65 protein-coding genes and 1 pseudogene (2 of these 66 cut by a window edge) are annotated in these 57413 nt (G+C 32.7%); 28 read left to right on the forward strand and 38 right to left on the reverse strand.

Annotated features, from left to right (window positions below; genetic code table 11):
* From ABW636_RS11760 to ABW636_RS11770, 3 genes are all read left to right on the forward strand, one after another.
* Positions 1 to 515 carry the 3' portion of a GNAT family N-acetyltransferase gene (locus ABW636_RS11760; protein ID WP_367590200.1) on the forward strand. It extends 13 nt beyond the left edge of the window, so only the last 515 of its 528 coding nucleotides appear in the window; its start codon lies off the left edge, out of view; it ends in the stop codon at positions 513 to 515.
* Positions 505 to 1548, forward strand: coding sequence for an endolytic transglycosylase MltG (gene mltG, locus ABW636_RS11765; protein ID WP_367590201.1), 1044 nt, complete (start codon positions 505 to 507; stop codon positions 1546 to 1548). Before ABW636_RS11760 ends, mltG begins: the two co-directional genes overlap by 11 nt.
* 349 nt (positions 1549 to 1897) lie before the next feature.
* Complete coding sequence (locus tag ABW636_RS11770; RefSeq protein ID WP_367590202.1) at positions 1898 to 2542, forward strand: peptidoglycan-binding protein LysM; 645 nt, start codon at positions 1898 to 1900, stop codon at positions 2540 to 2542.
* Positions 2543 to 2569: 27 nt separating this feature from the next.
* Here the strand turns inward: ABW636_RS11770 and ABW636_RS11775 are convergent, their stop codons facing one another.
* The 3 genes from ABW636_RS11775 to dnaA form a co-directional block, all read right to left on the reverse strand.
* Positions 2570 to 3298: an SAM-dependent methyltransferase gene (locus ABW636_RS11775; RefSeq protein ID WP_367590203.1), complete on the reverse strand. Its 729-nt coding sequence runs from the start codon at positions 3296 to 3298 to the stop codon at positions 2570 to 2572.
* A 191-nt stretch (positions 3299 to 3489) separates the two neighbouring features.
* Positions 3490 to 3957 carry a low molecular weight protein-tyrosine-phosphatase gene (locus tag ABW636_RS11780; RefSeq protein WP_367590204.1) on the reverse strand — a complete coding sequence of 156 codons (468 nt, stop codon included), beginning with the start codon at positions 3955 to 3957 and terminating at the stop codon, positions 3490 to 3492.
* 42 nt (positions 3958 to 3999) lie between these two features.
* Positions 4000 to 5430, reverse strand: a complete 1431-nt coding sequence (dnaA, locus tag ABW636_RS11785) for a chromosomal replication initiator protein DnaA (protein WP_367590205.1) — start codon at positions 5428 to 5430, stop codon at positions 4000 to 4002.
* 187 nt (positions 5431 to 5617) lie between these two features.
* On the opposite strand from dnaA, the gene ABW636_RS11790 reads away from it, so the two are divergent.
* The gene (locus tag ABW636_RS11790) at positions 5618 to 6022 is read left to right on the forward strand and encodes an acyl-CoA thioesterase (RefSeq protein WP_367590206.1); all 405 of its coding nucleotides are present in this window, start codon (positions 5618 to 5620) and stop codon (positions 6020 to 6022) included.
* A gap of 12 nt (positions 6023 to 6034) precedes the next feature.
* On the opposite strand, the gene ABW636_RS11795 is transcribed toward ABW636_RS11790, so the two are convergent.
* Genes ABW636_RS11795 through ABW636_RS11815 form a run of 5 tightly spaced genes read right to left on the reverse strand, consistent with a single transcriptional unit; the run spans position 6035 to position 9643 of the window.
* Positions 6035 to 6643, reverse strand: a complete 609-nt coding sequence (locus ABW636_RS11795; RefSeq protein WP_367590284.1) for an IMPACT family protein — start codon at positions 6641 to 6643, stop codon at positions 6035 to 6037.
* A gap of 25 nt (positions 6644 to 6668) precedes the next feature.
* Complete coding sequence (locus ABW636_RS11800; RefSeq protein ID WP_367590207.1) at positions 6669 to 7538, reverse strand: EamA family transporter; 870 nt, start codon at positions 7536 to 7538, stop codon at positions 6669 to 6671.
* The gene (locus ABW636_RS11805; protein WP_367590208.1) at positions 7535 to 8143 is read right to left on the reverse strand and encodes an HAD family hydrolase; all 609 of its coding nucleotides are present in this window, start codon (positions 8141 to 8143) and stop codon (positions 7535 to 7537) included. Before ABW636_RS11805 ends, ABW636_RS11800 begins: the two co-directional genes overlap by 4 nt.
* Positions 8136 to 9179, reverse strand: a complete 1044-nt coding sequence (gene ribD, locus ABW636_RS11810; RefSeq protein WP_367590209.1) for a bifunctional diaminohydroxyphosphoribosylaminopyrimidine deaminase/5-amino-6-(5-phosphoribosylamino)uracil reductase RibD — start codon at positions 9177 to 9179, stop codon at positions 8136 to 8138. The genes ABW636_RS11805 and ribD overlap by 8 nt, the downstream gene beginning before the upstream one ends.
* 2 nt (positions 9180 to 9181) lie before the next feature.
* Positions 9182 to 9643, reverse strand: coding sequence for a hypothetical protein (locus tag ABW636_RS11815; protein ID WP_367590210.1), 462 nt, complete (start codon positions 9641 to 9643; stop codon positions 9182 to 9184).
* A gap of 129 nt (positions 9644 to 9772) precedes the next feature.
* On the opposite strand from ABW636_RS11815, the gene ABW636_RS11820 reads away from it, so the two are divergent.
* The 20 genes from ABW636_RS11820 to ABW636_RS11915 all read left to right on the forward strand — a co-directional run bounded on the left by ABW636_RS11820 (position 9773) and on the right by ABW636_RS11915 (position 28308).
* A complete protein-coding gene (locus ABW636_RS11820; protein ID WP_367590211.1) occupies positions 9773 to 10261 on the forward strand; it encodes a GNAT family N-acetyltransferase in 489 nt (162 codons plus the stop codon).
* A gap of 34 nt (positions 10262 to 10295) precedes the next feature.
* The gene (gene prmC / locus ABW636_RS11825) at positions 10296 to 11150 is read left to right on the forward strand and encodes a peptide chain release factor N(5)-glutamine methyltransferase (RefSeq protein WP_367590212.1); all 855 of its coding nucleotides are present in this window, start codon (positions 10296 to 10298) and stop codon (positions 11148 to 11150) included.
* A gap of 11 nt (positions 11151 to 11161) precedes the next feature.
* Positions 11162 to 11425: an LOG family protein gene (locus ABW636_RS11830; RefSeq protein ID WP_367590213.1), complete on the forward strand. Its 264-nt coding sequence runs from the start codon at positions 11162 to 11164 to the stop codon at positions 11423 to 11425.
* Between the two features lie 3 nt (positions 11426 to 11428).
* Complete coding sequence (locus ABW636_RS11835) at positions 11429 to 11752, forward strand: LOG family protein (RefSeq protein ID WP_367590214.1); 324 nt, start codon at positions 11429 to 11431, stop codon at positions 11750 to 11752.
* 97 nt (positions 11753 to 11849) lie between these two features.
* Complete coding sequence (ligA, locus tag ABW636_RS11840) at positions 11850 to 13844, forward strand: NAD-dependent DNA ligase LigA (protein ID WP_367590215.1); 1995 nt, start codon at positions 11850 to 11852, stop codon at positions 13842 to 13844.
* Positions 13845 to 13938: 94 nt separating this feature from the next.
* The gene (locus ABW636_RS11845; RefSeq protein ID WP_367590216.1) at positions 13939 to 14619 is read left to right on the forward strand and encodes a lysoplasmalogenase family protein; all 681 of its coding nucleotides are present in this window, start codon (positions 13939 to 13941) and stop codon (positions 14617 to 14619) included.
* A 134-nt stretch (positions 14620 to 14753) separates the two neighbouring features.
* Positions 14754 to 15278 carry a DUF6913 domain-containing protein gene (locus ABW636_RS11850; protein WP_367590217.1) on the forward strand — a complete coding sequence of 175 codons (525 nt, stop codon included), beginning with the start codon at positions 14754 to 14756 and terminating at the stop codon, positions 15276 to 15278.
* 1 nt (position 15279) lies between these two features.
* On the forward strand, positions 15280 to 16155 hold the full coding sequence (gene dapA / locus ABW636_RS11855; RefSeq protein ID WP_367590218.1) for a 4-hydroxy-tetrahydrodipicolinate synthase: 876 nt from the start codon (positions 15280 to 15282) through the stop codon (positions 16153 to 16155).
* Between the two features lie 15 nt (positions 16156 to 16170).
* Positions 16171 to 17097, forward strand: coding sequence for an ion channel (locus ABW636_RS11860; protein WP_367590219.1), 927 nt, complete (start codon positions 16171 to 16173; stop codon positions 17095 to 17097).
* A 243-nt stretch (positions 17098 to 17340) separates the two neighbouring features.
* On the forward strand, positions 17341 to 18135 hold the full coding sequence (locus ABW636_RS11865; RefSeq protein WP_367590220.1) for an outer membrane protein assembly factor BamD: 795 nt from the start codon (positions 17341 to 17343) through the stop codon (positions 18133 to 18135).
* Positions 18136 to 18148: 13 nt separating this feature from the next.
* The gene (locus tag ABW636_RS11870; protein WP_367590222.1) at positions 18149 to 18484 is read left to right on the forward strand and encodes a DNA-directed RNA polymerase subunit omega; all 336 of its coding nucleotides are present in this window, start codon (positions 18149 to 18151) and stop codon (positions 18482 to 18484) included.
* 3 nt (positions 18485 to 18487) lie between these two features.
* Entirely contained in the window at positions 18488 to 19699 is a 1212-nt protein-coding gene (gene coaBC, locus ABW636_RS11875; protein ID WP_367590223.1) for a bifunctional phosphopantothenoylcysteine decarboxylase/phosphopantothenate--cysteine ligase CoaBC, read from the forward strand.
* On the forward strand, positions 19692 to 20579 hold the full coding sequence (porD, locus tag ABW636_RS11880; RefSeq protein ID WP_367590224.1) for a type IX secretion system protein PorD: 888 nt from the start codon (positions 19692 to 19694) through the stop codon (positions 20577 to 20579). The genes coaBC and porD overlap by 8 nt, the downstream gene beginning before the upstream one ends.
* A gap of 146 nt (positions 20580 to 20725) precedes the next feature.
* Positions 20726 to 22384 carry a DNA repair protein RecN gene (gene recN, locus ABW636_RS11885; protein WP_367590225.1) on the forward strand — a complete coding sequence of 553 codons (1659 nt, stop codon included), beginning with the start codon at positions 20726 to 20728 and terminating at the stop codon, positions 22382 to 22384.
* A gap of 97 nt (positions 22385 to 22481) precedes the next feature.
* On the forward strand, positions 22482 to 23300 hold the full coding sequence (locus ABW636_RS11890) for an enoyl-ACP reductase FabI (RefSeq protein WP_367590227.1): 819 nt from the start codon (positions 22482 to 22484) through the stop codon (positions 23298 to 23300).
* Between the two features lie 85 nt (positions 23301 to 23385).
* Complete coding sequence (locus tag ABW636_RS11895; RefSeq protein ID WP_367590229.1) at positions 23386 to 24390, forward strand: glycosyltransferase family 2 protein; 1005 nt, start codon at positions 23386 to 23388, stop codon at positions 24388 to 24390.
* 5 nt (positions 24391 to 24395) lie between these two features.
* A complete protein-coding gene (locus tag ABW636_RS11900; RefSeq protein ID WP_367590230.1) occupies positions 24396 to 25358 on the forward strand; it encodes a CdaR family protein in 963 nt (320 codons plus the stop codon).
* Positions 25359 to 25958 (forward strand): dephospho-CoA kinase, encoded by a 600-nt coding sequence (coaE, locus tag ABW636_RS11905; protein WP_367590231.1) that lies wholly within the window; start codon positions 25359 to 25361, stop codon positions 25956 to 25958.
* A 69-nt stretch (positions 25959 to 26027) separates the two neighbouring features.
* Positions 26028 to 27590 carry a sensor histidine kinase gene (locus ABW636_RS11910; protein ID WP_367590232.1) on the forward strand — a complete coding sequence of 521 codons (1563 nt, stop codon included), beginning with the start codon at positions 26028 to 26030 and terminating at the stop codon, positions 27588 to 27590.
* 4 nt (positions 27591 to 27594) lie between these two features.
* Positions 27595 to 28308 carry a response regulator transcription factor gene (locus ABW636_RS11915; RefSeq protein ID WP_367590233.1) on the forward strand — a complete coding sequence of 238 codons (714 nt, stop codon included), beginning with the start codon at positions 27595 to 27597 and terminating at the stop codon, positions 28306 to 28308.
* A gap of 44 nt (positions 28309 to 28352) precedes the next feature.
* Here ABW636_RS11915 and miaA read toward each other — a convergent pair whose 3' ends face one another.
* From miaA to ABW636_RS11955, 8 genes are all read right to left on the reverse strand, one after another.
* A complete protein-coding gene (miaA, locus tag ABW636_RS11920; protein WP_367590234.1) occupies positions 28353 to 29273 on the reverse strand; it encodes a tRNA (adenosine(37)-N6)-dimethylallyltransferase MiaA in 921 nt (306 codons plus the stop codon).
* Complete coding sequence (locus ABW636_RS11925) at positions 29270 to 30103, reverse strand: ion transporter (protein WP_367590235.1); 834 nt, start codon at positions 30101 to 30103, stop codon at positions 29270 to 29272. Before ABW636_RS11925 ends, miaA begins: the two co-directional genes overlap by 4 nt.
* 30 nt (positions 30104 to 30133) lie before the next feature.
* The gene (locus ABW636_RS11930) at positions 30134 to 32104 is read right to left on the reverse strand and encodes a DUF3858 domain-containing protein (protein ID WP_367590236.1); all 1971 of its coding nucleotides are present in this window, start codon (positions 32102 to 32104) and stop codon (positions 30134 to 30136) included.
* Positions 32094 to 33467, reverse strand: a complete 1374-nt coding sequence (locus ABW636_RS11935) for an exonuclease domain-containing protein (protein WP_367590237.1) — start codon at positions 33465 to 33467, stop codon at positions 32094 to 32096. The genes ABW636_RS11930 and ABW636_RS11935 overlap by 11 nt, the downstream gene beginning before the upstream one ends.
* A gap of 166 nt (positions 33468 to 33633) precedes the next feature.
* Entirely contained in the window at positions 33634 to 34296 is a 663-nt protein-coding gene (locus ABW636_RS11940; protein ID WP_367590238.1) for a YggS family pyridoxal phosphate-dependent enzyme, read from the reverse strand.
* 87 nt (positions 34297 to 34383) lie between these two features.
* Positions 34384 to 35622, reverse strand: coding sequence for a DUF1015 domain-containing protein (locus ABW636_RS11945; protein WP_367590239.1), 1239 nt, complete (start codon positions 35620 to 35622; stop codon positions 34384 to 34386).
* 55 nt (positions 35623 to 35677) lie between these two features.
* Positions 35678 to 36583: a 3-hydroxybutyryl-CoA dehydrogenase gene (locus ABW636_RS11950; RefSeq protein WP_367590240.1), complete on the reverse strand. Its 906-nt coding sequence runs from the start codon at positions 36581 to 36583 to the stop codon at positions 35678 to 35680.
* Positions 36584 to 36709: 126 nt separating this feature from the next.
* Positions 36710 to 37669, reverse strand: a complete 960-nt coding sequence (locus ABW636_RS11955; RefSeq protein WP_367590241.1) for a Gfo/Idh/MocA family protein — start codon at positions 37667 to 37669, stop codon at positions 36710 to 36712.
* 250 nt (positions 37670 to 37919) lie between these two features.
* Here ABW636_RS11955 and ABW636_RS11960 point away from each other — a divergent pair, with 250 nt between their 5' ends.
* Both ABW636_RS11960 and ABW636_RS11965 read left to right on the forward strand, forming a co-directional pair.
* Complete coding sequence (locus tag ABW636_RS11960; protein WP_367590242.1) at positions 37920 to 38564, forward strand: protein-L-isoaspartate(D-aspartate) O-methyltransferase; 645 nt, start codon at positions 37920 to 37922, stop codon at positions 38562 to 38564.
* A 65-nt stretch (positions 38565 to 38629) separates the two neighbouring features.
* Positions 38630 to 38983, forward strand: coding sequence for an avidin-fold protein (locus ABW636_RS11965; protein WP_367590243.1), 354 nt, complete (start codon positions 38630 to 38632; stop codon positions 38981 to 38983).
* Positions 38984 to 39004: 21 nt separating this feature from the next.
* Here ABW636_RS11965 and smpB read toward each other — a convergent pair whose 3' ends face one another.
* The gene (gene smpB, locus ABW636_RS11970; RefSeq protein WP_367590244.1) at positions 39005 to 39466 is read right to left on the reverse strand and encodes an SsrA-binding protein SmpB; all 462 of its coding nucleotides are present in this window, start codon (positions 39464 to 39466) and stop codon (positions 39005 to 39007) included.
* Between the two features lie 199 nt (positions 39467 to 39665).
* Positions 39666 to 40040: a DUF3887 domain-containing protein gene (locus ABW636_RS11975; RefSeq protein WP_367590245.1), complete on the reverse strand. Its 375-nt coding sequence runs from the start codon at positions 40038 to 40040 to the stop codon at positions 39666 to 39668.
* 190 nt (positions 40041 to 40230) lie between these two features.
* Between ABW636_RS11975 and ABW636_RS11980 the strand changes: the two genes are divergently transcribed.
* Entirely contained in the window at positions 40231 to 40980 is a 750-nt protein-coding gene (locus tag ABW636_RS11980) for a DUF6503 family protein (protein ID WP_367590246.1), read from the forward strand.
* 16 nt (positions 40981 to 40996) lie between these two features.
* On the opposite strand, the gene ABW636_RS11985 is transcribed toward ABW636_RS11980, so the two are convergent.
* The 17 genes and pseudogenes from ABW636_RS11985 to ABW636_RS12065 form a co-directional block, all read right to left on the reverse strand.
* Positions 40997 to 41122: a hypothetical protein gene (locus ABW636_RS11985; RefSeq protein WP_367590248.1), complete on the reverse strand. Its 126-nt coding sequence runs from the start codon at positions 41120 to 41122 to the stop codon at positions 40997 to 40999.
* Positions 41123 to 41179: 57 nt separating this feature from the next.
* Positions 41180 to 41662, reverse strand: a complete 483-nt coding sequence (locus ABW636_RS11990; protein ID WP_367590249.1) for an acyl-CoA thioesterase — start codon at positions 41660 to 41662, stop codon at positions 41180 to 41182.
* Positions 41663 to 41712: 50 nt separating this feature from the next.
* The gene (locus ABW636_RS11995; RefSeq protein WP_367590250.1) at positions 41713 to 42309 is read right to left on the reverse strand and encodes a TetR/AcrR family transcriptional regulator; all 597 of its coding nucleotides are present in this window, start codon (positions 42307 to 42309) and stop codon (positions 41713 to 41715) included.
* 143 nt (positions 42310 to 42452) lie between these two features.
* Complete coding sequence (locus ABW636_RS12000; protein ID WP_367590251.1) at positions 42453 to 43097, reverse strand: hypothetical protein; 645 nt, start codon at positions 43095 to 43097, stop codon at positions 42453 to 42455.
* 209 nt (positions 43098 to 43306) lie between these two features.
* On the reverse strand, positions 43307 to 45907 hold the full coding sequence (clpB, locus tag ABW636_RS12005) for an ATP-dependent chaperone ClpB (RefSeq protein WP_367590252.1): 2601 nt from the start codon (positions 45905 to 45907) through the stop codon (positions 43307 to 43309).
* Positions 45908 to 46151: 244 nt separating this feature from the next.
* Positions 46152 to 46844 (reverse strand): annotated as a pseudogene (gene aqpZ, locus ABW636_RS12010) (aquaporin Z); the annotation flags it as partial.
* A 187-nt stretch (positions 46845 to 47031) separates the two neighbouring features.
* A complete protein-coding gene (locus ABW636_RS12015; protein ID WP_367590253.1) occupies positions 47032 to 47673 on the reverse strand; it encodes a peroxiredoxin in 642 nt (213 codons plus the stop codon).
* 192 nt (positions 47674 to 47865) lie between these two features.
* Entirely contained in the window at positions 47866 to 48393 is a 528-nt protein-coding gene (locus tag ABW636_RS12020) for a GNAT family N-acetyltransferase (RefSeq protein WP_367590254.1), read from the reverse strand.
* A 231-nt stretch (positions 48394 to 48624) separates the two neighbouring features.
* Complete coding sequence (locus ABW636_RS12025; RefSeq protein ID WP_367590255.1) at positions 48625 to 49014, reverse strand: DUF3592 domain-containing protein; 390 nt, start codon at positions 49012 to 49014, stop codon at positions 48625 to 48627.
* The gene (locus ABW636_RS12030; RefSeq protein WP_367590256.1) at positions 49014 to 49403 is read right to left on the reverse strand and encodes a hypothetical protein; all 390 of its coding nucleotides are present in this window, start codon (positions 49401 to 49403) and stop codon (positions 49014 to 49016) included. The genes ABW636_RS12025 and ABW636_RS12030 overlap by 1 nt, the downstream gene beginning before the upstream one ends.
* Before the next feature lie 293 nt (positions 49404 to 49696).
* On the reverse strand, positions 49697 to 50749 hold the full coding sequence (locus ABW636_RS12035) for a PLP-dependent cysteine synthase family protein (RefSeq protein ID WP_367590257.1): 1053 nt from the start codon (positions 50747 to 50749) through the stop codon (positions 49697 to 49699).
* Positions 50750 to 50899: 150 nt separating this feature from the next.
* Positions 50900 to 51343, reverse strand: coding sequence for a DUF2059 domain-containing protein (locus ABW636_RS12040; protein ID WP_367590258.1), 444 nt, complete (start codon positions 51341 to 51343; stop codon positions 50900 to 50902).
* Between the two features lie 32 nt (positions 51344 to 51375).
* Positions 51376 to 51774: a PH domain-containing protein gene (locus tag ABW636_RS12045; protein ID WP_367590259.1), complete on the reverse strand. Its 399-nt coding sequence runs from the start codon at positions 51772 to 51774 to the stop codon at positions 51376 to 51378.
* A 67-nt stretch (positions 51775 to 51841) separates the two neighbouring features.
* Entirely contained in the window at positions 51842 to 52816 is a 975-nt protein-coding gene (locus ABW636_RS12050; RefSeq protein ID WP_367590260.1) for an NAD(P)-dependent alcohol dehydrogenase, read from the reverse strand.
* 151 nt (positions 52817 to 52967) lie between these two features.
* On the reverse strand, positions 52968 to 53630 hold the full coding sequence (locus ABW636_RS12055; protein WP_367590261.1) for a class I SAM-dependent methyltransferase: 663 nt from the start codon (positions 53628 to 53630) through the stop codon (positions 52968 to 52970).
* 92 nt (positions 53631 to 53722) lie between these two features.
* Entirely contained in the window at positions 53723 to 54124 is a 402-nt protein-coding gene (locus tag ABW636_RS12060) for a lipocalin family protein (protein ID WP_367590262.1), read from the reverse strand.
* Positions 54125 to 54329: 205 nt separating this feature from the next.
* Positions 54330 to 54914 carry a GrpB family protein gene (locus ABW636_RS12065; RefSeq protein ID WP_367590263.1) on the reverse strand — a complete coding sequence of 195 codons (585 nt, stop codon included), beginning with the start codon at positions 54912 to 54914 and terminating at the stop codon, positions 54330 to 54332.
* Between the two features lie 128 nt (positions 54915 to 55042).
* On the opposite strand from ABW636_RS12065, the gene ABW636_RS12070 reads away from it, so the two are divergent.
* Complete coding sequence (locus ABW636_RS12070; protein ID WP_367590264.1) at positions 55043 to 55720, forward strand: class I SAM-dependent methyltransferase; 678 nt, start codon at positions 55043 to 55045, stop codon at positions 55718 to 55720.
* Positions 55721 to 55737: 17 nt separating this feature from the next.
* Here the strand turns inward: ABW636_RS12070 and ABW636_RS12075 are convergent, their stop codons facing one another.
* The 3 genes in view from ABW636_RS12075 to ABW636_RS12085 are tightly spaced (at most 46 nt apart) and all read right to left on the reverse strand, a layout consistent with a single transcriptional unit that may run on beyond the window.
* Complete coding sequence (locus tag ABW636_RS12075; protein ID WP_367590265.1) at positions 55738 to 55983, reverse strand: hypothetical protein; 246 nt, start codon at positions 55981 to 55983, stop codon at positions 55738 to 55740.
* Positions 55984 to 56023: 40 nt separating this feature from the next.
* The gene (locus ABW636_RS12080) at positions 56024 to 56911 is read right to left on the reverse strand and encodes an alpha/beta hydrolase fold domain-containing protein (protein WP_367590266.1); all 888 of its coding nucleotides are present in this window, start codon (positions 56909 to 56911) and stop codon (positions 56024 to 56026) included.
* A 46-nt stretch (positions 56912 to 56957) separates the two neighbouring features.
* A protein-coding gene (locus tag ABW636_RS12085; protein ID WP_367590267.1) for a hypothetical protein crosses the window boundary here: on the reverse strand, positions 56958 to 57413 show its 3' end. The gene runs 501 nt beyond the window's last position; the window shows 456 of its 957 coding nt (coding positions 502-957); the start codon falls outside the window, past its right edge; it ends in the stop codon at positions 56958 to 56960.

The raw sequence follows: 57413 nt of genomic DNA on the forward strand, positions 1-57413 counted from the left end.
AAGGGGAAAATATATATCTAAGAGCACTCGAGCCCGAAGACCTTGATTTTGTATATTGTATAGAAAATGATGAACAAATTTGGGAGATGAGCAGTACTCAAACACCATATTCCCGATTTTTGATCAAACAATATTTAGAACACGCCCATAAGGATATTTATGAAGCAAAACAGTTGCGATTGGTTATTTGTTCGTATGATGATGCGACTTTGGGATTGATTGATTTGTTTGATTTTAATCCAATGCATCGCAGAGCAGGAGTGGGTATTTTGATAGCAGAAGAAAAGGAAAGAGGCAAAGGGTATGGAGCTGAAGCTTTGGGACTTATTATAAAATATGGAGCAACACATCTTCGTTTACATCAATTGTATGCAAATATTTCTGAAGATAATATGACAAGTATTAATTTGTTCGAAAACCAGGGTTTTTCTAAAGTAGGAGTAAAAAAGGATTGGAATTTGGTGAAAAACACCTTTAAAGATGAATTTTTATATCAATTAATATATGTACATTAAAAAAATACTATTAGCCATCTCATTATTAGGAGTAGTAGCGGGAGGCATTTTTGCTTATTATGTTTATCAGGCTGTATTCACACCAAATACCGCTTTCGAAACTGATACAGTTACACTTTATATACCAACAGATGCAACTTATACAGAGCTTATAGAAGAGATTAGTCCTGTAGTTAAAGATATTTATACTTTTGATAAGATCGCTAGAAGAAAAGGGTACATTGATCATATCAAATCGGGTCGTTATATCTTAAAGAAAGGATTGAATAACAATGAAATTATTAATACATTACGAAGTAAAAATAGTCCAATCCAGGTTAGTTTTAATAATCAGGAACGTCTTGAGAATTTAGCAGGAAGAATCGCTACTCAGATAGAAGCAGATAGTCTTTCTCTTATTACTGCTTTTAATGATGAGGCTTTTTTAAAAGAAAAAGGGTTTTCATTAGAAGGAGCTCTAGGGATGTATATTCCGAATAAATATGAGTTTTTTTGGAACACTTCTGCAGAACAGTTTAGAAACAGAATGTTTAAAGAGTACAATCGATTTTGGAATGATGCTCGTTTGTCAAAAGCTAAGCAAGTTGGGTTAACACCTCAGGAAGTCATTACAATAGCTTCGATTGTACAAAAAGAAACAGCAAAAGTAGATGAGCGTCCAAGAGTAGCGGGTGTTTATCTAAACAGATTTACAAATGGATGGAAACTAGATGCCGACCCCACAGTGATTTATGCTTTGAAAAAACATCGTAATGATTGGAACGCTGTTATAAAAAGGGTTCTGTTTAAAGATTTAGAAATAGAAAGCCCTTATAATACTTATAAAAATGCTTCGTTGCCACCAGGCCCAATCGCAATGCCAGATATATCTTCTGTAGATGCAGTTCTTAATCATGAAAAACATGATTATTATTTCTTTGTAGCAGATGTTCAGAATATGGGGTATCATAAATTTGCAAAAACTTTAAGACAGCATAATCAAAACAGAAAACAATACGTAAACTGGATTAATAAACAAGGAATTAATCGCTAATTTTGATCTTGCTTTTCAGTTCGAAAAAAAGACCCTTTCTCTGTACGAAATAATGAAAAATCACAAAACTTATTAACAAATTGGCTTTTTTTGTTGTGAATTAATCTATTTTTTTGAGATTAATTTTGTTCGATAAAAATACTTTATTTGACGTTTAAGTGTTCGTTTTTTGTTTTTTTTTATGATTTTAGGGGTTTTTTTAACCTTATTTTTTACGTAAACAACTGTTTTTCAGTAAAATAAAAAAAATAACACAATATTCTTTTTTGTTTAAAAAAATGCTGTATCTTTGCACGGCAAAAATTTAAGTGGCGAGGGGCTATTTTAAGGCCACTTAGAAATTTTTTATATGACAAAAAAGATAGTGGGATTATCTACGTTACTTACGATTGGGGGAATACTTTCGGTAAGTTTTACAACAGAAAAAAGTGCTGATCTTAGTTCTTATAGTACAGCTGGTTTAGAGCTGTATTATGCAGCGCCTAATTTTAATGATATAGAAGATAGCGATCCTTTTGTATCTCCTGTATTAGGAACATCTTATGAAGGTTTTAAAGAGGCATTGGCTTTTAAGGAATCTAGAGGTGATTATGGTGTTGTAAATCAATTTGGATATTTAGGGAAATACCAATTTGGTAAAGGTACCTTGGCTTTGATCGGTGTGAAGAACGTTGGTAAAAATGAATTCCTTAGTAATCCGGCCCTTCAGGAAAAAGCTTTTTATGCAAATTTGTGTAGAAATAAGTGGGTTTTGAGAAAGGATATTAAGTGGTCAGTAGGAAAAAGGATTAATGGGGTAGATGTTACAGAATCAGGAATTCTTGCAGCTGCACATTTAGCAGGCCCAGGTGCTGTAAAAAAATATTTACGCAGTGGTGGTGTAGAGGGGTTTGCTGATGCTTTTGGTACTACAATCAGGTATTATATGAAGCGTTTTGGTGGATATGATACTTCTTTTGTTGTTCCTGTTAAAAGGCCAAAGGTAAATCTTTAAGATAAATCTTCTGTATTTAGCTTGTTGCTAGTCTTTTTGGATGATGTATATAGAAGGTCTTTTGTGTAGATCAATATCTTCTTTATTCCATTCTTCAACGGTTTTTGTGGCAATGTACTCTGTTGTAAGTGTGATATCACATGCAATGCATAAGCGAGTATTTGGTTGTAAAATGGCTTTAAGATCTGCAAACATTTTATCATTTCGGTAGGGGGTTTCAATAAAAATCTGAGCTTGATCTCTTTCAAAAGAAATTCGTTCTAAATGTTTGATGGTAGATTTCCTTTCGTTTTTATCGATAGGGAGATATCCGTTAAAAGTGAAGTTTTGACCATTCATACCGCTACTCATCATTGCTAGAACAATTGAAGAAGGGCCAACTAATGGGGTGACAGGGATATTTTTTTTGTGTGCTATTTTGACCACTTCGGCTCCGGGATCGGCAATACCGGGGCATCCTGCATCAGATAAAAGACCAATAGACTCTCCGTTTAGGCATGGCGAAAGATAATTCGGGATCTCAGAAACATCAGTGTATTTGTTTACGGTGTTAATGATAAGGGATCGTTGAGATTTGCTGGGGCTTATTTTTTTTATAAATCGTCTAGCTGGCTTTTCGTTTTCAACAATGTAGTGGTTAACCTGTTCTAGGACTTTTTTGATAGATATGGGTAGTACTTCTAGTGGTACATCGTCTCCTAGTCTTGTTGGGATAAGGTATAATTTTCCTTTAGGGTCCAGGGGTTTAAACTCCATATTCTTTATGATTGATTTAGGTCTATTTATTTAATTTATTTGTGTTTGGATCGTATTGATTAAAACAATAAATGTTTTATTTGAGTATCCAGAATTAAAAATAGTGTAATTTTTTTATTGTTACTTGTTGTGATGCGATAAATTGTAGAGATTGTGTGTTGCTTTGTAATTAAGCATATGAGGACTACAGTTTATTGATCCGATTTTTTTAGTTTAGATGCAATGTTTTCACATGCTTGGTCTAACATTTTAAATACTTCTTCAAATCCTTGATCTCCTCCGTAGTATGGGTCTGGTACATCTAGATTTTGGTTGGGATGAAGTTCGTTTAGAATTTGGTTTACTTTATTGTTTTGTAGTGAGTTGTCTGCTAGAGCTATGATATCTTGATAGTTAGAGGTGTCCATGGCATAGATGTAGTCATAGATGTCAAAATCACTTTTTTTAAACTGTGCGGCTCTTTGTCTGGTAATATCAATATTGTTTTTTTGGGCAATATCGATAGAGCGTATGTCAGGTTTGCTTCCTATGTGGTAGCTGCTGGTTCCGCATGAGTCAACTTGGTAGTAACGAGAGTCTAGTTTAGATTTTAGAATTCCTTCTGCTAATGGTGATCTGCATATATTGCCAAGGCATACCATCAAAACTTTGGTTTTCATATAAGATGTGATTTATGTGTTGTAGTAAGCGATGACTTTATGTTATAAAGTAAGCTTTTTTCCTAAATCTTCTACGTATTTTCTAAACTGCTTGTCTGTAGATGATAAATTGTCTACAGTTTTGCAGGCATGAAGTACCGTTGCGTGATCTCGTTTTCCTATTTGGGTTCCAATACTTGCTAATGAAGCTTTGGTTAGTTTTTTTGCAAAAAACATGGCTAATTGTCTTGCTTGAACAATATGTCGTTTTCTTGTTTTGGATTGCAGTGTTTCTACATCCATTTGGAAATAATCACTTACTACCTTTTGAATATAATCAATAGAAACTTCTCTCTTTGTGTTTTTTACGTAATTATCAACAATAGCTTTTGCAAGATCTATGGTGATATCTTTTTTGTTAAAAGAAGAGTGGGCGATTAGTGATATAATAGCGCCTTCTAATTCTCGTATGTTAGTTTTTATGTTATTTGCAAGAAACTCTACAATTTGTTCAGGCATTTCAACACCATCTCTGTATAGTTTGTTTTTGATAATAGAAACTCTTGTCTCAAAATCAGGTTGATGCAATTCTGCAGATAATCCCCATTTAAAACGAGATAATAATCTTTGTTCGATATCTTGCATGTCTACAGGTGCCTTGTCACTTGTTAGAATAACCTGTTTTCCGTTTTGATGTAAATGATTGAATATATGGAAAAAGACGTCCTGAGTACCTGCTTTTCCTGATAGTAACTGGATATCATCTACAATAAGAACATCGATGATTTGGTAGAAATGAATAAAATCATTTCTATTATTCTTTTTTACAGACTCTATGTATTGTTGCGTAAATTTTTCTGCAGATATATATAGAACTGTTTTTTCTGGGTAGTTGTCTTTTATGTTTACACCAATAGCATGTGCTAAATGTGTTTTTCCTAGGCCAACTCCACCAAATATTAGTAAAGGGTTAAAAGATGTGCCTCCTGGTTTGTTGGCAACAGCCATTCCTGCCGAACGTGCAAGTCTGTTTGAGTCTCCTTCTAAGAAGTTTTCAAAGTTGTAACTAGGGTTTAGTTGGGATTCTATTTTTACATTTCGAATTCCAGGAATAACAAAAGGATTTTTTAATTCAGGGTTTTTGCTTTTGATAGGTACATCAACCTCTTGAGAATTAACGGCAGATCGATTCGCGCTAGGAATTTTTTCTGTAAATGGTTTTTTATTGCCATAGGTGTTCTCCATTTTGATTACATACACCAACTTGGCATTCTCTCCTAATTCTCTTGTCAAAGATACCTTGAGTAGTTTTACATAGTGTTCTTCTAACCACTCATAAAAAAACTTACTTGGGACTTGAATACTTAAAGCACCACCTTCTGTAAGCTTTACAGCTTTAATGGGTTCAAACCAAGTTTTGTAAGCTTGAGGTGTAATGTTATCTTCTATAAAAGATAAACAATTGTCCCAAACTGATTGCGCGGTTACATTCATTCCTGTGGTTAAATTTGCTTTTTTGTTATGGTGTTAAAAGGAATTGTTGATAAAATCCTTACTATTTTTGTATGGCAAATATGTGAACAAAAAATGTAAAAAAAAAACGTTAACGGGGTTGAATATTAATTATTTTTTTCGCATAATTTGATTAACACTTCATTAATATATAATAATTTATGATACTATGTTAATCACTTCGGAAACTTTTTTGAAAGTACGTTATGCAGAGACCGACCAAATGGGGGTCGTTCACCACAGTAACTATGTACAATACATAGAGTTGGCTCGAATTGATTGGTTGTCCCAACTTGGGATTTCGTATAAAACTATGGAAGCAAATGGTATTATGCTTCCGGTATATACAATTGATTTTAAATTTAAGAAATCTGCTTACTTTGATGATGAATTGATTGTTAAAACTTCACTAAAGAAAATTCCTACAGCAAAAATAAGCTTTGACTTTGAAATTTTCAATACAAAAGGTGAATTATTAACAACAGCATCTTCTACTTTGGTTTTTATGGATAGCGTCACAAAAAAACCAATTCCCTGTCCCCAATATTTAATTGAAAAAATAAAAAAATATTAATTTTCTATTTTATTAATTCTCAATTTTTTTGATTTCTATCTCATACAACGACGAAAAAGTATTTTTTATTTTGTGTGCATTTCTTTTTCTTACTGAAATGTAAATTTTGCAATTTAGTTCTAAGTCTTGACGAGTAATAGTAAGGTTGTTTTCTTTGATAATCCGCATTACTTTATTCATGTCTTTGTACTCAAAAATAATTACAAAATGAATGTCGATGGTTTTGTCTAAAATTCTTGAGGACAATAAGGCTTGTTGGGCAGCGGTTTTATATGCATTTATTAATCCTCCAACGCCTAACTTAACCCCTCCAAAATATCGTACGACAACTATCAATATGTTAGTAACTTCAAAAGATAAAATTTGCCCATAAATAGGTTGCCCTGCAGAATTAGAGGGTTCTCCGTCATCATTAGCCCGATATCGTAGTTTTTCAGTTCCAATTTGCCAAGCATAGCACCAATGTCGAGCGGCATGGTGTTGTTTTTTGAGTTGGTCAATGGCTTGTTTGACCTCTTCTTCAGAATGTACAGGAAAAGTATATCCATAAAATTTACTGTTTTTGTCCTTGAATAAAACTTCGTTTCCCGAGGTTTCGATTGTCTTATATGTGTCCTTTATGTCTTCCAAAGTTATTGCAGTTCAATTATACAGATAATGCTACTAAGATAATACTTAAAATTGCTAAGATAATTCCAATCCAATTTTTTAAAAATAATCGTTCTTTAAAAAAAAGAATTCCAGCAAGCGTAGATACTAGTAGGACGGCAACATTGTTTATTGTGAAAATTGTAGAACTCTCGATGCCATCATGGCGAAGTGCTTTTATCAGGAAATAAATGGAGAAATAGTTGGGGACCCCTAACCCAATACCTGCAAGTATATTTTTAAGTTCAATTTTTATAGTGCTAAATGATATTTTATAAAGTAAATGAAAAATTCCTGTTAAAGCGGCAAAACCAAAAATTGTAGCAGAGAAAATAGGAACATCGTCTTTGGATACATATCGGGTTTCTAAAAATTTGATGCTAGTATCTACAATCCCACTTCCTATAAAAACCAAAATAGGAAAAATTAAATTTTTCTTTGTTAATCCAGAGTTTTCTGTTGTTTTTACAGAGGTAAGATATACTGCTATAAGTGCTAGTATAATACCAATCACCTTGATAATTCCGGTGCCTTCGTCATAAGCTACTATTCCAAAAATAATAGGAATAACTAGACTCATTTTTGTTGCAACAGCAGCTACCGATAATCCGTTTTTTTGAGTGGTTATGGCCATTAGATTAAAGACCAGAATAAATATAATACCTAATATAAATGCCTTAAAAAACCAAGCTTCGTGCGATATAGTTGAAATATTAATGGGCTTAGAGTATGCGATAATCCCTGAAAAAGAAGCTGTTATGTAATTGGCAATAATAGCTTGTTCTGTATTTATATTGTATTTAGAAAAAAGCTTAAAAATAACAAAGATGAGACTTGCTGCTAAAATGCTTGATATGAGGTAAATCAAAATATAGAAGATTTTGTGGTGAATAAGTTTGTAACATCTTCTGTGATTGGGTTGTTATTCCAGGTATGTATGCCTAGTGCTGCGGCTGCATCTGTGTTTTCTTTGGTGTCGTCTATAAACAATGTTTCTTCAGCAATAAGTTGGTGTTGATGTAAGATGAATTCGAAAACGGCAGTATTGGGTTTGCGAAGTTTTACCTCGTGGGATAAGTAAAAAGAATCAAAGCAAGATTTAAATTCATTAAAAAAATCTACATGTTTCTTGATCCAGTTTATATGTAATTCATTGGTGTTGCTAAACAGAAGCAGTTTGTATTTTTGAGTTGCCGCCAAATTGCAAATAAATTCTAAGCGATGTTTTGGAAAATCTAATAAAATAGCATTCCAGGCTTGGGTTAGTTGTTCATCTGATGCGGTAGGGAAATATATTTTTAAATCAGAAATAAATTCTTTAGTCGTTAGGGCTCCAACTTCATAGCGTTTATTGAGTTCTTGGATTTCTCTAACGGGTCTATTGTTTCCTAATTTGTATAGCTCTTTTAGGGTAGCAGGCTTGTCCAGATTGATAAAAACATCGCCAAAATCAAAAATTATTGTTTTAATCATTTTGGTATATTGTTAATGTGTCTTTTGTTATTTGGTTTTTAGAAACTAAGTTTCCGTTTAATAAGGGGCTTTTTGTTCCTTTTTCAAAGGTAATACACCCTTTGAAAACTCTTGCCTCATCCCAAAGATTTTTGTTAATAAATGATTGCAAGGTATATTGTCCGCCTTCTATGATTACTGATTGGATATTGTGTTTGTATAAAATATTACAAACCTCATGCGCTATGTTGTCTTTTAGAGAGATAGTTTCATAGATAAGATGATGATTGTTCTCTTTTTTAGAATCTTTAGAAGTGATGATAATGGTTGTAGCTTCTGGTGCTAATATGGCAGAATCTTCAGGAGTTTTTCCAGATAGATCAATAACAACTCTTGTAGGATTGTGGCCGTGCCAGTCTCGTATGGTAAGTTTTGGGTTGTCTTTTAATACAGTATTGTTTCCTACTAATATAGCTTGTTCTTCGGCCCTCCATTTGTGTGTTAATTGTCTGGAGTAGTTGTTAGAAATCCAAATAGGGCTTCTTTTGTTAGTGATTTGCGGAGCTATAAATTGATCTTCGGTTTCTGCCCATTTTAATATAATATAAGGGCGTTTTTTATTGTGAAAAGCAAAGAAACGTTTGTTTAGGTCAAGGCATTCTTTTTCAAGAACGCCTACAGTTACATCACACCCCGCATTCATTAGTTTTTGGATGCCGGCACCAGAAACTTTTGCAAAAGAATCTACAGTGCCGATTACTACCTTTTTTATGTCTTTAGTAATAATAAGATCACAACAGGGGGGAGTTTTTCCGTAGTGGCTACAAGGTTCAAGGTTTATGTAAATTGTAGCATCTTTTAATAAAGAAGCGTCTTTTACGGAGGCAATAGCATTTACTTCTGCATGTGGCAATCCTGCTTTATAGTGCCACCCTTCACCAATAATAATATCATTATGAACAATCACACTGCCTACCAATGGGTTAGGGTATGTTGTTCCAAGTCCGTTTTTGGCTAGTTCAATACATCGCAGTATGTATTTTTCGTGTGTAGTCACTTTTATTTGATGCTTATTTTTTGTTCTTTGTTAATGGTATATGGATAGGAGAAACTGCCTAGGTGATATCGTATAGTACCTTTGTATTGGATATTTATAGAATCCGTCTGGATTACTTTAAGAACACTGCTTAGAAGGTTGTTTTTGTTTTTTTTATAAATTTTAGAAAGAGAAAAAGTTCCTTGTAGTGGGATCGTAAATTCATCTTTAGAAGGAACATTAAATTCGGTTGAAGAAATAGTTCCTACATCAATGTTATCAACAAAAAGATTTATGTCTTCTATAGATAATTTTCCTTGTAGGTGGTTTGGATTGTCAAAAACAGCATTTGCACTAAGTGTTATTTGATCCAGATTCATATTTTTAACCTCGATTTTATCTACATATTTAAAATGAGGTTTTTTAGACAATGAACAGCTCATGATAAAGGAAGACAGTGTTAATAATAATAAAAAATTCTTCATTGATTTCTGTGTAGATTTGACGTATATTTCAATATTCTTAAGCGCTAATTTAGTAGATTTAATATCGAGTAGTAAGGACTCGGTGTCTCTATTGTAACAATTAGTCGCAAAAATACTATTTATAAGCATATGAGTACTATAAAAATTCGTTCGATACAATTAAAAGATAACGTAATGCTCGCCAGAGCAATTCGAGATGTTTTAATAGAAATGGGGGTGCCAAAGGTGGGAACTGCTTATGAAGATGAGGCTTTGGATGTAATGTTTGAGACGTATGATTTTACTGGTAAAGAATATTTTGTAATCGAAGAAAATGAAAAAATTCTGGGAGGTGCAGGTATCGCTCCTCTCGAAGAAGCAGATTCTTCTGGCGTATGTGAATTGCAAAAAATGTATTTTTTGCCTCAAGCCAGAGGTAGAGGGGTTGGTTTTGATGTAATGCAGAAATGTCTTGATTTTGCGAAAAAACAAGGGTATACACATTGTTATTTAGAAACGATGCCATATATGGAGGCAGCTAGAAAGTTGTATAGGAAAGTTGGCTTTGAATCGTTAGAAAAACCCATGGGAAATACAGGACATTATAGTTGCCAGGAATGGATGATAAAGGAATTGTAATTTTATTGTAGGGGTATAAATTAAGAGGGATTTGATGACAGTAAAAGAATTAAGAGTCAGCTTTGTAAATGAATTAAGCAAAATTTATGAACAAGAAGAGGTATTGTCACTTTTTTATATGCTCACTGAAGCGATCATAGGTTATACAAGAATTGAAGTAGCTGTTAATTTGAGTAAGAAATTGACTAATGATGAAGTAGAGCGTTTTGCAGAAACTTTAAAAAGACTTAAAACTCAAGAACCAATTCAATATATCATTGGAGAAGTCCATTTTTATGAGTCGTCTTTTTTTGTAGATAAGAATGTGTTGATTCCCAGGCCAGAGACAGAGGAATTAGTAGATTGGATTGTAAAGGATCAAAAAGGCAGGCAGAATTCTTTGAAGATATTAGATATTGGCACAGGTAGTGGTTGTGTTGCAATTTCGCTGGCTAAGAGCCTTCCTAATGCAAAAGTATATGCGCTAGATGTTTCAGAAAAAGCCTTAGAGGTGGCTAAAAAGAACGCTATGAAAAATCAGGTAGCTGTAAAGTTTGTTAAAGAAGATATTTTAGAAACTAAGAGCCTGTTTCAAAATTTTGATATAATTGTTTCAAACCCCCCATATGTTCGCGAATTAGAAAAACAAGAAATGAAGCCCAATGTTTTGGATAATGAGCCTTCTGGCGCATTGTTTGTTTCAGATAATGATCCTTTATTGTTTTATAATAAAATAACTGCACTGGCGCAAAAGAGTTTGTTGGATAATGGGAAACTGTATTTTGAAATTAATCAATACTTGGGAGAAGAAACAAAAAGTATGATAGAAGATAAAGGGTTTGTTGCAGTCGATTTGCGCAAAGATATGTATGGTAATGATCGTATGATACGAGCTTCTTTAACTAAATAAGTAGGAAATATATGAGTAAGATAGAGTCAATTTGTGTGTTTTGTGGTAGTAGTATGGGAAATGATACGAGTATTGTTTCTGAAGCATATGTATTGGGTAAAAAACTAGCAGAAGAACAAATTTCCCTAGTTTATGGGGGTGCTAAAATTGGGATTATGGGAGAGGTAGCTAAAGGAGTGATTCGTTATAATGGAAAAGTTATAGGAGTGATCCCAGAGTTTTTGAAAGTAAAAGAGGTAGTTCATCTCGGTTTGCAAGAATTAATAGTTACTTAAACCATGCATGAGCGTAAGATGAAAATGCAAACGCTTAGTGATGGGTTTATAGTTTTACCAGGAGGATTCGGGACATTAGAAGAATTGTTTGAGGTTGTTACGTGGTCACAATTGGGGCTACATCAAAAGCCTGTTGGTATTTTGAACACAAATGGTTTTTATGATGAATTATTGACTCTTTTAAAAAATATGGTTCATAAAGGGTTTTTAAAAATGGAAAATTATGAATTGCTTTTGGTTGATACTAGTATTGATGGATTGTTAGCTAAAATGAAAAAGTATAGCCCCGTAAAAACCTCTGCAAGATTAAAAATAAACCAAGTTTAAGGTAAAGACAGAGATTATTAAGATTTATAAAGAGTAGAGCATAAAGGTTGAAAACAAGTTTTTTAGAAGCTCATAAAATGAAATAGGTATAATTCAGATGGATATAGAACAAAAAATTAATCAGTTAAGAGAAGAGTTAAGGCGGTATAATTATAGTTATTATGTGTTAGATACTTCAGAGATAAGTGATTACGAATTTGATATGAAACTTAAGGCTTTACAGGAGTTAGAAGAGAAGCATCCAGAGTTTCATGATCCTAATTCTCCAACACTTAGGGTTGGGGGGGGGATTACAAAGAACTTCGAGACTTTGGTCCATGAATTTCGCATGTATTCTTTGGATAACTCATATTCTAAAGAAGATTTATTGGATTGGGAAAAACGAATCAAAAAATTGGTTGATGGAGAAGTGAGTTATATGTGCGAACTTAAATATGATGGAGCATCTATTAATCTTACCTATGAAGACGGAGTGCTTTCAAAAGCAGTAACCAGAGGAGATGGTATTCAGGGAGATAATGTAACTACAAATGTAAAGACAATTAAGTCAGTACCTCTTAAGTTGAAAGGTGATTATCCGCCTAAGTTTGATATTAGAGGAGAAATAATTTTACCTTTCAAAGGGTTTAATAAAATGAATGAAGAGCGTGTTGCTGCAGGAGAAGAACCATATGCCAATCCTCGTAATACGGCATCGGGAAGTTTGAAATTACAAGATAGTAGTGAAACGGCAAAGCGACCGTTGGATTGCTTACTTTATAGTATAAAAGGAAATAAAATAGGAATAAATACACAATTCGAGAGCTTGGTAAAAGCAAGAGAGTGGGGTTTTAAAGTTCCAGAAGAATCGAAGCTGGTAAATTCGATCGAAGAAGTATTGAAATTTGTAGAATATTGGGATGAGCATCGACACGATTTACCTTATGAAACTGATGGTATTGTAATAAAAGTAAATGATCTTCAGCAGCAAGAAGAACTTGGTTTTACTGCAAAAGCTCCAAGATGGGCTATGGCATATAAATTCAAGGCAGAGCAAGTATCTACTGTTTTAAATGAAATTACCTATCAGGTGGGAAGAACGGGAGCTATTACTCCTGTGGCAAATCTAGAACCTGTTTTATTGGCAGGAACAACAGTAAAAAGAGCATCACTACATAATGCAGATCAGATAGAAAAATTAGATATTCGAGTAGGGGATATCGTTTTTGTAGAAAAAGGAGGGGAGATTATACCAAAAATTGTTGCGGTAGATGTTCAAAAAAGAGATGAAGGTTTATTGCCGACATCGTATATTGATAAGTGCCCAGAGTGCAGTACTTTGCTCATTCGAAAAGAAGGCGAAGCGCAACATTATTGTCCTAATTATACAGGGTGCTCACCACAAATTATAGGAAGGATTCAGCATTATATTTCTCGAAAAGCAATGGATATAGAAGGATTAGGTGGAGAAACGGTAGCATTGTTGGTAAATGAAAAGCTAATCACTAATTATGCTGATTTGTACGAGTTGAAAAAAGAACAAGTTATCCCCTTAGAGCGAATGGCAGAAAAAAGTGCAGAAAACCTCGTGGTTGGAATAGAAAGGTCTAAAGAGATTCCTTTCGAGAGAGTTTTGTTTGCTTTGGGGATTCGTTATGTAGGAGAAACTGTTGCGAAAAAATTAGCAAAACACTACAAATTTATTGATGCAATTATAGAAGCTACAGAAGAAGAACTCGTTGCTGTAGATGAAATCGGAATTAAAATTGCACAAAGCGTAGTAGAATTTTTTGCCGATGAGGAAAATAAAAAGCTAATTTATCGGTTGAAACAGTATGGAGTTCAGTTAGAGATATCTGCAGAGAAACTTGCAAATCAAACAGAGGTTTTAAGTGGGAATACATTTGTGGTTTCAGGAGTTTTTGAAAAAGTATCTCGAAATGAACTCAAAAAAATGATTGAAGATAACGGAGGAAAGATTTCTAGTTCGATTTCTTCTAAAACATCATATGTAGTTGCCGGGGCTAATATGGGACCTAGTAAATTTGAAAAAGCAAAAACATTAAACATACCTATTATTAGCGAAGAGGAATTTTTGAGCAAGCTTACATAAGAATAAAATGAGTCATATTAAGTTTTTTTGTTGGATATAATAAAATGTTTAATAGACGAGTTTTGTGTGATATTTAAAACAAGAATGAAAACACATGAAAATTCTTATCTACATCTTATTAAGTATTACAGGAGGGCTATGTATTTTGAGTAAAGTAATACAGTTTCCAGATCTTGAGTTTTATGCTAAGCCAATGACAGTGCCACTGTTTTTTATGTTGTATTGGTTTAATACTAAGAAGGTTGATGGGGTGTTTGTGACGGTTTTATTGCTGTGTTTTTTGGGTGATATTTTTCTTCTAACAGATTTTAAAAATAGTTTTCTATATGTTTTGTTGAGCTACGGGGTTTGTTATTTGGTATTGTTTTATTTTTTGTGGAAAAATTATAAGCCAATAACCTATAGTGAAGTGGATATTATCTATTTAGTAGTGTTTTTTGTTATTTGGACATTTATTGTTTACGAGATCTATGATGCTACTCAAGAAGCGATGGGCGATATTAGATGGTATGGTACTATTTATTTATTGATACTTTATCTTCTTTTTATTGGAGCCGTTTTTCATTATGTCAATGTTAGATCTTCAAAATCCCTGTGTTTTTTGATTGCAATACTTAATTTTGTAATTAGTGACTCTTGTTTTGCGCTTGATAGGTTTTATGTTCAGACAATTCAATTCAAGGTGATCAATGCTATTTATCAATTGTTAGCTGTTTTTTTTCTTGTACAATTCAAAATATCAAGCCCAACATCTTTAAAGCTTAATAAATTTTAAAACTAAATGGATTGTTTTTGTAATTCCTAAAGTATGTTGTAATATTTCTTAGATATTCTTTTTTTTTCTTAAGGTAAGCGATGTGATTTTAAAATGTAAAATAGTTACATTTGTGGCTTATTAATTTTTGATAAATGATTTTTAAAGGTCTTAAAAGAAATGCGATAAAAAAAAGTGTAGAGGTGTATCTAGAAAAAAGAGATGCAGCCTCTAACGGTATTTCTAGCCTAAAAACTCTTGCAGTGCTAATTGATGCATCTCAATCGGTTAATATTGTTTCGTTATTGAAACTGGCGAATGAGTTAGGTGTTAAGTCGGATAAACTCAAGGTAATGGGGTTTAAAAAAGACATGAAAGAGATTGCAGATGATAAAGATGCTGCATACTATAGTGAGAAGAGCTTTGGGGTTAATGGGATGATTAAAAATAAAGGGTTATTGGACTTTGTTAATGAAGATTATGATGTGTTAATTAATTTTTATGAAGAAAGTTCAATAGAATTGGATTGTGTGGCAGCTGCTTCTAAAGCAAAGTTTAAGGTAGGTTTTACGACAGTAGATCACAGGATTAATGATTTGATTATTGGGGCAACAACTAATGATACCAATCTTTTCATATCAGAATTGAAAAAGTATTTAAAAATTTTACAGATAATATAACATGAGTGATTTTCTCACAGGAACAGGAGTAGCGTTAGCGACTCCTTTTAATAAGGATGGTTCAATAGACTATTCAGGGGTTACTAAATTGGTTAATTTTTGCATAGAAGGTAAGGTAGATTATCTTGTAGTATTGGGTACTACAGCAGAGTCAGTTACGCTTACAAAAGAAGAGAAAAAGAGCTTAGTGGCTCATATTGTAGAAGTAAACAATAAAAGACTTCCTTTGGTGATAGGAATAGGGGGTAATAATACAGCTGCCGTTATAGAAGAGATTAAAAAGGTAGATACTGTTAATCTTGACGCTATACTATCGGTTGTTCCAATGTATAATAGACCAAGTCAGCAAGGAATATATGAGCATTATAAGATGATAAATGATGTTTCTCCGTTACCGGTTTTGTTATATAATGTCCCTTCTCGTACCGCAACTAATATGACAGCAGAAACCACTTTGCGTCTTGCTGGGTTAGATAAAATAGTTGGGATTAAAGAAGCAGTAGGGGATTTTACACAGGTTTTGAAAATTATTAAAGATAGGCCAGAAGGGTTTAAAGTTATCTCGGGTGATGATGCATTGGCTTTGTCTACAGTAGCTGCTGGAGGAGATGGAGTTATTAGTGTTGTAGGGCAAGGTTTTCCAGAAGAGTTTTCTGAGATGATACGGTTAGGGTTGGAAGGAAAAACCAAAGCTGCTTTCGATATTTTGTACAAGCTTTTACCAGTTTTGGATTATACATTCGAAGAAGGAAATCCTGCCGGAATTAAAAATATCCTTAAGGCAAAAGGAGTGTGTGAGGATAATTTACGTTTACCATTAGTGCCTGTTTCCGAAGGCTTAGCTTTAAAAATAAAAGAATATATAGCTAATAACTAAGTTTTATTTTCTAAAATGGCAAAAGAAATAAAAGATCCTGGGGTTGGTAAGTCGTCTAACAAGCATGCTAAACGATTTGTAAACTCAGATGGTTCTTTTAATATAAAACATGTCAATAGGGTTACTTCGTTGTCAGAAAGTTATAAATATCTGGTAACTATTGGTTGGGGTAAGTTTTTTTTGTGGGTGCTACTGGGGTATACACTGGTTAATGTTGTTTTTGCCTTGGTATATACTTTTTTAGGGGTGTCCAATATAACCGAGCCTACAGGAAGTTTTTTTGAAGATTTTGCGAATGCCTTTTTTTTCTCTGCTCAAACAATTACTACTGTAGGGTATGGAGCCATGGCGCCTAAAGGGATTGCTTATGGTATAGTGTCTTCTATAGAAGCTTTGGTAGGGTTGTTAAGCTTTTCTTTTGTAACAGGCTTGTTGTATGGTCGATTTTCCAGACCTCGATCAAGTATTAGGTTTAGTGAAAATATGGTGCTTCGTAAACATAATGATGGCGATAGTATTATGTTCAGATTGATGAGTAGAAGTGCTAATGTGATGATTAGTCCTAAAATAGAGGCTACGCTTACACTATCACATAAGGATGAAGATGAGAAATTTGTAAATAATTTTTATAAACTCGAATTAGAGCGTAATTCAATTACATATTTACCAACTACATGGACAATTGTGCACCCAATTAATAAACAAAGCCCTTTGTATAAATGCGAAAGAGACAAGTTAACAGAATTAAAGGGAGAAGTTTTAATACTAGTTAGTTATTATGATGAGTCGTTTAAACAAGAGGTGCACCAGACACATTCTTATACTTTCCTAGAGCTAAAAAAAGACCATCGTTTTGTGCCTGCTTTTTATTACGACAAGAATGGATATGTGGTTTTAGATCATGATAATTTGGATAAAACGGTAAAAACTGAAATTTTGTGATTAAACTCCTTTCGTAAATCAAAGTGTTGAGGTTAATTTTTGCAACAATTGCTTTAATAATGGGTTTTTAGAGAAAGTTTATTTGATACAGTTATTCGAGTTTAATTTGTGGTGCTGTCTAATCGTTTGTTTTATAGGTTTGTACGTTAATTTGGTACTTTGGAGTGGTAACTGGTTATTAGATGGGTTAAAGTTTTTGTAATAAGGTAGAAATAGCTATTTTTGCCAGATGTTTTTTTAGATATGAAGAGATTATTATATGTATTTGTTTTAGCAATTTTTCTAGGTTCTTGTAGTCAATACCAGAAAGTTTTTAAAAGCAAAGATATAGGGGCTAAATATAAAGCTGCCGAAAGTTATTATAAAGAAGGAAAGTATAAGAAAGCTTTAAGGCTTTTTGAGCAGGTAGTACCTCAATATAGAGGAAAGCCTCAGGCAGAAAGAGTTATGTATTATTATGCAGATACATATTATCAATTAGAAGATTACTATTTGGCGGGTTATCAATTCGAAAGATATGGCAAATCATATCCAAAAAGTCAAAAAAGAGAAGAAGCACTTTATAAAGGAGCTAAAAGTTACTATCATTTATCTCCAAGATATAGTCTAGATCAGGAAGATACAGATAATGCAATAGAGAAACTTCAGTCGTTTATCAATGAGTTTCCAGAGAGTGAAAGAGTGAAAGGAGCAAATGATATGGTATCTGAGCTTAGAAATAAAAAAGAACAAAAAGCCTACGAAATAGCAAAACGTTATCATCATAGAGAAGATTTTAAGGTAGCTATTTCATCCTTTGATAATTATCTGGTGGATTATCCTGGATCTATTTTTAAAGAAAAAGTATTATATTACAAGTTAGAGTCTCAATATTTACTGGCAGTTGGTAGTTATGAGAATTTAGTAGAAGAACGTTTATTATCCGCTCAAACATTTTATAATAATTATAAGAAGTATTATAAAACAAAAGGAGAATATTTAGAACAAGCCGAAGAATTAGGGCAAGATATTAAGACAAGATTAGAACAGTATAAATAGAAAAAAGTAGAAGATGGATTTGAAAAAAAGTAATGCTCCGGTAAATACTACCACAATTGATAAAAATCGTATCGATGAGCGAACTGACAATATTTATGAAGCCATATCGATAATATCTAAAAGAGCTACGCAGATCAATACAGATATAAAGAAGGAACTTCTTGAAAAATTGGATGAATTTGCTACTTATAATGACAGTTTAGAAGAAGTTTTTGAAAATAAAGAACAAATTGAAGTTTCAAAGTTCTATGAAAGGTTACCAAAACCACATGCGCTTGCTGTGCAAGAATGGTTAGATGGTAAAATTTACCACAGAAACACAAAAGCAGAGGATACAGAATCATTATAATTTATGTCTGTTTTAAGCGGTAAGAAAATATTGCTGGGTGTCACTGCCGGTATCGCCGCGTATAAAACAGCAAATTTGGTGCGTTTATTTATAAAGGCTGAAGCTCAGGTTAGAGTCGTGATGACACCTGCTGCAAAGGACTTTGTAACACCTCTGACGCTGTCTACGTTATCCAAAAATCCAGTGTATTCTTCTTTTTTTGATGAAGAAGATGAAAATGCATCGTGGAACAATCACGTAGAAATGGGATTGTGGGCAGATTTAATGATTATTGCCCCGGCAACTGCAAATACATTGTCAAAAATGGCAACCGGTAGTAGTGATAACCTATTAGTTGCTACGTATTTATCTGCAAAATGTCCGATTTATTTTGCTCCGGCAATGGATTTGGACATGTATAAGCATCCTTCTACACATCAAACTTTCGAGAAACTACAGAGTTACGGTAATATTATGATTCCTTCAGAATCAGGAGAGTTAGCCAGTGGTTTGGTGGGGCCTGGCCGTATGGCAGAACCAACAAATATCCTTACATTTATAGAAGACGATATATTGGGTAAACTCCCTCTAAAAGGAAAGCAAGTTTTGATAACAGCAGGACCTACTTATGAAGCTATAGACCCCGTTAGGTTTATTGGGAATCATTCTAGTGGTAGAATGGGGGTTGAGTTGGCTAAAACAGCTGCGGGATTGGGAGCTAACGTGCATTTGGTTTTAGGGCCTTCTGCGATTGATGTAGCACATTCTCAAATTCAAATATCCCGAGTAGTAAGTGCAAAACAAATGTATGAAGCAGTAACAAGGTTATATGATACATGTGATATTGCGATAGCATCAGCAGCAGTAGCAGATTATAGACCAAAGAATGTTGCAGATCAGAAAATTAAAAAGAAAAGTGAAGATTTTTCGATAGAACTAGAGAGAACAGATGATATCCTTAAATGGATGGGAGAGAATAAGAAAGAACAATTTTTAGTTGGGTTTGCTTTAGAAACTCAGAATGAACAGGAAAATGCTACTGCCAAACTAAAAAAGAAAAACCTGGATTTGATTGTTCTTAACTCACTTAATGACAAAGGTGCTGGTTTCAAAGGACAAACAAATAAAGTAACTTTGATAAATCATAAACTCGAAGTAAAAGCGTTTGATTTAAAAACAAAGTCAGAAGTGGCCCAAGATATATTTAATGAAATAAATACATTAAAAAATGAATAAGTTATTTCTTGTTATCGTATTTAGCATCTTTACTTTTATTGCTTCTGCTCAGGAGTTTAATGCAACTGTAGCTGTTAATGCGGCACAAACGGGTAATCCTAATTTGCAGATCTTTAAAACACTGGAGCGTTCCTTAACAGAATTCATTAATAATACAAAATGGACGGATGTTGATTATAGAACAGAAGAGCGTATAAACTGTAGTTTTTTTATCACGCTAGAGAAGTATGATAATGATGTGTTTGATGCAACTTTGCAAGTACTTGCGTCTAGGCCGGTATATGGGTCAGGATATACAACTACAATTTTTAATGTGAATGATAAACAGTTTGGTTTTAATTATCTCGAGTACCAACCGTTAAACTATAATCCTAATAATTTTGATTCTAATTTGGTTTCTGTTATAGCGTATTATTTATACACTATTTTGGGTATAGATGCAGATAGTTTTGAGTTAAATGGAGGTACCAAATACTATCAGGAGGCTAATAATATAATTAGTAATGCTCAAGGAAGTAATAGGTTAGGGTGGAAACGAGAGAGAGATCCCAATAGATTTACGCTTAATGATGATCTTCTTTCGGGTACCTTTGCAGGCTATAGAGAGGCATTGTATAAATATCATAGAGAAGGGTTGGATATTATGCATAATAATGTAAAAAAAGGAAAAGAAGTAATTACAGAATCTATGAAATCTTTAAACAAAATGCATAATTCGAGACCTAACTCTTATATGATGCGTGTGTTTTTTGATGCAAAAGCAGATGAGGTTTCTAGTATTCTGTCAGGAGGTCCTTCTGTAAATATAGCAGAAACTGTTCAGGTTTTAAACCGTATAGCACCTACCTATTCTGATAACTGGAAATCTATAAAGTTTTAACACCACCGGATTTATAGAAAAACTTACCATTTTTGTTTGTAAGCAACGATGTTTGTTTTTATTTGATAAAAAATAAACCATCCTATCTAATCTTTTTAAAACTATAGTATCTTTACTTTTTTAAAACAATTAAATACTTTGATCCTTTGCTACGAGGTCTTTCAATAAAAAACTTCGCGTTAATAGAACAATTACAGGTATCTTTTGATACAGGTTTGATTACGATTACTGGAGAAACAGGAGCTGGTAAATCGTTATTACTTGGTGCTCTAGGGTTATTATTGGGTAAAAGAGCCGATCTAGGTAGTGTTAAAGATAGCTCTCAGAAATGTGTTATAGAAGGCACTTTTGAAGTGCAACAGTATAATTTAACTCAGTTTTTTGAAGAAGAAGAGCTGGATTATGAAGATCAAACCATTATTAGGAGAGAGATCCTACCATCGGGTAAATCAAGAGCTTTTATAAATGATACTCCGGTTACCTTGCAATCTTTGGCGGCACTAGGAAAAAAATTAATAGATATTCATAGTCAGCATCAAACATTAGAAGTCACCACTAATGATTTTCAATTTGAAGTATTGGATGCGTTGGCAGATACTGGTCGAGAGATAGAATCTTATCAAAGAGGGTTGATATTACTTAAAAATAAAGAAAAAACCCTTAATGAGTTACTAGAGAATCAAGAGAGTTTTACAAAAGAGTATGAGTATAATTCTTTTTTGTTAAAAGAGTTAGAAGAAGCAAAGCTAAAACCTAATGAATTACCAGAGCTCGAAGAACAATATGCACAATTAAATAATATTGAAGAAATACAAGAGCGGTTATCAGAAGCAATTTCTATTGTTTCTTCAGAGGAGGTAGGGGTTTCTGATCAATTGTCTAGTATTAAGAATAGTTTTTCTAAGATTGCATCCTACTCACATTCTCTTGCAGAGCTTTCAAAAAGAGTAGAGAGTTTATATATAGAGTTAGATGATATTAGTGCATCTTTATTAGATGAATTCGAAAAATTAGAAGCAGATCCACAACGTCTAGAGCAAATTAGTCAGCGAATAGAATTATTGCATAATCTTCAAGTAAAACATCAATGTGCAGATATAGAAGCATTAATTAGTGTCGAGACGGTGTTAAAAGAAAAAGTTTCTAAGACAGAATCTCTCAAAGATGATATTAGTGTAATCGAAAAAGAAATTGTCACGATAAAAAAAGGGTTGGATGAAGTCGCAGAAAAAATTCATAAGAAAAGAATTAAAGCACTTCCTAAACTAATAAAAGAATTAGAGATTATTCTTGCATCATTAGGAATGGTAAATGCTTCTTTTCAGGGAGCATTAAAGCTACAGGATAAATATTTGTCTAACGGAAAAGAAGAACTGTCATTTTTGTTTTCTGCTAATAAGGGAGGCAATTACGGAGAACTTAAAAAAGTAGCTTCTGGAGGTGAATTATCTAGAATTATGTTGGCGATCAAATCGGTTCTTTCAAGATATTCACAATTACCAACGATTATTTTTGATGAAATAGATACCGGAGTATCTGGTGAGGTAGCGCATAAAATGGCAGATGTAATGATGGGGATGAGCAAAAACCTGCAAGTATTTAGTATTACTCATTTGCCTCAGATTGCTGCCAAAGGGCAAAGTCATTATAAAGTATATAAGGAAGATGTACAAAATATGACTATCACACAGCTCAGACTTTTAAACAATGAAGATAGAGTTAAGGAAATAGCCGAAATGATAAGTGGGAAAAATAGCTCTGATTCTGCCTTGAGTCATGCAAAATCATTATTGAATTTAAAATAATATTTAAGTTTAAACTAAAACCTATTTAGAATACTTGTGGTTTGGGTCGTTTTATTATCTTTACCGCTCGTATAACCATACTTTAATTTACAATTAAATGTCACACAATTTATTAAAAGGTAAGAGAGGAATTATTTTTGGAGCACTTGATGAAAATTCAATTGCCTGGAAAACAGCAGAGCGAGTTTTTGAAGAAGGAGGAAGTTTTGTTCTTACCAATGCACCAGTTGCCATGCGTATGGGAGCAATAAATACACTGGCCGAAAAAACAAACTCTCAAGTTATACCTGCTGATGCTACTTCATTAGAAGATCTTGAAAACCTAGTAGAGAAAGCAATGGAAATTTTAGGAGGCAAGTTAGATTTTGTATTACATTCTATCGGGATGTCTGTAAATGTTCGTAAAGGACGTCATTATACGAATCTTAATTATGACTGGAGTCAAAAAGGATGGGATGTTTCTGCACTTTCATTTCATAAAACAATGCAAACATTGTATAAGAAAGAAGCTATGAATGAATGGGGAAGTATTGTTGCATTAACCTATATGGCTGCTCAGCGAGTATTTCCTGATTATAATGATATGGCAGATAACAAAGCATATTTAGAATCAATCTCTCGTAGTTTTGGATATTTCTTTGGGAGAGATCATAAGGTTAGAGTAAATACAATCTCTCAATCACCAACTCCAACAACTGCAGGAAAAGGAGTTAAAGGTTTTGATGGTTTTATAGAGTATGCAGATAAAATGTCGCCTTTAGGTAATGCTACAGCATTAGAGTGTGCAGATTATACTGTTACTTTGTTTTCAGATTTAACAAGAAAGGTAACGCTACAAAATTTATATAATGACGGTGGTTTTTCTAATATGGGAGTTAGCCAGTTAGTTATGAATAAATTTGTAGATGAAGAATAATAGCGATTATAAAGCTTTATAGATTTTATACAAAAATCCCATTCGTTATTAGGATGGGATTTTTTGTTGTACCATTTTTGCCATTATGAATATATATTTTTCTTTTATTATTCCGGTCTATAATAGGCCTATAGAAATACAGGAGTTGTTACAGAGTATGGTGGCTATGGATTATCCTAAAGAATATGAGATAGTCATTGTAGAGGATGGTTCTTCCGAAACATCTGAAAACGTAATTAATGAGTTTACAGATGATTTGACCATTAGTTATTACCAAAAACCTAATACCGGTCCTGGAGATTCGCGTAATTACGGAATGAAAAGGGCAAAAGGTAATTATAACATTATACTAGATAGTGATGTGATCCTTCCTATAGATTACTTATCGAGAGTAGAGAGGTATTTGTTATCAAATTATGTTCATTGTTTCGGAGGTCCCGATGATGCGCATCCAAGTTTTTCTGACCTTCAGAAAGCAATAAGCTATAGCATGACTTCTTATCTAACAACCGGTGGTATACGCGGAAGAAAAAATACGATGGGTAAATTTCAACCGCGTAGCTTTAATATGGGATTGTCTAAAGAGGCTTTTGATGCATCTGGAGGATTTGGAGATATACACCCGGGAGAAGACCCAGATTTAACTATTCGTTTATGGAAATTAGGGTATCAAACCGCTTTAATACCCGATGCAAAAGTATTTCATAAAAGAAGAATATCATGGGAAAAATTTTATGTTCAGGTTAATAAATTTGGCTTAGTAAGACCTATCTTAAATAAGTGGCATCCAGAAACGGCAAAACTCACGTATTGGTTTCCAACGCTATTTGTAACATATATGATCATCGCCTTATTTGTATTATTGTTTGGTTGGTGGCATTTGGCAGCAGGAGTACTGTTGTATTTTGCTGCAATTTTTATAGGAGCTACCTGGCATTATAAAAATGTTTTGATTGGGATTCAATCCGTTTTGGCTGTTTTGATACAATTTTATGGATATGGAAAAGGATTCTTAAAATCTTATTATTATATTCATGTGTTAGGAAAAGATCCTAAAGATCAATTCAAAAAGCTTTTTTTTAAAAAATAAGCAATATGTCATATCGAAAAAAGAATAGATTTTCTCTTAAAAAGAGTAATGTGCAAACGTTTTTGTTTTTTCTATTGTTTACCTCGATGCTCTGGTTATTTACACAATTCTCAAAAAACTATACTCAAGAAGTAGAAGTAACAATAAAATATACCAATATTCCAAAAGACAGAATTGTGAACGCGAAGAGTGATCAAAGCTTGAAAATGGTTCTTAACGGTAATGGTTTTAGGCTTATTGGTCATAATTGGAGCAAATCTATTCTAAATTTTTCTGTAGAAGATGCGTTTACAACTACCAGTAATAAATATTCTTTTTTTGTAAATAAAGAAACCTTATTGCTAAATAATAAATTAGACTTCAAAGGCAAAGTGTTGTCTATACAAAAAGATACTTTAGAATTATATTTAGATTATAATCTTAAGAAGAAAGTGCCGGTATATGCAAAGAGAGATATAGAGTATGCTGTTGGATATGGAAGTGATCAAGGTTTGGTGCTGAAACCAGATTCTATAACTGTTAGTGGGCCTTCTCAAATAGTTGGTTCTATTAATCAGGTGCATACAGAGAAGGTAGATCTTAAAGGGTTAAATGTAGATCATACTGCTAAATTGCGAATCAATACAGAAGAATTACCGTCTGATATTCTGGTAATTCCCTCTAGAGTAGATGCTACTGTTTTGGTAAGTAAATTTACTGAAGGACATCAAAAAGTACCAATAACAATACGTAATGCGCCAGATGGTATGGAAATAAAAATTTTTCCTACAGAAATTTCGGTAGTATATAGAGTGGGGTTAGATAAGTATAACGAAGTGAGTCCGCGAGATTTTGTTGTGATTGCTGATTATGCTAAAGTTTCGGAAGAAAGTTCGTTTCTAACGGTAGAATTAGTAGAAAAGCCTGGTGCTATACACGATGTAAGATTACAAGAAAAACAAGTGCAATTCGTAGTTTTAAAACAATAAATGATGAAAGTAGTCGGGTTGACAGGGGGGATTGGAAGTGGTAAATCTACTGTTGCTAAAATGTTTAAGAAACTGGGTGTAGCAGTATATATAGCAGATGACGAAGCAAAAAAACTTATGAATGAGGATGTTTTGTTAAAAGAGCAAATAATAGAATTGTTTGGAGAAAAAGCATATACAGCATCTCAATTAAATAGGCCATATATTGCTAATATTGTTTTTAACGAAGAGGAGAAATTAAATAAGTTAAATGCGATTGTTCACCCTGCAGTAGCAAAACATTTTGATGATTGGAAAAATCAACAATCAGGAAAATATGTAATTAAAGAAGCTGCAGTGCTCTTTGAAAATGAGGGGTATAAGCAATGTGATTATATAATTCTAGTTGTAGCTCCAGAAGAAGTAAGGATTCAACGCGTTTTAAAAAGAGACGAATCTATGAGTCGAAAAGAGATACAGGCAAGAATAAATAACCAATGGGAAGATGGTCGTAAAATTGACTTGTCGGATTTTGTGATATTTAATGATGATATAGAAGAAACAAAGTTAAAAACTTATGAAATTCATAAAATTATGTCTTCTGAATGTAGTTATGGTTAAAATAATTCATTTTGTTAACATTTGGTTAAACCCTAAAGTAGCTAAATGTTAAAGCCTTACTTTTGAAGTATGAATAAAAGATTATTCGTGTTGCTGATAATCCTAATGAGTTTGTCATTAATTGGGATTATTTTTGTTCAGGGATATTGGATTAACAACACGGTAGAGAATAATGAAGAACAATTTTCTTTTAATGCTAAGCAGATACTTATCTCGGTGTCGAATAAAATTCAGTACAGAGAATTTGAAGAGATGTTTTTTCCTTTGCAGGAAATATTGGATAGTATCGAAGAGCCTGATAACAAAATAATACGTCAGCTCTTAAACATTAGTATTGATAATACCACAAAATCATTCACAAATGGTATTTTGGAAGAAGATTATAAGTTGTTTTCATCTTTTGTGAATTTAAATATTGATACGGTACGATTAAAAAATATTTTAAATCGTAATACCGAATCTGCTGTTTTAGAGACACAAAAAAATGATTTTGTTAATCAAAAATCCAAATCAAAAATTGAAAGGATTCGTGGGTTAACAGATCTTCAACGAATGGATTATGAAATTGTAATTGGGGAGATAGCAAGTTTTATTCCGATTCATAGAAGAGTTCAAAAAGAGGAAATAGAGCATTTACTAAAAAGAGAATTAGAAGAGAGAGATATAAAAGTTGACTTTGAGTATGCTATATACAGTAATGCATTATCTACAAAAGTACGTTCTGATGATTTTAGTTGGGATTATCCAACTACTTACGGAATACCACTTTTTGTAAATGATCAAGGGATAAGTAATTATCAATTGTATGTTAATTTTACAGGAAAAAAACAATTTGTATTGTCTACCATAAAAGGTATGGCAATTTTGTCGATATTATTTACCTTAATTATTGTAGTTGCATATTCGAGCGCATTGTCACAGCTAATACAGCAAAGACAAATATCACAGATAAAGACAGACTTTATTAATAATATGACTCATGAACTTAAAACACCTATAGCGACCATTAATCTGGCGTTGGATGCTATAAAGAATCCAAAAATAGGTGGGGATCAGGAAAAGGTAATGCGATATATGAAGATGATAAGAGAAGAGAATAAGAGAATGCATGCACAGGTAGAAAATGTATTGAGGATATCACAATTAGAGAAAAATGAGCTTAATATAAAAAAGGAGAAACAAGAGCTTCATGACATTATTGAAGATGCAATAACTCATGTTTCCTTAATTGTAGAAAATAGGCTAGGGTATGTGAAAATGCATTTAGGAGCACTTAAAACCTCTATTTTGGCAAATGATAGTCATCTAACAAATGTGATTGTAAACATTTTAGATAATGCTATTAAATACTCTGAGGAAGCTCCAAAAATTGATATATATACAGAGAATGTGAAAAATAGTATCATACTAAAAATTAGAGATCAAGGAATCGGAATGGGTAAAGTTGCTCAGAAAAAGATTTTTGAGAAATTTTTTAGAGAACATACAGGAGATTTGCATAATGTAAAAGGACATGGGCTTGGTCTAACCTATGTGAAGAGAATTATTGATGATCATCATGGTCAGATTTGGGTAGAAAGTGAAAGAGGAAAAGGCTCAACATTTATAATTAAATTACCGTTAATATCTTAGAAATATGGAAACAGAAAACAAAAAGATTTTGCTTGTAGAAGATGATCCAAATTTTGGAACAGTTCTAAAGGATTACTTAGTAATGAATGACTATGAGGTTGTGCATGCCAAAAATGGTATGGAAGGTTTCGAAAAATTCAAAAAAGATGATTATGATATGTGTATCCTCGATGTGATGATGCCATATAAAGATGGGTTTACGTTGGCCAAAGAAATAAGAGAAAAAAATGAAGAAGTACCCATTATCTTTTTAACGGCAAAAGCTATGAAAGAAGATGTCTTGAAAGGGTATAAGGTAGGAGCAGATGATTATTTAAATAAACCTTTTGATAGCGAAGTTTTATTGATGAAAATACAAGCTATTATGCAACGTAAAAGTACAGAGTCTGTTGCGGATAGCAAGCAATTCGAGTTTAAAATTGGTGGATTTCACCTTAATTCTAAACTTAGATTCTTGTCTTACCAAGAAGAAGATCCTGTTAAATTATCTCCAAAAGAAAATGAATTACTTCGTTTATTAGCGTTGCATCTTAATGATCTTATGCCTAGGGAGTTGGCTTTAACAAAAATATGGAGAGATGATAATTATTTTACCTCTCGAAGTATGGATGTTTATATTGCTAAGCTTAGAAAATATTTGAAAAAAGACGAAAGTGTAGAGATTCTAAATATTCATGGAGAAGGATTTAGGTTGGTTGTAAAGAAAGAAGTGTCTTAAAAAAATATAAACGGTAACTAACTAATTAAAAAGCTCATTACAGCCTATTCTTTAGGCTGTAATGAGCTTTTTGTGATATGTGTTATAATCGAATTAATATTTTCTTTATAGTCAAACCACTCAATTTCTGTATCTTTTTTAAACCAGGTAAGTTGTCTTTTTGCAAAACGACGTGTATTTTTTTTGATCTCTGATATCGCAAAATCTAACTCCCATTCATGATCAAAATGCTTAAATATTTCTTTATACCCAACAGTATTTAGGGCATTTAAAGCTTTGTGTTCATAAAGTCCTTTAACTTCATCCAACAATCCATGTTTTATCATTAGATCTACTCGTTGATTGATTCTATCATAGATAATGCTCCTTTCTGCAGTTAGCCCAATCTTAATAGTATTAAAAGAACGTTTTTTTGAAGACTGATTTAGGAAAGATGAATAAGGTTTACCACTACTAATACATACTTCTAACCCACGCATAACTCTATGAGTGTTATGAATATCGACTTTATTGTAGTATACAGGATCAAGTTTTTTTAATTGCTTTTGAAGGCTTTCTATACCATTATTTTGATATTCTTCTTTAAGTGTTGTTCTAATTTGTTCGTCAACATCAGGAAAATCATCTAGTCCTTTGGTAATAGCATCTACATAGAGTCCAGATCCTCCTACAAGAACTACATAGTTATGGGTTGTAAATAATTGCTCAATCTTTTGGATGGCTTCTTTCTCAAAATCCCCAACACTATAGTCAGCTTTAATACTTCTGTGTTGAATAAAATGATGAGGAGCAGCTTTTAGTTCTGTTGCATCAGGAGCAGCTGTACCAATACTCATCTCTTTGTAAAACTGTCTACTGTCTGCCGAAACAATTTCGCATTTAAAATGTTGTGCAAGTGCAATGCTTAAGCTTGTTTTGCCAATGGCGGTAGGGCCAATAACTACTAATAGGTGTTTACTATTCATGAATGCAATTTGTTTCCGCAATTATGACAAAATTTTGCTCCATCAGCATGATTACTAAGATTGCAGTTTTGACAATGTTGTGTATTAAGAGGAGGAAGTGAAGCTTTTGGTTGTTTTGAATACTCTGCACTTACAATACCTGTAGGAACTGCTATAATACCGTATCCCAATATCATTACTACCGAGGCAATAAATTGGCCTATAGGTGTTTCTGGAGAAATATCACCATACCCAACCGTAGTAAGCGTTACAATACACCAATAAACACTTTTAGGAATACTATTAAAACCATGTTCTGGCCCTTCGATGAGGTACATCACAGTACCTAAAATGATAGAAACAATTAAAACAGCAAATAGAAAAACAGATATTTTTGCTCTACTTGCAATCAGTGCTTTGGTTAGGTTGTTGGACTCGCCTATAAAACGAGCCAATTTTAAAATTCTAAAAACTCGTAATAAGCGAAGTGCTCGTAATGCAACCAACGCATGTGTGCCTACAAAAAGTAAAGAGAGGTATTTAGGAACAGTAGCAAGAAAATCTATAATACCAAAAAAACTAAAAATATATTTTTTAGGCTTATTAATAGTAATAACTCTCAGGATGTATTCTATCGTAAAAACAATTGTGATAACCCACTCTAGTAGATTAAATATAGAGGCATATTGATCATTGAGATAGGATACGCTCTCTAGCATAACCACAATGATGCTCGCAAGAATCATGATAAGAATAATGAGATCAAAGGATTTACCAGCACGAGTGTCGGCCTCATAGATGATTTCGTGTAGTTTTTCTTTCCAGGTTTTATGTGATGAGTTCTGCTTCAAAACGAATGTTTTTACTAAAATACTAAAAAATTAAAGGCCCTTTTTTATTGCAATAACGCTATTGTTCTCTATAGTTACTATTTTGTTGAAGAAAATTTTTAATGATTCGTAATAATCTTTTGGATAATAATCTGATGAAAATGATATTCTGTAATTAATCGTGAGAACTTTATTGTTTGCTTTGGCAGATAAGTGAAGTGTTCCTCCGTTATTTGGTAATCCAAACGAAGTATCTTCTGGGATATCTTCAAAGCTATAGTTTTCAGGTATTTCAAAAGTTATTTGATAGGTATATGAATCTTGATACCCAAAATCTATGGGATACGTTCTTTGGTTAAGTTTAAAAGGGTTTTCTTTAAAGAAAGGATTGCTAAATGGGTTAATGTAAAGAATATCTTCTATATCATCTGGATACCGTGTAAATAATACTTCTTCGACAAAGGGTGCGGGAAGATCATATTGATTTTTGATATCAATTTTGGTGATTTCTATATCGGGATTTACTTTTTTGATTCTTTCAATATACTTTTGTTTTTTAGCCATTTGATTACGTCTGAAGTATCCATGATAACCTCCATAAGCAAAAATTGCATCACAAAGAATTTGGTTGTCGGGTTGTAATATCATCTTTTCTTTAAAATAATAGTACGATCTCATCTTTGGCTTAATATCTACCCAAGAACTTCCATTTTTAAAGTCCATAAGTCTTCCGTATTGATTAAGACAACGAAAAGGAACATTTCCAAAAGGCAATGTGGATATAGATGCATCTAATAAATAGGAAGTAGTATCGATATTTAATTGCACTAATAAGTAGTTAAAATCAGAAATTACGGGATGTATTTTAACGATATACCCATTGTTTCTGGTGGCACTTAAAACGGGTTGCACAGAAAACCCTTGCTGTCTTAAAACATTATATAATAAAAGATTGATTTCAGAAATGTTTCCGGATTTAGTTTTAATAGCGTTTTTTAAGTCGACTTTTCGAAGCACATATAAATCACCATTAAACACATAGTTTTTGGTCAAATAGTGATAAATACGTTTGGCTTTATCTAGAGAATTTGGTAACAACGAAATTTCTTGTGGGAGTACGTCTTTTACCAAAGCATTCTTTTTTAAAAGCTGTCCAAAATTAGGGTCTTCTTTTAATTCTTTGTCTGCATCTTTCCAGGTTTTAGTATATTTTTTATGTGATCCGTCAAAACCTTTAAACTCGCTAAGCTCGTATGCTATTTTTGAAAAATAGTTCTTTTTGGCAGTCATATAATCTTCTTCGATAAATGCAGGAATGTTTTCCATGGCATATACATTATGAGAGCAATCGGCTTTACCACCTCCAGATACTTTAATACAGCCTTTTTTAATAGAAGATTCATTGGTTTTTAGTTTAAGAGGTCCTCTGATACGGGTGTTGTAAATATAGTTTCCGGGGATATCAGTAGTATATTCACTATATATTTTTGGGATATCATCCTGAAACTCCCACTCTCTAAAACGCCAAACAAAAGGAGAGCTCGTTTGGTAAGAATAAGTGATAACACATCCTGGTTTAAGGTTTGGCAAAGTAAACGTTACCAGTGTATGATTTTCATCATATTCGTTAAAAAAGATTTGATCTTTATCAAGAGTAACTTTTTTTATTTGATTATTTTCATACGTATACGTATGTGCAACGATGTTTTTGATTTTTTCTTTAGAGCTCTTGTTTTTTTTGTATAGAGGGATTTCTATTATTGCTTTTTCATAACCTTGTTCGGTTAAGATTTTAATTTTTGCACTGTAATCTGTTAGAATATCATAACTTCCTCCATCCTGAATTCTACTGTAACCTTTCTCATAAAGATATAGTGCATTTGCAGTGGTGTCTTTTGAGTATACCATTCTATTTAGATCGGCTTTACTTACTACCATATTTTTAGAATTATAGCTTTCCTGGGCTAGAGAAACTAATGTAAAAAAGAGTAGGTGTACTACCAGAACATATTTATTGATCATTGGTAAATGTTTGAATCTTTAATTTTTTATGAGTTCGCACATAACTTTGAATGATATGTTGCGCATCTCTATTATGTGTCATAGGTGAGACAATTGTACGTAGTATATCTACATTATTAATTTGATGATTAAGATTGAAATAGCCAATACCAACAAATTTCCCTTCTTCTATTAGTACAAAACCTTGTTCATCAATCTCTCGTCCTTTGTCAAGTATAATCATATTTTGATTTTCAAAAGATTGACTATTAATTAATTGTAGTGCCCTCTTGTTGTATGTTTCTGTTGATTCGTCCAGAATACAAGCACCAAAGCATTGTTTTATGGTATAATGAAAACAATTACCTTTGCTAGTGTCAAGATCCATAAGTTTTTGACAAAGATTGTATTCTTCTGTCCATCGATGCATGTATAGTTTTGCTTGTTGTTTGTTTGTAAAGGTGGTAATGCTCGATTTCTGGTTATCAACTTTTGCTATTTTAAGATTGATATATCCGTTTTTATCGGTGAATGAATATAATGCCTGATTAAAGTTACTTTTGCGTAAGGCACGATTATACACGGGCTTATTGCGTTTGATCTCTTCACTTTCTTTTAATAATGCTAATAGTTCACTTCCTGTAACCTCGTACGTAACGCTAACAACCTCTTCCTGGATTTTTTTTGATTTACGATTATCATTGGTAAAATGTTGGTTGAGGCGTTTTTTAATATTTTTGCTTTTACCGATATAAATGATAGTTCCATTTTCACGATGCATATAATATACTCCTGTAGCTGTAGGTGCCTTCTCTATAATGTCAAGTAGTTTACTATCTACTTGTCTCTTGGTTTCTGTTCTAACCGTTTCTGAAATAATTTTTTTCTCTAGATCTTTTAGTAGTAATAATTTAAAAAGTTTTACGGTGGCTAGCGCATCTCCGTTGGCCCTGTGCCTGTCTGAAAGAGGGATTCCTAATCCTCTAACTAATTTACCTAAACTATAAGATGGTTGATCGGGAATCAATTTTTTTGAAAGTTCTACGGTGCATAAGGATTGACGTTCAAAATCAAATCCTAGTCTAGAGAATTCTGTTTTTAAGATCCTATAATCAAAACTAGAATTATGAGCTACAATAACACAATCTTTTGTGATTTCTACGATTCTTTTAGCTACCTCAAAAAACTTAGGAGCATTACGCAACATCTGATTGTTAATACCCGTAAGATTTGCCACAAAAGGCTGTATAGGCCTTTCGGGATTAATTAATGATATGAATTGATCTACAACAGTATGTCCATCGAACTTATAAATTGCAATCTCAGTAATTCCTTCTTCATTATATTTCCCTCCTGTAGTTTCTATATCTAAAATTGCATACATAGTTGTCCTTTACAAATTATGATGGGGTGATTGTTTTAATTAATAAATGTAATTTATGTTGTGTTGGTCGGAAAATAAATACCCTTAAAAAAGTCAAAAATAACAAAATAACTTTTTATCAATTAAGATTACTAAAGATTGCCCAAATTTGTATGGTATTGTTCGCCTATTTATAATTTCTTACTCCAAAAATCGAACTTCCTATTCTTACCATTGTACTGTTACAATCAATAGCAATTTGGTAATCCCCACTCATTCCAATAGATAAAGTTGTCAAGTTTGGAAATTTTGGAAGGAGCTTTTTATAAAAACCGGCAATTTTTTTAAATTCATTTTTGATTTGTACTGTGTCATTTGTAAAGGTAGCCATACCCATAAGTCCTTGTATATTTATATGGGTTAGCTGTGCTACCTCTTCAGAATTTAAAAGAGCGAGTGCATCTTCTTCATGAAGCCCAAACTTACTTTCTTCTGTAGCAATTTTGATTTGTAATAAACAATTAATAGTCCTTTCGTATTTTATTGCTTGTTTGTTTATTTCTTTTAGTAGTTTATAACTGTCAACTGCATGAATAAGGTCTACAAAAGGAGCCATATACTTAACCTTGTTGGTCTGTACATGTCCAATCATATGCCAGCTAATGTCTTTGGGCATAGTTTCCCATTTTTCTACCATTTCCTGAATTTTGTTTTCTCCAAAAATACGATGCCCCGCATTATAGGCTTGCATGATGTCAGAAACAGGTTTGGTTTTAGAAACAGCTACCAGAGTTACTTCTTCTGGAATAGATGTCTTAATAGAACTTAGGTTCGTTTTGATTTCATTCATAGAATGCAAAGATAATTATTAAGCTCTTTTGGAAACAAAAGATAGGGATAAATTAAGTTTGCATTAGTGTATGTCAATTATGAAAATTTAAAATTCATATATGGTAATGGCACTTCTTAATTTAGGTTCTATATAGGTGCTTTTTGGGGGCATGGTTAGCCCTTCTTCTGCAATTTTTTTAACATGCGCAATAGAGGCAGGAAAAAGCCCAAAACCAACTTTGAATTCACCACTATCAACCATACTTTTTATCATAGCAATGTCATTTTTACCATGTAGATACTGAATGCGTGTATCGGTTCTTAGATCTTTTATATTTAAAATAGGCTTTAAGACGGTCTGGTATAAGATTTGGGCATCTAGTTCTTCAAGAGCATTGGTGAATTTGTAAGCTGTTTTTCGTAGGTTTAATGAATAAAAATCACCATCCAGATACATGCTGAAATGATGAATTTTTGAAGGCTTAGGGATTTCTAATCCTCTTTTTTCTATTCTAAACCATTCATCTAGTTGGACCAAAAATTCTTCTTTGGATAAACCATTTAAGTCTTTTATCAACCTGTTAAACTCATAAATTTTAAGGTTAGATTCGGGAATCAAATAACTCATAAAAAAATTATAGGGTTCGGTACCTTTGTGTTTTGGGTTTGTCTCTTTTTGCTCTTGAGATAGCAAGAAAGATGAGGCCGAACGATGATGACCATCTGCTATATAAATTGTATCGATCGAAGAAAATGCTTGTTGAATATCAGAGATTAGTTTTTCCTCATCTATCTTCCAGAGATAATGAGTATCTCTGTAAGTAGTGGTAAATTCATACTCTGGTCGTTCTTTACTTACTTGAGAGATAATATCTGCAATGACATCATTATCTGGATAAGTGAGTAGAACAGGTTCTGCATTAAACCTTACAGTCTTTAGATATTCTTTAAACGTATGTTCTCTGTCCTGTAATGTGTCTTCATGTTTTTTGATGATATTGTTCTTATAATCTTCTGCGCAAGTTGCTGCAATAATCCCATGAAATGATTCTTGTTCTCGATTTACAATTTTATACACATAATAACTAGGAGTATCATCCTTCATGAAAATTTCATCTTCTTTAAATTCCAGATATCTGTTACGAACCAATTTATAACGTTCTTCTCCTGCAATCTCTTTTTGATACTTATAACCTGGGTTGATGATGTGTAAGAAGGAATAAGGGTTGTAATTCATTCTGGAGTCTCTTTCGAACGGAGTATAACTCTGGTACGACCTACAGGCAACAAGGCTTATTTTATCTCTTGTGGGTCTAACTGCTCTAAAGGGATGAACTTTTGCCATGTTTGGTCGTTTTTTTTAGATGGTTCTATTAAAATATAGGTGTTATCGTTGTGTTTTATAGTTTGATTAACTCTTTATTAAACTGTTTTGCAACCTTTTCTGCCTTTCTGCTATTTGTATAGTCATAGAATCCTTCGCCACTTTTAATCCCTAGTTTACCCGCTCTTACCATATTAACCAATAGGGGGCAAGGAGCATATTTAGGATTTTTAAAACCTTCATACATAACATTAAGAATAGAAAGACAGACATCTAGCCCTATAAAATCGGCTAATTGTAAAGGCCCCATAGGGTGGGCCATTCCCAGTTTCATAACGGTATCGATTTCAGAAACTCCAGCAACACCATTATATAATGTTTCAATTGATTCATTAATCATTGGCATTAAAATTCGATTGGCCACAAATCCTGGATAGTCATTTACTTCGACAGGTGTTTTTCCTAATGTTTTTGATAGACTCATAACAGTATTGGTTACCTCGTCAGAAGTATTATACCCTCTTATAATTTCTACCAATTTCATCAAAGGTACAGGGTTCATAAAGTGCATACCGATAACCATTTCTGGTCGATCTGTGGCGGCAGCTATTTGTGTTATAGATATAGATGAGGTATTCGTTGCCAAAATAGTATCCTCTGGGCAGACAGCGCTTAGCTCTTTAAACAATTGTAGTTTTAAAGCCACATTTTCTGTAGCAGCTTCGACCACAAGTCCAGCATATTCTACGCCTTCTTTAATATTTGTAAATGTAGAAATGTTTGCCAGTGTTGTTTCTTTATCACTTTCTGATATTTTCTCTTTGGCAATCATCCTATCCAGATTTTTCGTAATGGTTGATAGGCCACGATTGATAGCTTCTTGAGAAATATCAATGAGTTGTACTTTAAAACCATTTTGAGCAAATGTGTGTGCAATACCATTTCCCATGGTACCAGCACCTATTACGGCAATGTTTTTCATCTGTATAATATTTTTGAAAATGTTTTAAACTCTATCCTAGAATCAAGTAAAATACACGATTCTGTAATAACATAATAACCGTTCAGAATAGGAAAAAGATGATAGACTGGCCAATTAATAGGGGTACTAAAAGCAGTCTATGATTTGTAAAGCCACTTCGAGTGCTTTTTTTCCTTGTTCCAAAGAAACGATAGGAGTAGTGTCGTTAGTAATTGCATCTGCAAAAGTTTCTAACTCATCTAATATCGCATTATTGGTTGCTATTGTTGGGTTGTCAAAATATATTTGTTTCTTAATCCCTTCTGCATTTTGCAGAATCATTGCAAAATCATCTGGGGTCTTTGGCGCATCTTTCATTTTTACCACTTCGCATTTTTTCTCAAAGAAATCTACAGAGATATAAGCGTCTTTTTGAAAAAACCTCGTTTTTCTCATGTTTTTTAGTGATATCCTACTTGCTGTAAGATTTGCAACACATCCATTTTCAAATTCGATACGTGCATTGGCAATATCAGGAGTTTCGCTTATTACAGAAACACCACTTGCACTTATCTGTTTCACATCAGAATGCACCACATTCAAAATAGCATCGATATCATGAATCATAAGATCAAGTACTACAGGAACATCTGTACCTCTGGGATTAAATTCTGCCAATCGGTGTGTTTCTATAAACATAGGATTGTCAATTTTGTTTACCACCGATGTATATGCCGGATTAAAACGCTCTACATGCCCTACTTGCCCTTTTACATGATGTTTTTTTGCCAGTTCGATAAGCTGCGTTGCTTCTGCAACAGTATTGGTGATAGGTTTTTCTATAAAAACATGTTTACCTGCCTGTATGGCTTGCTTTGCAACTTCAAAATGAGCAAAAGTAGGAGTAACGATATCCACAACATCGACTGCATTAATTAATTCTTCGACAGAATTAAATAATTGATACCCTAATTCTTTTGCAATAAGAGTTGCTTGAGATTGATTGGTGTCATAAAAACCAACCAAGTTATATTTTTCAGATTCTTCTAGTAGACGTAAATGGATTTTACCAAGGTGTCCCGCACCGAGTACTCCGGCTTTGAGCATAATTTGTGATTTTAGACAAAAATAGCATTATTTATAAATTTTAATCTTAATTATCTGTAAAATGCTAAATTTTAATTAGAGAGAGAAAAGAAGAGTTTTCTATGAATTCTTAATTTGTATAAATAGTAAATTATAAATGTGTAAATGTATGAGTATAGGCAAAATGGTATTTTTCTGTTATTTTTTTAGGGAGAAAAGTATAAACAGACCAAATGTTTGCGTAATTTTATCGTGCTAAATAACCCTAGTAATGCAGAAGGATACCCTTAGACACGCCGGACAAAGAAAGCAACTGGTTGATATTTTAATAAAGAAAGGAATCAAAGATAAAGCTGTATTAGCAGCGATTGGAAAAATACCAAGACATTTATTTATTGATTCTGGTTTTGAAGATCATGCTTATCAAGATAAAGCGTTTCCTATTGCTGCTGATCAAACCATCTCGCAGCCATTCACAGTTGCTTTTCAGAGTGAATTATTACAAGTTACAAAAGGAGATAATGTATTAGAAATTGGTACTGGGTCTGGATATCAAACAGCAGTATTATGCGAGTTAGGCGTAAAAGTGTATAGTATTGAACGCCAACAAGAATTGTTCAAAAAAACCAAGCTGTTTTTGTCAAAATTAGGATATCGGCCTAGACATTTATCTTTTGGAGACGGTTATAAAGGATTGCCAGAGCATGCCCCTTATAAAGCAATTATTGTAACTGCAGGAGCACCTTTTGTACCCAAACCCTTATTAGCACAATTACAAATTAATGGACGATTAGTAATCCCGGTAGGAGAAGATGTGCAGATTATGACCTTGTTTATACGTAAAAGTGAAACCGAATTCGAGAAACACGAGTTTGGTGAGTTTAGGTTTGTTCCCTTATTAGAAAATAAGAATTAAAACTATTCAATTTTGTGTTGTTGAAGTAATTGAGGTAATATGTACTATTTCAAAATGTTTGTAGTATGAATAAAAAGCTTTCCAAAAAAATAGACTTTAATAACAAAGTTTTTAAGTTAGTTCAGAATAGTGATCATGGCAGTGCAAGTGATCAAACAAAATTTATTTACAAACAGGATGGTAATTTGGTTACTGCAGATTATTATGGTGGGGAAGTACGATATGGAAAAATAATTGCCGAACTAAAAAATGAAAAGTTGCATATGATTTATCAATGTATGACAACAACCAATGAATTGAAAACGGGTAAAGCTTTGGCAGATATTACATTGGATGATAAAGGAAAAATAAAACTAAAATTAAATTGGGAGTGGCTAACTTCTCAAGAGAAAGGAGTTTCTGAATACATAGAAGAATAATGAAGAAATAATACTAAGCTATTATCTAAACTCTTTTTTAATTCTATCCAGATTTCTTTTATTATCGCGATCCTTGATAGTCTCTCTTTTGTCATACATTTTTTTACCTCTAGCAAGTATAATATCAAGTTTTGCTAATCCTCGTTCATTTATAAATAAACGAGTTGGGATAATTGTTAATCCCGAATTTTTAACCTCTTTTTCTAATTTTTTGAGTTCTTTTTTATTTAGAAGTAATTTTCGTTCACTTTTTGGATTGTGATTAAAATAGGTAGCATGCGAATATTCTTCTATATGCATATTGATTACAAAAAGTTCACAACCGTTATGAAACTCACAAAAACTTTCGGCAATACTTGCCTTGCCCTCTCTAATAGATTTTATTTCGGTACCAGCCAGTTTAATACCGGCGGTGTATTTATCTATAAATTCGTACTCGAATTTAGCCTTACGGTTTAATATATTGATTTTATTCTGATTCATTTTTATGAGTAACCTTAATGAAAGGTCACAAAAATACAAAGAACAAGATGATGTACATGTCTTTTCTAATGTAAATTTATAATGACACCCTTTAAGTTTTAATAAATAAGTCATTTTGATAGATTTCTAAAATGTAAATTTTAGCTATCAACACAATTTAAAAATTAAGAGTTATCAAATAAACTACAGAATTATTGGCTTATTCTTGCACTGGCACTTGAATGGGATGAAATTGAATGGTAGAAATCTTTCCATCCTTGGTAATCTGTATCTGAATTTCTAAATTAGATTTTTCAAACGCTCCAGTAAAGCTATGTACTCCCTCTTCAGTTTGCATAGGTGTTATACTTTTAAGGCTACCAAATCTATCAAAACATCCTTTTACAAAACCAACAACGCCTTCTTTGGTCATTTCTTCCTGTAGGCCTGCAGTATACATATCAAAAATGGCATCTACATTTTGAGCATTATAGTTTGTTTGAAATGTAGCCATTGTTTTTGCATAGCTTTCTGCATCCTGCGCAAGGATAAATTGAGTGGCAAAACAAATTAGTAGTAATATTACATACTTCATAATATTCTTATTTTGGGATTTAGGGACTGCAAAATAATTATCTTTTTTAAAAATTAAAAACAAATAGAGATCAAATCGTCCTTATATATCTAAAATAGAGTGCTATTGGTTAAGTAAGGGTTTAACAAAACTCTCACAAATTATTGTGTTTGGAAACCTTAATTTAGCAATTCACTTAATCCTAAATGTTATGAAACTCTCTGTGTTAGCTTGTTTTTGCGTATATTTTTTCTGTTTGACAACTTTTGCCCAGTTTTCTGCACAAGAAATAGTAAATAAAACGATCGAAGCAGCAGGAGGGGAGCGTTATAATAATAACACATCTATCTATTTTTCATTTAGAGGAAAAAAATACGAAAGCAAAAGAAAAAAGGGGCATTATCAATTAGAAAGATTGATAGAAAATACCCAAGGTACAATTCATGATATTGTAAGTAACACTGGTTTGAAGCGTATGGTGGATAACTGCCCGGTAGCGGTTGCTGATTCTTTAGTAACAAAAATAAGCGATGGTGTTAATTCTGTTCACTATTTTGCTAATTTACCCTTTGGACTTAACGCGCCTGCTGTACAAAAAGAGTTGGTAGGAGAATCTAATTTGGGTGAAAATAGATATTATAAAGTAAAGGTAACCTTTAAAAAAGAAGGAGGAGGCACCGATTTTGAAGATGAGTTTCTATATTGGATTCATAAAGAAAATTTTACTGTTGATTTTCTGGCATATAAATATGCTGTTCACGGTGGGGGAATACGTTTTAGAGAAGCGTATAACCCCCGGGTTATAAACGGTATTAGGTTTGTAGATTATAAAAATTATAAAACAGATGATTTATCTACTTCATTGGATGAGTTAGATAAAGTCTATGAACAACAAGGTCTAAAATTACTATCAAAAATCGAGCTTAAAGAAATCTTTGTACAAGTAGATGTGTGCTGTTAAAGAAATACAGAATGTTTTATGTAAGCATTCCTGTTTCCCAGATAACAATTAACATTGATACAATGGCAATAATAAAAAAGCCTATATAAATAAGAGAACTTCTTTTTTTATAAGAAGGGTCTACATTATTAGAAGATTTCATATAGCAGTTTTGTATGGTCGTGTTTACTTTTTATAAGACGTTAAATAAATGTAAATGTTACACACTTTGTGTTTTTAGTTGTAAAATTCTTTCCTCAAAGCTTCCTATACCAACAGGTGAGTGAACATTTTGAAATAACTCTATTAGTTGATCACTGTGATTCCAGCGTTTTTGTTGTAATAAATTGTAATGAACAAAAGTACTCCAAAGAATAGCTTTTAATTCTGTTTTATCAGTATTCCACATTCTAATTTCTACACGTAGTTGATTTTCACTAAATGAGATTAGTTGAGAATCAATAACAACTTCTTCCATTAATAAAGCGGGTTTTAAATATGCAATTTGATTAGTCCCTACTACCCAACTTACTCCTTGTGTTTTAGCTAAAGAAAAAATATCTAAATTGTAATTTAGTTCAATTTGATCTTCTCGTGCATTAATCATATAATTAATATATGAAGCATTGTTAAGGTGATTAAAAGGGTCACAATCCTGAAATCTGATTTTTGCTTTGCTTTCTAATATTTTTGGTAGTTTCATTGTGATTGATTTTTTAAATATACCAATTGGTATATTTTTGGTTAAAAAAATTATTGTTTTAGTTCTTTATTAATCATTGTATCTATTTGATCCATAGTTTGGATAAGATAGCTATTGTCTTCCATGGTATGTGTCATAAAAATAGCTCCGATAATCATGGTATATAGTCTTTTGGCATATAAAAGTGGAGTTATATCCTGATTGATCTCTTGATGATCTTGTCCGGCTTCTATAATTTTAACCAAATTACCTTTGATTTTGGAGATCGTATATTTTACACGTTCAAATAACAATGGGTTTTGATGTTTTGCATCTACCCCCATATTTAAAACAGGACATCCGCCTAATTCTTGGCTAAAATCATAGTAGTTTCGGTAAAAATCTGTGATTAAAAAAAGCTTTTCTAAAGGCGAATTTGTTATGGACTGATGATCTGTTATGCGTCGTAACATTTTTTTTACAGTGGTGTTAAACGCAGCAACGGCTAGCTCTTCTTTATTCTTAAAATTACCATAAATAGCCCCTTTTGTCAAACCGGTTGCTTTGGTGATATCACTAAGACTTGTACCTGCATACCCGTTTTTATTAAAAATGGGAGCAACAATTTCGATAATATACTCTGATGTTTGTACAGCTTTCGTGTTCATCTTAGTGAATAAAGATTTTTACAAATATACAATAATATACCGATCGGTATATTGTTTTGTAAAATAAATTTTTAAACTCGATTTATAACAGAGAGCTTTGTGTCAAATAAGCCCTGTTAGTACTCGATAAGGTTTTATGATTTCTAGTTTTGCTGAAAAGCAGTATGATTAAGATTAGGTTGGTAAGTTTTAGAAATGCTCTTGGGTAATTCTTTTGCGCTTTCTACTTCTTTTGCCTGAAGCTTTTTTAAAATATCGAATTTTTCAAGAACATTTTCTGCCAGATCACATTCTGTCGTGATATTTCTTACCCGGTGTGTTGTGATTTTTATACTATCATTATGGTTTTGGAAACTTTTAAATTGACACTTAATCGCTTTTCTATTCTTAAAATAAAACCTATCCTCAAGTGTCAATGTAATGTTTTTTACATCGCTTTTGATAACCCCTTTTTTTCTATAGTCTTTATATCTGATAACTTGTGTTGTGTACTGAAAAAACAACTGATCATCCCAGACATAAAACTCATCCTTATAAGTTGTATGCCCCCAAGTATATATATGTTCTATATACTTTAGCTCGTTTCCATTATAATAAAAGGTTAATGGGCTTTTTTTATAAGAAATATTGAAAGTGTATCCGGTATTGTATTGTCTTAAAGCATCCTTGCTCATTAATTCTTTTATTACCTGATATTTGTTATGAATATCGGATAAAATCTCCTTTTTGTTTTGGCAGAAAGAGAAAGAGGAGGTTAAAAGAATAATGGTTAGAAATATCGGTTTCATTTCGGCGGAAATGTACTTAAAATCGCGATGTATTACACAGTAAGTTATTAACCATTGTAGGAATAAAATCGTTAATACGTGAGGTAAAACCGTATTTTTAGAGATGTTTGACCGTGTGTGGTGTGGTATTTTTTGTTTACAAAAAAATAGGCAGTCGATTTTATTTAAAAAAGACTACCTATTTTATGTTTTAAACTGGATTATATGTATTAAGAAACCAAGTCTTCCTGATTTCTGAAAACCAGATTGTTATCAAATTCATCTAATAAAATAGATTTATTTGTAGAAATTTTACCTGCTAGAATCTCTTTAGAAAGTTTATTAAGTACTTCTTTTTGAATAGTTCGTTTTACGGGTCTGGCACCAAACTCTGGCTGAAACCCTTTTTCAGAAAGGTAATTAATGGCTTCTTCTGTAGCATTTAGTTTGATATGTTGATCTGCTAACATGTCGCCAACATGTTTTAGTTGCAGTCTGACAATTTCTATGATATTAGTTTTTGTAAGCGGTGTAAACATTATAATATCGTCGATCCTGTTTAGAAACTCTGGACGAACAGATTGTTTTAATAATCCTAATACATCAACTTTTGCAGCTTCCATAGCCGTATCCATATCCTTAATATTTTCAAATTTGTCCTGGATAATATGGCTTCCCATGTTACTGGTCATGATGATAATGGCATTTCTAAAATCTGCCGTTCTTCCTTTGTTATCGGTCAATCTTCCTTCGTCCAATACTTGTAAAAGAACATTAAATGTATCTGGATGTGCTTTTTCTATTTCATCTAGAAGTACAACAGAATATGGTTTTCTTCGTACAGCTTCTGTTAATTGACCTCCTTCTTCATATCCTACATATCCCGGAGGTGCCCCCATCAACCTACTTACAGAATGTCTTTCTTGGTATTCGCTCATGTCAATTCTTGTGATCGCATTTTCATCATTAAAAAGATAATCAGCCAAAGCTTTTGCTAATTCTGTTTTACCAACTCCTGTGGTCCCCAGGAATAAGAAAGAACCAATGGGTTTTTTCTGATCCTGTAAACCTGCTCTGCTTCTTCTTACAGCATCACTCACTGCTTCTATTGCTTCTGTTTGACCAACAACACGTTTTTGAAGCTCTTTTTCTAATACCAATAATTTTTCGCGCTCACTTTGAAGCATTTTGGTAACAGGTATACCTGTCCATTTAGCAATAACTTCTGCGATATCATCATTGGTAACTTCTTCTTTAATTAATGAAGATTTATTCTGTTGTTCACTTAATTGTTTTTGTAAACTATCAAGCTTTTCCTGTGCGTCTTTTATTTTTCCATAGCGCAATTCGGCGACTTTGCCATAATCTCCGTTTCGTTCTGCACGTTCGGCCTCGAGCTTGTATTCTTCAATATTCGTTTTGGTATTTTGGATCGCATCTACTACTTCTTTTTCACTTTGCCATTGCGAATAAATCTCATTTCTATCTTCCTTAATATTGGCAAGATCAGCATTTAGTATTTTTAGTTTTGCTTCATCATTTTCTCTTTTTATAGCTTCAATCTCGATTTCTAGTTGCATTATCTTTCTATCCAATACATCTAGCTCTTCTGGTTTCGAGTTGATTTCCATTCGTAATTTAGAAGCTGCTTCATCAATAAGATCTATCGCTTTATCTGGTAAATAGCGATTGGTAATATATCGCTGTGATAACTCTACAGCGGCAATAATTGCTTCATCCTTTATGCGTACCTTATGATGAGTCTCATAATTACCTTTAATACCTCTTAGGATAGATATAGCACTTTCTGTATCGGGCTCATCAATTACTACTTTTTGAAAACGTCTTTCTAATGCTTTATCTTTTTCAAAGTATTTTTGATATTCATCTAAAGTGGTAGCGCCAATAGCACGTAGTTCACCCCTTGCTAATGCAGGTTTTAATATATTGGCGGCATCCATGGCTCCTTGTCCACCTCCTGCACCTACTAATGTATGTATTTCGTCTATAAACAATACAATGTCTCCATCGCTAGATGTTACTTCTTTTACAACAGATTTAAGTCTTTCTTCAAACTCTCCTTTAAATTTGGCACCTGCAATCAAGGCTCCCATATCCAAAGAAAAAACTTGTTTGTTTTTAAGGTTTTCAGGAATATCCCCAGCAATAATTCTATGTGCCAGACCTTCTGCAATTGCAGTTTTACCAACACCAGGTTCTCCTACCAGCATGGGATTGTTTTTGGTACGACGTGATAAAATTTGTAATACGCGTCTAATTTCTTCATCACGACCTATTACAGGATCTAATTTACCGTTTTCGGCCATTTCATTAAGGTTCTTGGCGTACTTACTTAATGATTGATAAGTGTCTTCTGCACTTTGTGAAGTTACTCTTTCTCCATTTCGAATTTCATGAATCGCTTCGGTAAGATGTTTTTCTGTGACTCCTTGATCCTTAAGTATCTGTGATATTTTACTTTTAGATTTGAAAATTGCAATAACAAGATGTTCTATAGAAACATATTCATCATTCATTTTTTTTGCAATAAGGCTAGCTTCATTTAATGATTTACCAGCTTCTCTCGATAGTTGTGTTTCTCCTCCAGATACTATTGGAAAACTTTTAAGTGTACTATCTAATACTTGTTGTAATAAAGAAATATTTACATTCAACTTTTTTAATAGAAAAGGCAGTACATTTTCGTCTACAGTAAATATAGCTTTAAATATATGTTCATTTTCTATTTGTTGATGTCCAAAGCCCTGAGCAAGTTGTTGTGCCTGCTGTATTGCTTCTTGTGATTTTATAGTGAAATTATTAAAATTCATTTACGGTTATTTTGCGGTTTACAAATCTGAATCAAATAATATTCCTAGTGAGCTTTAGTGTCAAAATGTCTTAATTTTATTAGGTATTCATGTCTTTTTGACTTGTTTTTGTTAGGTATAGCATTAAGAGAAATCATCACATCTATCTATTTTACTAAAGAAATATTTTTCTTAAACAACTAACCTCAAAAAAATGAATATTCTTTTGAGGTTAGTATCTTATTTTGATCATTGCATTAGCAAATTATTCTTCACTCCCTGAAGCGATAAATTTATAAACAATTCCGGCCAAAATTGCTCCTATAATAGGTGCAATCCAAAACAGCCATAATTGTTCTAATGCCCAATCACCAACAAACAAGGCTTGGCTGGTACTTCTTGCAGGATTTACTGAAGTATTGGTAACAGGGATGCTAATCAAATGTATTAAGGTTAACCCTAATCCTATTGCAAGACCAGCAAATCCTTTAGGTGCTTTAGAATGTGTAGCTCCTAAGATGATTATTAAAAACATAAAGGTCATTACAATTTCTGTAACTAATGCAGCTAACATAGAATATCCTCCGGGAGAATGTGCTCCATATCCGTTTGCGGCAAAACCACCTATTTCAAAACCAGCTTTTCCTGTGGCTATTACATACAGAATACCAGCACCTGCTATTCCTCCTACAATTTGAGCAGCAATATAAGGCAGTAAGTCTTTTTTGTCAAAGCGACCTCCGATCCATAATCCAATAGATACGGCAGGGTTTAAATGACATCCAGAAATATGACCAATAGCATATGCCATGGTAACTACGGTAAGACCAAAAGCCAGTGCAACTCCGGTAAAACCAATTCCTAATTCGGGATATGCAGCGGCAAGTACAGCGCTTCCACATCCACCTAGAACTAACCAAAGGGTTCCAATAAATTCTGCGATTAATTTTTTCATAAACGTTACATTATTTAATTATTATTTGTGTGTAGTTGTATGTAATGGGTTTATGTTAATTTTATCTTTAGGGGTCTTGTAAATTTACTTAAAAAAAATTACCAGATAGCTTTTATAGTTTGTTATTATCATAAAAGAGGCTGTCTAAATCTTTTTAGACAGCCTCTTTTTGATACGATTGTACCAATACCTAATTTAAGTTGGGTTGTGGTGTTAATCTTAAATATGGTTTTACTTCAGTATGTCCCTTTGGAAATAAGGTTGCAATTTCTTCATTTTTAACTGAAGGAACAATAACACAGTCATCACCATTATTCCAATTGGCAGGAGTTGCTACTTTATGATACGCAGTTAATTGTAAAGAATCAATAACTCGTAATAATTCATCAAAGTTTCTACCTGTTGAGGCTGGATAAGTAATAATTAATTTAACTTTTTTATCAGCTCCTATCACAAATACAGACCTTACTGTTAACTTATCATCAGAGTTGGGATGAATCATATCATATAAGGTAGATACTTTTCTGTCTTCATCGGCAATAATAGGAAAGTTAACCGTTGTGCTTTGCGTTTCGTTAATGTCATGTATCCAACCTCTATGTGATTCTAATCCATCAACACTAAGAGCGGCTACTTTTACATTTCTTTTAGCAAATTCATCTTTATATTTTGCTACTGTACCTAGTTCTGTAGTGCAAACAGGAGTATAATCTGCAGGGTGAGAGAATAAAATACCCCAGCTATCACCAAGCCACTCATGAAAATTAATTTCTCCCTCTGTTGATTGTGTTGTGAAATTTGGTGCTTCATCACCTAATCTAATTGTGCTCATTTTAATGGTTTTTTAAGTCAATAATTTATGTTTCTGAGTTTGTTGTAATTTTTAGCCTAAGCTAACAATAAGTAATAGGAAAATTATAATTTATTTTTAGTTTAACAACTAATTAAGTGAATCCATATTGATATATTTTAATTTATTTTCTATCGGATATTTTTGTTTTTTTATTAAACTATAAAAGGTTTATTACCATTCACTTTTTAAGATCCCATAGCTTATAGAATCGTAGTATTTACCATCAATTATTCTTGCTTTTCTATAACAGGCTTCTTTTTTCATTCCAAGCTTTTCTGCAAGTTTAATCATCCCAAAGTTACCAGACCAGGTACTAATGCCTAGTCGTATGATTTCTTTTTTCTCATCAAATATTTTATCGATCCATTGTGTAAGAGCAATCTGCCCAATTCCTTTATTCCAAAATTTTTCATTGAAAATAGCAATTCCAATTTCGAGCCAATGGGTTTCTTTAGATCGCCAATACCAACTAACCTCTCCAATAATTTCATTTTGGGCATTAGAAATGATTCTTTTGTGTTCTAAAACAGTTTTTCCCTGAAGTAATTCTGCTCTTAATTGTTGTATTTGTTCTTCTATATCTTTTTCAGAATCTTTTTCAAAATAGGGACCGTTAAATGAATGGTATTTATGATGAGGAAGTTTCCAAAATTTATATTCTTCAAGATCATCAAGTTCAAGTTTCCTTAATTTTATCACAATAGTACATTAGAAGTGTTTTCGGAAATAAAAATAAGGAGAAATATTAAAAGTCTATGAGAGGAAGTATTGGGGATATTATAAACCCATTTTATGGCTTATTTATATGAAACAACCCTCTACTTTTTTCCAGATAATTTTATGTATAGGTAACAGATATTATAATGTATTTAATACTATAGCATATAATTTTCTGTTACCTATATGCTTTTGAAGTGTTTTTTTATGTTTTTACGAATGCTTTCTTTTATTTAAAAATGACTTTATCGAAAATATAACCCCAAGAAAGATTAAAATGTATAACCCATATTGCGATAAAAAACTACCTATTACCGTTTTTACAATAGCTGGATTACTTTGATCATAATGTATAGTAATTTGATCACCCACAGATTTCATACTGCCAATAAACGGAACTCTAAATAGCTCTGCAGACCCTAATTGTTCTGTTCCGTCTTCAAGTTTAAACTTTATAAGAGCAAATTCTTTTGTTTTACGATTTCTTTTTATTGAAATTTCTATAATTTCCCCTTCTGTTTTTATCCAATTTGTTTCTTGGGAAAAACTTTGAGAAGTGATTGAAAAGAATAATACTAAAGTTAGCGTGTAGATAAATTTCATTATACGATTTCAATTTTTTTAAATAGTTCTTCGAATTCTTTAAATGCTTTTTTTTGCGAACTTAAGAGTAAAAGGTCTTTGATTTTACCAATAACGATTTCATCGATCCTTCTATGTCTTTGTTGATTTTTACCAAGGTAAGCATTCATTATCACATTGGGAACAATATGGGTCATTTTTAGTGATTTCTCATGAGGTAAATATACTTTTACCCCATGTAATGCGTTTTTTTTAATAACTACGCATGTTTCCATTTGACCATTAGTATCTGTTCTCATATCCCATTTATCATAGTCTTTCGAACATTCGTAAGAGCTTTCGTTTTTTACAAATTCAAGAATCTTATCTAAAGAATTGTAATCATTTTTGATAGTAATTTGTTTTTCCACTTGTTTGAGCTTTTTTTGAATTCATTAATCCATCGCTACAAATGCCTAATACAAGAATTAGTGCAGGATGCAGAATGAATCAAATGGTATGATTATACTTTTTAAGCTGTAAAAGTAGAGGATTAAAACAGATGATTTCCCACCCGAAAAGTGTAGTTTTTTGTAGTTATTGCTAAAGAGAGAGTATGATACTTAGACAAAAAACTTACTAAAGTTTCTTTGTTTTTAAATATTGTGTTTACGAATTCTAATTAAAACAAATACCCTGTTTTTTAGCATTTTCTTATCTCAAATTAGTAGTACTTATTTAGTTCTTTAGTCAAATCATCCAATAGCATACCTTGTTTTTTTACCCATTGGTCATTATAGTAGGTATTGATATATCGTTCTCCGCTATCACATATCATGGTTACGATACTTCCTGATTGGTTATTTTCTTTCATAGTTTGAGCTAACTGTAGAGTAGCATACATGTTGGTACCGGTGGACCCTCCACATTTACGTCCTAAAATAGTTTCCAACCATCGAATGGTTGCAATAGAAGCTGCATCGGGAACTTGAATCATTTTATCAATTACATCTGGCTGAAAAGAAGGTTCTACTCTAGGTCTCCCGATACCTTCGATACGTGATCCGATATCTGAGGTGATATGTTTGTTACGGTTATGGTAATAGTCAAAGAAAACAGAGTTCTCGGGGTCTACCACCGCCAGTTGAGTATGCATATTATACTGGGGACTATATCGTATATATCTACCTATGGTAGCAGAAGTTCCTCCGGTTCCAGCACCCACCACAATCCAACTGGGTATAGCGTAACGTTCTCTGGCCATTTGTTCAAATATGCTTTCGGCAATATTATTGTTACCCCTCCAATCGGTAGCTCTTTCTGCATAGGTAAATTGATCCATATAATACCCGTTTTTTTCTAAAGCCAATGTTTCTGCTTTTTGATAGATTTCTTTAGAAGGTACTTTAATACAGTTTCCGCCATAAAACTCTATCAGTTTAATTTTTTCTGTTGTCGTTGTCTCTGGAACAACTGCAATAAAGGGTAATCCTAGTAACCGAGCAAAATACGATTCAGAAATAGCGGTACTTCCAGATGAGGCTTCGATAATTGTGGTTTGTGCATTGATATGACCATTGCAAAGGCCATATAAAAATAACGACCTGGCTAACCTATGTTTAAGACTCCCAGTAGGGTGTGTAGATTCGTCTTTGAGATAGATATCTACTTCACTAAAATATGGTAAGTTTAATTTTATTAAATGTGTGTCTGATGATCTATTATAATCTGCAGCTATTGTATTAATCGCTTCTAGTAACCAGTTTTTATCCCCCATCTTTTTATTTGATTTATCAATAATATCAAAATATATTATAAACCATGATTATGAAATGTGGTTTTAACTAGATGTTAACGTGCTAGTTTATAGAGTTACATGAATTTGAAATAGAAAGGTTACTATTTAGTGTTTCCAAAGAAAAAAGGTCTAATACCCTTCTTTTTTCATTCTTTCTGTAAACTCTTGGCCTATCTTTCTTCCCCATTCTTGCCCTATTTGCATAGATTCCTGAGTAATTAAAGGAGTACTTTTAGAGACTTTTTGTCCTAGGGGAGAGGTATAAAATGTGATTAGTTGCTTCAATTCATCATGACTAAGGTATTTGGCATATACTGGACTTATCATATGAACCAGTTCATTCATAGAGTTCTTAGAAAATTCTTCTTCTAGTTCATTCCATATTTTTTCATCTACGCTAGGGTATTGTTTCTTAAACAAATTAAGCATCTGGTTAATAACTGTTTTATAGGTTTCTTGTGTGCCCGCCACTTTAAACATTGTTTTTAATGTTTCGGTATATTTATCGTCCACTTGCCCAATAGAAGAAGAGGAATAGAGTAATATAAAGGTAAGAATGATTAGTTTTTTCATGATTTCGGTACTGTTATTCTATTTCTATTTTGTTATTCAGTTTGTTTTAGAAATGTTTCGTTTGTTTTAGGACTGATATACAATTTGCTGTATTTTTCATACATTATGATCAGTCCATTTTTGGCAGTTGCAGGTTTAAGACCGACCCAAAGCGTTTTTCGCTGAATTATTTTTGTTATTTTATGTAGCTCAACTTTACCACTAATTGGTCCGCTTTTATACTTCAAATAATTTTCTGTTAACTCATACGTTGTGCCATGATACATCCAGATCAAAAGCACTAATACTGCCAAAATAACCAAATATACGATACCATCGTCTTTTTCAAGACCATTATTTGTGATATCAAGAATAAACATTCCGATAAAAAAACTAATGAACCCATAAAATACACTAAAAAATAATATATCCTTTCTACTTTTAAATTTCATTTCAATCTTTAATTGTACAAAGGTTTTGCATTAAGAAAAAGGAGAGAAAATTTTATATTTTTTTCTTCTATTCTCTTAATGATAATACTACGTTTCCTTTTTTTTGTCCTGATTCTACGTATTTGTGGGCAGCGACTACCTGGTCTAATGAGTAGGTTTTATCTATGACAGCTTTTAGCTTTCTTTCTTCAATTAGCTCTTTAAGAAAAACTAGATCTTCATGTTTTGCATCTGCAAATTGTGAAATTACTTTTTTATTAGTTACCAAAGAAGTCCATACACCTCGTAACATTTGAGACAGCCCATCGGGATTAGCTAATAGATAGTACCCATTGGTTTTTAACGATCTAATACATCGGTTGTAGGCCCTTTTACCTATCAGGTCAAAGATAATATCATAGGTTTTATTTTTTTTTGCAAAGTCCTCTTTAGTATAATCGATAGTGTAATCGGCTCCTATTGATTCTAACATGTTCAATTTTTGCGTGCTATCTACAGCAGTTACTTCTGCTCCAAAATGTTTGGCAAGCTGTACAGCAATGGTTCCAATACCACCACCGGCACCATTTATTAATACTTTTTGTCCTTTTTGAATGTTGATTTTCCGTAAAAAATGCAATGCATCAAGTCCTAATGGGATTGTAGCAGCTTCTTCAAAAGATAGGTTCGTTGGTTTTATAGCGATTGCTTTTTCTTCATTTAGACATATATATTCTGCATACCCTCCAAAAACAGGACCACTACAAGCAAAAATAGAGTCTCCTTTTTTAAATCTTTTTACCAATTTTCCGGTTTGCACTACCTCACCCGACAGATAGGCTCCCAGTATTTTTTTTCTAGGTTTTAGAAGCCCAAAATATAACCGAACTATAAGCCATATTGTATTTGGGATTTTAGGACTTCTAAGCTCACAATCCCCTGTGTTTACAGCCACTGCGTGTATTTTAATTAATACCTGATCATCTTTTGGTACAGGTTGTTCTACTTCGCTAAGGCGTAGTACCTCTGGTGGGCCATAACGGGTATATATAATTGCGCGCACTTGATTTGTTTATTTTGATGATGTATTAAAATAGGTGTAGTTGTAATCAAAAAAGTTACACAAATTGTAAAGAAAATTATAGTTGCAGGCGTCTGTTATGGGTACGATATGGTTTATTTGATAAAAACAGGTATAAGGTCGATTGTAATAGTTATGATTTTGTCATTTTAACAACTGTATATTCTCTTTCTACTACATCTCCTGACTTACTTTTTACGATGTCTTTTTTATCAATAAACTCTGTTATCTGAAAGTTAGTGGTGTTCGTAAGGTTAATAATATCCTTGTTGTTATACAGGCAAAACTTATCTTTTACAAATGGTAGTTTTTTCATAAACTCTTTTTGTGCAAAAGTTAAAACAAGCTGACCACCTATTCTTAGGACTCTATAAATTTCATTTAAAAAATGGGTTGGGTTTTTCCAAAAATAGAGAGTATTCACTGTAAATATTTTGTCTATAGAATCATTAGAGAAAGGAAGCTGTATACCATCATATAATAGAAAGTTAATGTCATATTCTTTTATAAGTTCTCTATTACGTCTTTCTGCTTCATTTTTCATCGTACTGGATATTTCGAGTCCAGTGTATTGAATGTTTTTGGAGATATCGAATATTTTATCCAGGTGCCCACAGTTACCATGACCGATTTCTAAAAGAACATTACCATCTGCAATATGTAATGAATCGATGGCTGATATCGTCATTTGGATATTAGATTCGTTCATGTTTTCGGCCATTTTTAACCCCGATTCACCTTCTGGGTACGATAGTTGCTTTTCTATTTCTAGTAATTCTTCTGTTGTAAAATTCATTGTTTAGAGAGCTATTTGTTATACATAATTCAAGCTAAAAATAAGATTAATGCATTGGCGATAACCTGTCTTTATTATAAAATCTACTTTTACTACTTAGTATATTTTTCTTTGCAAGGCTCGAAGCAGGGAAACTCTACTATCAATGTTAATCCTTCATGTTTAAAATTGTAAGTATGGTCACCGTTGTGACAATCCTTGGAATTAAAAGTAGCGTCTGTTTTCGAATAAGTGCCAGAAGTAGGGGTATTTGTTTCTATGGATACATCGCATAACGATCCATTAGATGTAATTTTACCATCTTCATGAAATGTTATGATCTTATCACTTTCTACAGCGGTGAAAGTTCCGCTACCATCTCCTGGGTCAATTAAAGTTTCTATTAATCTCCAGTTACCAATTAAATCAGTATTTGGGGTTTCGGTATTGTTATCATCGTTTTTACAAGAATAAAGTACACCAATTAAACTACATAGTAAGGCTATTTTTTTCATTTGAATCAGTTTTATGTTGTATAGTATTGATATCAAACATTGAATATGGTTGCGTTAAACTGTTAATAGTGTATCGTTTATAGGAATACTTCAGAATGATGTAATAGTGTGAAAATAGATATACCCCAGAGATGTATAACCCCTGTGTTATTCTACAAAATGTCTTTTGTTCTATATTTTGATATAGTATTAAAATCTTTAAATGTTATGAGTTGGATTTTCTTTGAATAATATCTAATGTTTCATTTACGAAATTGGTTTTTCCCAAGACATATGCACCTCTATCGTTTTTGTGTTTTGTAGCTAATTCAACTTTTAGATTTTCATACTGTTTTGCTCGCTCCAGATTAGAATTCAAAAAATCTCTGAAATCAATTTGTTTCCACATTGCATTATCTTTTGGGCACATATGAATATGAAAAATCTGTTCCTTTTTACCATCAAAACGATATCCTTTTCCAAAAGATGAGTATGATGCAATATTCTCTCGTTCTGGAACTACAAAATGCGCATAACCTAATTCGGTAAATTGAGCTACTAGCTCTTCGTTAAATAGTAGTTGTTTCGGAATTTCAATCATTAAATCGATGTACGGTTTTGATTTGATCGAAGGTATTGATGAGCTTCCAAAATGTTCTATACGAATGATTGTTTGATTACCTACTTTTTTAAGAATGCGTTCTTTTTCATCATTGTACCTATTTTTCCATGCTGGATTATGGTCAACTAATTCGATCGGGAAAAGCGTATTCCAATCATCTTTGGTTAAATTGTACAAAGTTTTTTCCATTTTACATTATGTTTTTAGAGAAGTTTGCAAATATAACTGTATTGGCATATACTTTTGTAACTTTAATTAGCTACTCATCTATATGTGTAATAGTATTCTATTTGTTTTTATGAATTAACAATATGTCTATGACCAAGAAAGAAAGTGAAACCAAAAGAATAAAAAAACCATGGCCCACCAAAGAAGCCATGGAGCAGGTCTATGAAATGAACCTTTGGGGAGGTGATACTTTCAAATTTTATTCAGGTACAGGGTCACATCATCCAGAAATAGTAACTCCTTATATAGATACATTAATATCGTTTTTGACATCTTTTACCACTCCTCTTGTAGTATGTGATTTAGGTTGTGGAGATTTTAATGTGGGAAAAGAGTTGGTACAACATACCCAAAAGTATATTGCTGTAGATATTGTAGAAGGTCTTATCTCATATAATAAAGAAAAGTTTAAAGAAGAAAATTTAGAGTTTTATTGTTTGGATATCGCTACAGATGATTTACCTTCTGGGGATTGTGCCCTCATAAGGCAGGTGTTACAGCATTTGTCCAATGATGAGGTACAACGCATTGTGAGTAAACTAACTAATTTTAAGTACGTTGTTTTAACAGAGCATTTGCCTGAAGGAGATTTTATACCCAATAAAGAAATTATTTCGGGGCAGGGGATTCGACTAAAAAAACAAAGTGGGATCAACTTATTGGCGCCACCATTTAATTTTGAAGTAAAAGAAGAAAAACAACTTGTGTCAGTTACATTAAATGGAGGTAAAGGTATCATTGTAACCACTTTGTATAGAGTTTTTTAACCTAATTTATAAGTGATTTACTTTTCTTGCATAGCCCACATGATAACATCGCGAAAATCGATTTTGGCTCTTTTGGTTAATTCAATGACTTCACTTAACTCACCTTTGGCTAGTTTCAAAATAGCTAACCTTGTGTTTTTTAAATTATATTCTGATGCTGCCATTACATGGCTGAGATCAATTGATAAAAGCTCATTAATGACTAATTCTTTCTCTGCCAAATTAAAATCCCTATCTATTATATCAATTATAATTTGATCCATGGTTTTAAAATTTTCTACTACTGTAAGTGTTATTTTTGAGCTAGTTATTTAAAATGTGTATTATTTTATGCAATGCCGTTTTGGCTTCTTTCATAACCGGCAGAAAAGGCCAGATATGAGGCATTTTTTCTCCCTCAATTACTTTAATAGTTGTTTGGGTTTTACTTAATTTTTGAACTGCTAATTGTTGATCTGGATACGTGATGTCATTTTCTGCTAAAAATAAGATGGTTACAGGAAATTTTTCGAAACTACCATACAGGGGAGATAGCATTGTATTTTTTAGTTCGTTGTTCTCTGCACACATTTTTTTAGCACTTAGCACCCCTGTTTTTGACAACATAGGATCAATTGGATCAATTTTGTCTATTTCGGGATTCGACATGGTAGCATCCATTACAGGAGAAACAAGAATAATTTTACTAGGTAATTCTATGTTTTTATGAATTAATCGTTGTGTAAGAGCAGTAACCAAAGTACCTCCTACAGAATCACCCAAAAGTGTAATTTGCTTTGATTGATACTTTTCTAGAGCAGTATCATATATTAAATCAATGTTTTGGGATATTACCGAGATTTTATTTTCGGGAGCTTTTGGGTAATCACATATCCAAATGGTATGATTTGTTTGTTTAAGAATCTCTTTTGCGGTATCCCAATGATGTTGCGCAGGACCAGAAATAAAAGCGCCACCATGAATAAAAATCAATAAATTATTAGAGGTTTGAGTGGGCTTTACCTCTGTAATTAAAGAGGTGGCAATTTTAAAACTATAAGTCTTTTTTTTTCTAAAAAAAGAGCCTTTGGGAGAGTGAATATCGGCTTTTCTTATTTTTTTGAAATCGATTGGATCTTTACTAAACTCTTTTTTTATACCCTTTAACTTAATAACGAATAAGGTAATGTAGTAAGAAATACTTTGTTTCATTATTCATGTTTTGTTAATTGATTGAAACGGGTGCTAAATGTATATTTTACTCTTCGGCACGTTTTTTTTCAACTTTTAAAATATTATTTTGAATATCTTTCATAATAAGTTTTCCCCACCAACCGGCATAAAAATTAAAAGTCGTATTCATTTTAAATTTACTATATAAGTGCAACCGATATTTTCTTTCGTCAATTTTCTCAAGTTCATAGGTACCTTTTAAAACGTCAAAATATGCTCCTCCAATTAAAATGTGCTCATCCAAAGTTGTAGATGGAATTTCATAGGTATTAGCTTTAATCGAAAATACCATCTTTTTCTTCTCCTCATATTCTGTTACGGTTTCTCTAAAAATAAGTCCATTGGTGAAAATAGCTTCTCTATAAGCTCCTACACCATTAAAATTGAGCTCAGCCCTTAGAGGTCTTGGAAACCCTAAAAATGAAGTTAAATATCCTGTATCCTCATTTTCTTCTATGGTTTTTACACGTGTTACGTTCTC

This window comes from Aquimarina discodermiae (assembly GCF_040786235.1).
Classification (GTDB): domain Bacteria; phylum Bacteroidota; class Bacteroidia; order Flavobacteriales; family Flavobacteriaceae; genus Aquimarina.

Excerpts from the sequence above, each read along its gene's own strand:
- mltG (WP_367590201.1), top strand. The coding sequence starts at position 505 with ATGTACATTAAAAAAATACTATTAGCCATCTCATTATTAGGAGTAGTA.
- ABW636_RS11770 (WP_367590202.1), top strand. The coding sequence starts at position 1,898 with ATGACAAAAAAGATAGTGGGATTATCTACGTTACTTACGATTGGGGGA.
- ABW636_RS11775 (WP_367590203.1), bottom strand. The coding sequence starts at position 3,298 with ATGGAGTTTAAACCCCTGGACCCTAAAGGAAAATTATACCTTATCCCA.
- ABW636_RS11780 (WP_367590204.1), bottom strand. The coding sequence starts at position 3,957 with ATGAAAACCAAAGTTTTGATGGTATGCCTTGGCAATATATGCAGATCA.
- dnaA (WP_367590205.1), bottom strand. The coding sequence starts at position 5,430 with ATGAATGTAACCGCGCAATCAGTTTGGGACAATTGTTTATCTTTTATA.
- ABW636_RS11790 (WP_367590206.1), top strand. The coding sequence starts at position 5,618 with ATGTTAATCACTTCGGAAACTTTTTTGAAAGTACGTTATGCAGAGACC.
- ABW636_RS11805 (WP_367590208.1), bottom strand. The coding sequence starts at position 8,143 with ATGATTAAAACAATAATTTTTGATTTTGGCGATGTTTTTATCAATCTG.
- ABW636_RS11815 (WP_367590210.1), bottom strand. The coding sequence starts at position 9,643 with ATGAAGAATTTTTTATTATTATTAACACTGTCTTCCTTTATCATGAGC.
- ABW636_RS11820 (WP_367590211.1), top strand. The coding sequence starts at position 9,773 with ATGAGTACTATAAAAATTCGTTCGATACAATTAAAAGATAACGTAATG.
- prmC (WP_367590212.1), top strand. The coding sequence starts at position 10,296 with ATGACAGTAAAAGAATTAAGAGTCAGCTTTGTAAATGAATTAAGCAAA.
- ABW636_RS11830 (WP_367590213.1), top strand. The coding sequence starts at position 11,162 with ATGAGTAAGATAGAGTCAATTTGTGTGTTTTGTGGTAGTAGTATGGGA.
- ABW636_RS11835 (WP_367590214.1), top strand. The coding sequence starts at position 11,429 with ATGCATGAGCGTAAGATGAAAATGCAAACGCTTAGTGATGGGTTTATA.
- ligA (WP_367590215.1), top strand. The coding sequence starts at position 11,850 with ATGGATATAGAACAAAAAATTAATCAGTTAAGAGAAGAGTTAAGGCGG.
- ABW636_RS11845 (WP_367590216.1), top strand. The coding sequence starts at position 13,939 with ATGAAAATTCTTATCTACATCTTATTAAGTATTACAGGAGGGCTATGT.
- ABW636_RS11850 (WP_367590217.1), top strand. The coding sequence starts at position 14,754 with ATGATTTTTAAAGGTCTTAAAAGAAATGCGATAAAAAAAAGTGTAGAG.
- dapA (WP_367590218.1), top strand. The coding sequence starts at position 15,280 with ATGAGTGATTTTCTCACAGGAACAGGAGTAGCGTTAGCGACTCCTTTT.
- ABW636_RS11860 (WP_367590219.1), top strand. The coding sequence starts at position 16,171 with ATGGCAAAAGAAATAAAAGATCCTGGGGTTGGTAAGTCGTCTAACAAG.
- ABW636_RS11865 (WP_367590220.1), top strand. The coding sequence starts at position 17,341 with ATGAAGAGATTATTATATGTATTTGTTTTAGCAATTTTTCTAGGTTCT.
- ABW636_RS11870 (WP_367590222.1), top strand. The coding sequence starts at position 18,149 with ATGGATTTGAAAAAAAGTAATGCTCCGGTAAATACTACCACAATTGAT.
- coaBC (WP_367590223.1), top strand. The coding sequence starts at position 18,488 with ATGTCTGTTTTAAGCGGTAAGAAAATATTGCTGGGTGTCACTGCCGGT.
- porD (WP_367590224.1), top strand. The coding sequence starts at position 19,692 with ATGAATAAGTTATTTCTTGTTATCGTATTTAGCATCTTTACTTTTATT.
- ABW636_RS11890 (WP_367590227.1), top strand. The coding sequence starts at position 22,482 with ATGTCACACAATTTATTAAAAGGTAAGAGAGGAATTATTTTTGGAGCA.
- ABW636_RS11895 (WP_367590229.1), top strand. The coding sequence starts at position 23,386 with ATGAATATATATTTTTCTTTTATTATTCCGGTCTATAATAGGCCTATA.
- ABW636_RS11900 (WP_367590230.1), top strand. The coding sequence starts at position 24,396 with ATGTCATATCGAAAAAAGAATAGATTTTCTCTTAAAAAGAGTAATGTG.
- coaE (WP_367590231.1), top strand. The coding sequence starts at position 25,359 with ATGATGAAAGTAGTCGGGTTGACAGGGGGGATTGGAAGTGGTAAATCT.
- ABW636_RS11910 (WP_367590232.1), top strand. The coding sequence starts at position 26,028 with ATGAATAAAAGATTATTCGTGTTGCTGATAATCCTAATGAGTTTGTCA.
- ABW636_RS11915 (WP_367590233.1), top strand. The coding sequence starts at position 27,595 with ATGGAAACAGAAAACAAAAAGATTTTGCTTGTAGAAGATGATCCAAAT.
- miaA (WP_367590234.1), bottom strand. The coding sequence starts at position 29,273 with ATGAATAGTAAACACCTATTAGTAGTTATTGGCCCTACCGCCATTGGC.
- ABW636_RS11930 (WP_367590236.1), bottom strand. The coding sequence starts at position 32,104 with ATGATCAATAAATATGTTCTGGTAGTACACCTACTCTTTTTTACATTA.
- ABW636_RS11935 (WP_367590237.1), bottom strand. The coding sequence starts at position 33,467 with ATGTATGCAATTTTAGATATAGAAACTACAGGAGGGAAATATAATGAA.
- ABW636_RS11940 (WP_367590238.1), bottom strand. The coding sequence starts at position 34,296 with ATGAATGAAATCAAAACGAACCTAAGTTCTATTAAGACATCTATTCCA.
- ABW636_RS11945 (WP_367590239.1), bottom strand. The coding sequence starts at position 35,622 with ATGGCAAAAGTTCATCCCTTTAGAGCAGTTAGACCCACAAGAGATAAA.
- ABW636_RS11950 (WP_367590240.1), bottom strand. The coding sequence starts at position 36,583 with ATGAAAAACATTGCCGTAATAGGTGCTGGTACCATGGGAAATGGTATT.
- ABW636_RS11955 (WP_367590241.1), bottom strand. The coding sequence starts at position 37,669 with ATGCTCAAAGCCGGAGTACTCGGTGCGGGACACCTTGGTAAAATCCAT.
- ABW636_RS11960 (WP_367590242.1), top strand. The coding sequence starts at position 37,920 with ATGCAGAAGGATACCCTTAGACACGCCGGACAAAGAAAGCAACTGGTT.
- ABW636_RS11965 (WP_367590243.1), top strand. The coding sequence starts at position 38,630 with ATGAATAAAAAGCTTTCCAAAAAAATAGACTTTAATAACAAAGTTTTT.
- smpB (WP_367590244.1), bottom strand. The coding sequence starts at position 39,466 with ATGAATCAGAATAAAATCAATATATTAAACCGTAAGGCTAAATTCGAG.
- ABW636_RS11975 (WP_367590245.1), bottom strand. The coding sequence starts at position 40,040 with ATGAAGTATGTAATATTACTACTAATTTGTTTTGCCACTCAATTTATC.
- ABW636_RS11980 (WP_367590246.1), top strand. The coding sequence starts at position 40,231 with ATGAAACTCTCTGTGTTAGCTTGTTTTTGCGTATATTTTTTCTGTTTG.
- ABW636_RS11985 (WP_367590248.1), bottom strand. The coding sequence starts at position 41,122 with ATGAAATCTTCTAATAATGTAGACCCTTCTTATAAAAAAAGAAGTTCT.
- ABW636_RS11990 (WP_367590249.1), bottom strand. The coding sequence starts at position 41,662 with ATGAAACTACCAAAAATATTAGAAAGCAAAGCAAAAATCAGATTTCAG.
- ABW636_RS11995 (WP_367590250.1), bottom strand. The coding sequence starts at position 42,309 with ATGAACACGAAAGCTGTACAAACATCAGAGTATATTATCGAAATTGTT.
- ABW636_RS12000 (WP_367590251.1), bottom strand. The coding sequence starts at position 43,097 with ATGAAACCGATATTTCTAACCATTATTCTTTTAACCTCCTCTTTCTCT.
- clpB (WP_367590252.1), bottom strand. The coding sequence starts at position 45,907 with ATGAATTTTAATAATTTCACTATAAAATCACAAGAAGCAATACAGCAG.
- ABW636_RS12015 (WP_367590253.1), bottom strand. The coding sequence starts at position 47,673 with ATGAGCACAATTAGATTAGGTGATGAAGCACCAAATTTCACAACACAA.
- ABW636_RS12025 (WP_367590255.1), bottom strand. The coding sequence starts at position 49,014 with ATGAAATTTATCTACACGCTAACTTTAGTATTATTCTTTTCAATCACT.
- ABW636_RS12035 (WP_367590257.1), bottom strand. The coding sequence starts at position 50,749 with ATGGGGGATAAAAACTGGTTACTAGAAGCGATTAATACAATAGCTGCA.
- ABW636_RS12040 (WP_367590258.1), bottom strand. The coding sequence starts at position 51,343 with ATGAAAAAACTAATCATTCTTACCTTTATATTACTCTATTCCTCTTCT.
- ABW636_RS12045 (WP_367590259.1), bottom strand. The coding sequence starts at position 51,774 with ATGAAATTTAAAAGTAGAAAGGATATATTATTTTTTAGTGTATTTTAT.
- ABW636_RS12055 (WP_367590261.1), bottom strand. The coding sequence starts at position 53,630 with ATGAATTTTACAACAGAAGAATTACTAGAAATAGAAAAGCAACTATCG.
- ABW636_RS12060 (WP_367590262.1), bottom strand. The coding sequence starts at position 54,124 with ATGAAAAAAATAGCCTTACTATGTAGTTTAATTGGTGTACTTTATTCT.
- ABW636_RS12065 (WP_367590263.1), bottom strand. The coding sequence starts at position 54,914 with ATGGAAAAAACTTTGTACAATTTAACCAAAGATGATTGGAATACGCTT.
- ABW636_RS12070 (WP_367590264.1), top strand. The coding sequence starts at position 55,043 with ATGACCAAGAAAGAAAGTGAAACCAAAAGAATAAAAAAACCATGGCCC.
- ABW636_RS12075 (WP_367590265.1), bottom strand. The coding sequence starts at position 55,983 with ATGGATCAAATTATAATTGATATAATAGATAGGGATTTTAATTTGGCA.
- ABW636_RS12080 (WP_367590266.1), bottom strand. The coding sequence starts at position 56,911 with ATGAAACAAAGTATTTCTTACTACATTACCTTATTCGTTATTAAGTTA.